We start from the raw sequence: 57,671 nt of genomic DNA on the forward strand, positions 1-57,671 counted from the left end.
ACTGCGAAGCGGGGCTCTGTTTTTGGTCTTACTGACGCACCGTCATCGGTACCTTCCGGTTGATTTTTGCCGCTTGATCGAAGGAATCCACCGCGAGCAATTGACTGCAAAAATTAACTCCATCACCAGGGACTCGGCTGAAAATTGCACCACGGACGTACCCCTATCCCGAACGACACCAGCTAACGTCGGTGGTGAGGGCTCGCTACTTTCTCGGTTCACTACGGATATCACCGAGGCTGCGCGTGAGAACCGGCTTGACCCCGTTTTATGCCGGGATGAAGAGATAGATCTAATGATCGATATTCTTTGTCGTCGTCGCAAGAATAATCCCATCGTTGTTGGCGAAGCTGGCGTGGGCAAAAGTGCGCTTATTGAAGGGCTGGCGAGTCGTATCGCGGCGAACCAGGTGCCGGACCCGCTCAAAGGAACAGTGTTGCTTTCGTTGGATCTTGGCGCGATGCAGGCGGGAGCCTCAGTGAAAGGCGAATTCGAGAAGCGATTCAAAGGGATTATGCAGGAGATCTTTGACGCGCCAGCGCCAGTTATTTTGTTTATTGATGAAGCGCATACCTTGATAGGTGCGGGCAATACGCAGGGAGGGCTGGACGTTTCAAACTTACTCAAGCCTGCGCTGGCCAGAGGTGAGTTAAAAACGATCGCTGCCACGACCTGGCGGGAGTACAAAAAATACATTGAGAAAGACGCAGCATTAACTCGACGTTTCCAGCTTGTCAAAGTCAACGAACCAGATCTCGTTCAGGCAACAACCATTCTCCGGGGGTTGGTGGCTCGTTATGAACTCGCGCATAACGTTCTTGTTGATGACGAGGCGCTGGTCGCTGCGGTTCAATTAAGTGCTCGTTATCTTTCAGGCCGACAACTCCCTGATAAAGCTATCGATGTTCTTGATACCGCCTGTGCGCGCTGCGCAATTAACCTGACGGCTCCACCCCGAGAGTACACCAGGCTGGAAACCCGGTTGAAAGAGACTGAACAAGAAATTCATCATATTGAACGTGAGCAGCGTATCGGACTAAACGAATACGCGGAACGCTTGGGTGAGCTTTTTTCATTGCGTCAACGCCTACAGTCCGAACGGGAAATGCTCGAAAAGCAGTGGCAAAGCCAGAAAGCACTGGTTTCAGAAATAATCGCCTTGCGCCAGTCTCTTCTTAAAGAGGAGGCATCTTCCGATACCGCGTTGCAACTAGCGGGATGTGAAGAACAGCTGATTGCTTTACAAAAAACGCAAAAATGCCTTTCAGCACATGTCGACAGAGATCTGATTTCGTCAGTCATCGCCGAATGGACAGGCGTACCTCTACAGCAAATCACGCAAAATGAACTGAAGGTCATCACCGAGCTGCCTGACTTTCTTTCTAAAACCATTAAAGGTCAGGACCTTGCGATAGAACATCTTCATCGACATCTATTGACCGCGCGCGCCGATTTAAGGCGAGCCGGACGTCCTTTGGGCGCTTTTTTGCTGGTGGGACCAAGCGGTGTTGGCAAAACCGAAACCGTATTACAACTTACTGAACTCCTTTTTGGAGGCCATGCCTGGTTAACGACCATCAATATGTCGGAATTTCAGGAGAAACATACCGTTTCAAGACTTATTGGCTCTCCTCCGGGCTACGTTGGGTTCGGTGAGGGGGGGATCCTGACCGAGGCTATCCGTAAAAAACCCTATTCAGTCGTGCTGCTGGATGAAGTCGAAAAAGCGCACCCAGACGTGCTGAATTTATTCTATCAAGCTTTTGATAAAGGGGAGATGGCGGATGGTGAAGGGCAACTTATTGATTGTAAGAACATTGCCTTTTTCCTCACATCAAATCTCGGTTACCAGACAATAGTTGAAATGAGTACTACTCCGCAGCAGATACCTGATGTGCTCTATCCGGAACTGGCTGCATTCTTTAAACCGGCCTTGCTCGCGCGCATGGAAATCGTGCCTTTTCTCCCGTTAGGCAGTGAGATATTAATGTCCATTATTCGCAGCAAACTTGCTGAGTTATCGAATAAATTATCCATACGCTTTAACGCGGAAGTCATTATTGACGAGGCGGTATATCAGGAGATTATTGACCGGGCAACGCGCAAAGAGAATGGCGCGCGCATGCTGGAGTCCGTAATCGATGGGGCATTATTGCCGCCTGTTTCAAAGGTTATCTTACAAAAACTCTCCACCGGTGATGCTATCAGCCGTATTCATTTTGGCATTGAGTTGGGTCATTTCACCGTTGAGGTCGAGAGCTGATGCCTGAGCCAGTACTGCCCGCGATTCTGGAGTTGCTTTCCTGCCAGCATATGGACGGTCTTATGACATGTTTTGCCGGCAGGATCGCAATGATGGTCCCGGGCAGGAGCCAAATCCTCGGGGTGCTCTCCTTCGCGGGATCTGAGATGGCATGTCAGGTCACCGGCGACAGGGCTGCTCCTCTCCATTTGAGCGTTGACGATTTCAGGCATCCGCTGGCGCAGGTTATTCGAAGCGGTAAACCTGCAGTGTGGCTATCGCTAAATTACGGTGCAAGAATCGAACATCCCGATTTTCGTGAGCTGGTACTACGTCAGAGCGGGGAGTGCGGACTGTACGCAATTCCCCTGCTTGATGGCCAGGGAAAAGTATTTGGGATTTGGGCAATACTGGCTTGTGCGGCAACGCTTGAAGCGTTGCTGAATGTTGAAAATCAGTTTTCCTCCTTGTTGCAGGTTTTCCTGCTTCGCTCAAGGGAACTGAACAAAACAGCTATCCAGAATGGACCAGCGACCTGTCGGCGAGCGTCGGAATCCCCGACATGGCGCAGGTCGTATGAGCGTATGCAACATCTTATAGACGCGCCGTCCCCGGGAAAGCCAATACTTATTGTCGGTGAAAAGGGGACAGGAAAAACCTGGCTCGCCCATTATTTGCACCGTTGTTCAGCGGGGCAGTCATCGCTGTACACGCTTGATTGCGCAGTACTTTCAGAAGAATGGCAGGGCATAAAGATTTTTGGTGAGAAAAACGTTTCAGGAAGTGCTCTGGTAAAAGCTCATCGGGGATTTTTACTGATCGAAAATATCGACAGGCTGGCACCTCGCTGGCATGGATATTTCCAGCATTTTCTTGATACCAATGAGGTGCTGAGTACAGATGGGCGAGACGCCGGGCATGTTCATTTAAAGCTCATTCTTACCAGCCTGGGTCGCGAAGAATGGAAAAGAAAACACGTCGGCTTTTATCATCGGCTTGCTGGTGGTGAAATATTTCTTCCCCCATTACGGGAGCAGCCACAGGATATTAAATCGTTCACGGAGGCTTTTTTAACCGAAAACCAGCGCCACCTTCCTGGGGACTTTTCTCTGCCTGAGCAAGTCGTTGATACTTTGTTGGAATACTCATTCCCCGGCAATATTAGAGAGCTAGAAAATATTCTCTATGATTATATTTTTCGCGTGAAAAGTGACGGTATCGCTGCTGCATATACGGCACTCAGAGAGAAAACAATCTGTCGCTCTGCTGGTATCTTTCCGCCATTGTCCGAAAGCCACGGCTCCGGTTCGCTCAAAGCAATTCTCGCACGTTACGAGGCGGTAGTTTTACGTCAACGTCTGGAGAAATACAATTTTGACAAAGAAAGAACGGCCTCCAGCCTCTCAATATCAAGACGTTCATTGGATATGAAGTGTAAAAAAACAGGGATAGTGCGATGAAATTAAAAATATTCATGGCAATGATATTTTTTCTTCTCTTTATTAATAAATTTTGTGCCGCTGCTGCGGAAAAAACGGCGATGGAGCCATCATTTACGGATGAAGTAAAAGCGGCCCTGCTGGCCTGCCGTCAGCAATCATCTCCATTACCTCGTCTCCAGTGTTATGACGAGGCATGGCACCCTGAAATTAAAATTAATCAGGCGGTCAGGCCTGACCGCTATTGGTTGCAAATTATGGAGCAGGAAAAAGAACGCCAGAAAAGCGATTCCGTAATGATACTCAAAACATTCAAAGCAGAGGACTCCGCCGGGATCGTGATGTTGACGGTGCCAGGAAGTGGCAACTATCCGGCACGGGCGATATTTGCCATCAGTTGCATAGAGAATATTACCCGTATGCAAATCGCGTTTACTGCTCCACAGGGGAAAGGTGACCAGGTGCTGGAAATGCATGCTGATGGCAGCGCGCTCACCAGCCGCTGGTTCTGGCGAGGAAGCGGATACCGGCTGGAAGCAAGCCGAGGATTACAAGGTATTGCGGAAATACAGCAGCTGTTTGGCGCGAAAGAGTTGGTCATTTCATCCGATCGGCCTGCGCTGAATGATCTGCGTTTTCGTATCGATGGCCTGAAGCAGGCGCTTGAACCTTTACGTCAGGCATGCCACTGGTGAAGCTGGAACAAAAACGATGACATTAAATAATCACCCCTGGCTGCAGCGGATCCTGACCCCGTTGTCTGCGGACAAAACGTCGGCAAAAGTTAACGACGAATCGCCTTTGTGGGAAGAGGTCGACAGCAGTATTGCCAGGCTGGGGTCACTTACGCATGAACATGTTGATATTCCTCGCATACAGGAGAACTGCCTGATCCTGCTGGAGCAGGAAAGCAAAGATTTTCGCATCTTAATCCATTTATTACGTACGCTTCAGCATGGCGGCCATCCCGAACAGGTTGTGCTGGCTAGCGTATTGCTCACCGGGTATTTACGCCATTTTGCGTCCAGTGCCTGGCCGCAAGATGGCCGGATGAGAGTCAGGCTTCTACAACAAGTTCTGAAGCGTTTTGAAGGCGTAGTCGGATACTTTTCGCAGCGATGTCAGGACACAGAAAGAAAACAATTCCGGGAGACGATGGTCTCTTTATCGGAAATGCTTTCTTCGTTTGATGCAACCCTTTCCGCCGAGGTGAGTTCGTTGGTGCAGGTCTATGACAGATCTGCGAATGCGGCCTCCGTCAGAAAGGATGAAGAGACGCAGAAGATTAAGCCAGCTGTCGCTGCGTTAAGCCCGGCAGCCATAACGAATTTCGACATCGCGGCTGACTCGGAAAGAGCGTGGCGGCAAAGCCTGCTTAAAGTGGCCGATCTCTTGTGCGGATCCCATCCAGCCGATCCGGTTGGATATCTGGTTCGTCGTCATGCAATTTGGGGGAACCTGAATAGTGCACCGGTGAGTAAGGATGGGACCAGAACGCAGCTTGCTGCTGTCTCCCCTGACCGTGTTTCTGATTATCGCAACCGAATGGCTACCGATCCGGACGTCTGGAAAGAGATTGAAACCAGCCTGACCCTCGCCCCCTGGTGGTTCGATGGGCATCACCTGTCTTCTCAAAGAGCAGAACAGTGTGGTTACCATGACGTGGCTCAGGCGATTCGGGAAAGCGTAACGAAGCTGATCAAAAGACTTCCCGGTGTAGAGAAAATGCAGTTCAGCGACGGGACATTTTTTGCAAATTCTGAAACCTGCATTTGGATGATGGGTGCGGAAAAAGAGAGTGAACATCGCGAGCTGACTATTAATGATGATGAATCACTCTGGCAAGAATTCCATCAACACGGGCTACAGGCTGCGCTGCGCAAACTTGAAGATATTCAGAAAAAGGGAACCCGCGCCGACCCTCGCTTTTATTATTACAACCAACTCACTACAGCGAGGCTGCTGGAAGAAGCAGGCTTCAGTGAACTTGCGCAACAACAATTTTGTTCGCTCTGGAAAAGTATTCGCCCCCTCTCGCTTGAGGAATGGGAGCCTTCGCTAATGACTTTCCTGAAAAAATATATTTCTGAGACTTCACAGGGACTGGAGTAATTATTCATGTTTTTTATAAATAAGATCGCTTACTGGCTCTCTCCGCTGCGGGCTGTGAAGACATTCACAGGCAAATTAGGGCGACTTAAGCCTCTGTTACCCCGGTTTTCATTTTCTTTAACGTTACTCTGGCTGATATGGGGAATGGGGCTGCTTGCTATTTGGTTATGGGGCCCTCTGTGGACGTGGGGAGAAGTAAAACCGCTGGGATCGGCAGGCAACCGCATAGTAGCAACATTGCTCCTTTTGCTGCTGGGGCTGAGTACCGTCAGCTGGTATCTCTATAAGCAAGTTAAGCATGCATTACCCGGCCAGCAGGCAACAGAAAATCTGCCCTACCAGGCGAGTGTCGACTATCAGGCGCGTTTTCTTGATGACTGGCTTCAACACTATTTTCAACGTAGCAACCGCAAAAATGCCATGTACAGCCGCCCCTGGTACATGATGATGGGGGAAAGTATCAGCGGCAAAAGTGCGCTGATCCGCACCTCCGATCAGGTTCTTCCGCTCAACTACCAGAGCGAAATGAAGCGAGAGATGCACAATGGAAAAGAGCTTAAGACGCTGGCGTTATCCTTAACACAGTCTGCCGTACTGCTCGATCCTCCCGGAGAATTTTTCCAGCAAGGTGAAGATGATGCCGACAATAGGCACCATCGGGGCGGGCGATTATTGCACCATCTTCTGGACTGGTTAATCACCCATCGTCCTCGTCAGCCGCTTAATGGTGTGGTTTTAACCATTAATGTTCAGGAATTGATGGCGATGACCGCTGAGAATCGCCGTAAGTGGGCGCAACGGTGGCAAACCCACATTCTGGCGCTAAGCGATCGTTTTGCATGCCGTGTTCCGGTCTATATCGTTATCAATAAAATAGATGTTCTGAATGGTTTTGAGGCGTTATATCCTTCTTTATCACAGCAGATGCGAAATAAGCCCCTTGGGGTTTCATTCTCTTTAGAGGCTGAGCAAGGAGATGTCTGGCGTAACGAGCTTAAGATGTTCTGGAAAGAATGGCAGCATCATCTTCATCAACTGATGCCAGAGCAAATGATCAACGGGACAACTATCGATCTTCGCACGGCGTTGTTCTGCTTCCTTGGTCAACTTTCTGCGCTGCAATCGGTAATCGAAGAGACCATTAACGATCTATTAAGACATTACAATCGCGATCCGGGTAGACAAATGCTTATCCGCGGCTGTTACTTTACGTCGGCCATTCAACAAAACAGGCGCAGTGACTTCTTCCAGGATGCGATTGCAGAAAGGTATGGATTACGTTCAACGACGCAAGGTGCCTGGCAACCAAAAGATAACCAGAACGGATATTTTCTTCACGATCTTTTTTCGAATATTCTTTTTTCCGAGCCTAATCTTGCAGGTGAGAACGATGAATTTACCCGCGTCCGCCGCCATAATTTAACGCTCGCAACGGTCATTGCTGGTGGGGTGACGTTATCGCTGCTCAGTGGCTGGTATTATTACTATCTCAAGAATTATCGGGCAGGAGAGTTAGCGCTCAAAAAAGTCGAGACTTTCCAGAAGATTGGCTCGCCTGATTCCAGTCAACCGCTCGGGGCAGACTGGTTACCGCACATGGACATTATTCGTGACGCAACCCTGTCTTATGGCGATTACCATGATAAGAACTCGCTGTTTTCAGATATGGGGTTATATCAGGGAGACAGAATCGGACAGCTGGTTGAAAAGACATATCTGCGTTTTCTGACGCTACGTTTTTTGCCACAGTTAATGGCAGATCTGCAGAAGCAGCTGGAAACTGCACCCGATAACAGCGACGAAAAATTAGCGCTACTGCGCATTATGCGCATGCTTGAGGACAGGAGTGGGCGCAGTATCCCGCTCGTTGAAGAGTACATGCGCGGACGCTGGCAAAAAGCATTTACCGGGCAGCGAGAGGTGCAGGAACGTCTGATGCAGCATCTGGACTACGCACTTCAACATACCGACTGGGCCGGAGAGCGGCGTAAAGGCGATCGAGACGCGATTACAGCCTGGGAGCCGTTTGCCGGCAACGTGCAAAGTGCCCAGCGTGAGTTGAGTAAGCTCCCGCTATACCAGCGTGTTTATCAAAACCTGGGCATTAAGGCTCGAGAACAACTTCCGCCAGATCTCGATCTTCGCACCGAAATTGGGGCCCAGTTTGATACGGTATTTGTTGCCGATGATGACGCTCTGTTGAAAATACCTCAGTTCTGGACGCGCTATGGTCTGGGGCACTACTTGACCAAACAAATGGATCGTCTGGTAGATATCACTGGGTTAGATGCATGGGTGTTAAAACTGGCTGAGCATACTGACTACAGTGAGGCGGATAAGCGGGAGATCCAGCGTCAGATTACTGACCGCTATGTTGGAGATTATGTGAGCCGCTGGCGCAATGCGCTCACTAATCTCAATGTTCGACCTTTTGCCGACATCTCTGAAGCGACTGATGCGTTAGATGCGGTATTAAATAACGGACAGCCAATTTGGCGAGCCCTGCTGTTATTACGCGATAACACGCAAACTCAGCTTCAGGCCGCTATCGTTGATCCTAAAATTCCTGTTCCCGACGTGGCAAAAAAGGAACGAAAGATTGCCGAAACGCTTAATATTGCACAGAAAAATTCGCTGGAACAAATCGGTAACCAACCCGAGTATATATTGCTCAACCGCATTGGTCGCTCATTTATAGAACAGAAAGCGCTGGTCGATCAGAGTGAGGATCAGAATGGGCAACTGCGGCAGGCATATAATGCACTCGCGGCAATGAATGCCGAGTTGCATCGCATCAGTAATGCTCCAGAGCCTGGAAAGGCGGCGCTGCTACTGGTACAAATGCGTTTCCAGCAAAACAATGCCGATGCGTTCTTCACGGCGAAACAGATGTCGAGAAACCTCTCAGACCCTCTCGGACGTTGGGTTGGCCAACTGGCAGATAATAGCTGGGAAGCCGTTATGGGTCTTGCATTGCAATCACTTGAAAAAGAGTGGTCAGGCAAGGTTGTAACCCCATTCCTTTCACAGCTGGCTGACAAATATCCGTTTAACAGGAAAGCGACGAAAGATGTTGCTCTCAGTGATATGGAACGCTTCTTTGCCCCGGATGGCGTTATCGACAGCTTCTATAACGATAACCTTAAAGTGTTTGTTGAGGGCCATGCCAGTGCTGTGGATGGTCGCTCGGTGATTCGTCCAGAAATCGTTAAGTCTCTCCAGCAAGCGGAGAAAATCCGTTCGGTTTTCTTCTCAAAACAAAATGGTTTTGGTATTCAGTATGCTATCTCACCGATAGAGCTCAGTGCTAATAAGCGTCGTGCTGTCCTGAATCTTGATGGCCAGCTGATTGATTATACCCAGGGGAACCATGCGACGGCCCATCTTGTCTGGCCAAATGCGATGCGCGCCGGAAATGAAAGTAAAATTACGCTTGTACCGAATGCCGTGGAAGCATCTCCGCGGAGTATAGGGTATTCTGGTCCTTGGGCAACCTTCCATATTCTCGATAAAGGCGAATTAACCAGTATTCAGGATGGCAGCTTTGATATCCGCTTCACAGTTGATGGCGGTACGATAAGCTATCGTATTTATATGGATGCATCCGATAATCCATTCGCTGGGGAAATATTTAGTCAATTTACATTGATGGATCAACTTTACTGACAAGGAGTCGTATCGGGTTTATTTATAATATAACTGAGCCCGATTAATTTCTATGGGATATTTTGATTATCAACCTGTCGCCACAGGTAAGGACCCCCGTGCTTTTGAAGCATTTGAGGTAATTAGGTCTGAGATTAACAAGTTAAATCATCCGCTTCATCCAGTCATTGACTGGCATCTCCTGCAATCTCAGGCGATCGCGTTGTTTTCCTCAAATGGCATTGATTTGCAAAGCGTGGTTTATTACTCGCTGGCGCGTACCCGGTTAAATCAGTGGAAGGGTTTTGCCGAAGGGTGTGAATTATTGGCTGTACTTATTGTTTCCCAATGGGACATATTTTGGCCACCGGAAAAGCCTGGCAGGGCAAGACGCGAAATCCTGGACTGGTTTGCGGCGCGAGTCGGTGCCGCCATGCGACAATTGCCTAAAAATAAACAGTCGCTGCGCGATATTTATCGTGCTGAATATGCGTTGGGTAAAATATGTGAAAAGCTGATTTCTATTGGTGATATCAATTTCACGCTTCTGCAAAGCGTCCATTTTTATCTGGAACAAGCGATTAATATCATTCAGCCACCGGATGTATCACCGACGAATAATAACGTATCAACCGTCACCTTACCGTTGGTGTATCTCCCGGAAAATAATAAAGAGAGTCATCCCCCCTCAGTGGAGGCTGCCCCGCAGTTGGACAGGCAGCAACAGGTATTCTCTGATACGTCTTCACGCAATACGCCTGCCGGAGCGCGTTCCAATGCAAACGGGAAAGGTGGGTGGCAAATGATGGCTGGCATCGTGATTGGGGCTGGGCTCACGCTATTGGGAACGCTAGTGGCTAGCCGTTTTCATCAGCGCAATATTGTTGATGAAATGCTCATGAGTGCACAACGCCCTCCTGCGGTGGTGAAGACGGCAACAGCCGAAAAGCATCTCCCGGAGCTGACGGCCAACCGCCCGTTGATTCTCGAAAAATACCAGCAAAAGCTGGGGACCCTTCTTACGCAATCGCCAGTGGAATCGATGAGTGAAGGGCTTCAGATGGCGAGGTTGCTGGAAGACATTTATCCGGGAAACGCCGTCACTCGAGGGTGGTATACGCAATTAGAGCAACTGTCTTCTCAGGGCCTTGCGCCTGGCTATGGGCAGGCGAAAGTGATGCTTCAGTCGCTCATGGACGAACTGCTCAATAATGAAAAGCAGCATCGTACCGTTACGATTTCTTACCTCAAAAGCGCCATTTACGACATTCAACAGCGTCTGTCAGAGACAGAGCCGCTCTCCTACCAGCTGACTTCAATCGAGCAGTCTATCCGTAAGGGTAAACAGCCTTCCCCGGCCGATCTCCAGAAAGTGAATGACCAACTGAAAGGGATCCAGGCCCGATATCTGCAAGTTGTGCAGACGCTTAAGTCAGTCAACACACCACCCTCTTATCAGGATGAAAAGAAATGAAAAAAGTGACCCTTCTTGCTCTTGCTGCGGTATTACTCATGGGTTGCCAGACCCGGGCCGCCAGCAAACCTTCGGTAACTGAACAAATGAATGCCCTGGCGAATCTGATCGGCAGTGCAGGCTATCTGCGCGATCACTGTGGTCTTGGCGACATTCCTGCGGATAAATCCCTGGCGGCCATCGCGGATGTGACGGCAATGGATATGGGGTGGGATCCTCGCGATTACACCACTGGGGACTGGAACTCGCAGCTCTATAATCCCACGTTGATGCAGATGGGTATCAACGTCGAGAAATCCCTGGAAAAAGATAATCCTGTTCCGGAAGCAGCCTGTCAGCCGCTTGCAGAAAACAAACATATCGCCGCCTTTGTCCAGTTAGCGAAACAGCGAGGATAAGGTCATGGCTGACAGTACCGGCCTTCAGTACACCTTTGTCGCGAATACGTTAACGCCAGGCGCATTAACCGTCACTGCATTTGAGTTAACGGAAGGGCTTTCTGAGCCCTATGAATTGAACCTTGAGCTGGCCACTCAGCATGACGATATTGCTTTCCCATGCGTGCTGGACGATAGCGCTGAGCTGCAGATTTGGTTTAACGGCGAGTTGAAGCGTCGCGTTCACGGTTTGGTCACCCGATTCGCCCGCAATGATACCGGACACCAGCGTACGCGTTACAGCGCGACGCTCCGGCCGGATCTGTGGTTACTTTCGCTTGAGCATCACTCCCGTATTTTTCAGCAGCAGACGCCCCAGCAAATTATCACCCAGCTGCTGCAAAAAGCAGGGATCACGGCGTTTCATTTCTCACTGCGCTATGACCATCCGGTGCGTGAATACTGCGTGCAATACCGTGAATCCACGCTGGACTTTATCTCTCGCCTTGCGGCCGAAGAGGGGATTTCGTGGTACTTCCGTTTCACCGGCAAGGCGCATGAGGTGGTGTTTATCGATGACTACACCTTTTTACCAAAAGGGGAAATCCTGCCCTGGAATCCCCATAGACGGGGTCTGAATGAGGGTGCCAGCGTACAGCGGTTCAGCTATGAGGAAAATTTACGCGTTTCCCAGGTGCTGCTAAAAGAGTACACCTTTAAGAATCCGGCATGGGCAATGCTCTATCGTGAGCAGGATAACAAAGCACCGTATCGGCATCATCAGATGCAACACTACGATTACCCCGGCCGCTATAAAACGGATTTTAATGGCGATGCCTACAGTGGCTATCGCCTGGATGCGCTACGGCGTGACGCAATGCAGGCGCTCGGCGTTTCTGATTCCCCGTCATTGACGGCGGGGGATTGCTTCTCGCTGACATCCCATCCTCACGATGATTTTAACTGCGTCTGGCAAACCGTATCCCTGACTATCACGGGCCAACAGCCACAGTCGCAGGAGGAAGAGGCCGGGGTGAAGGGGACCTGGCTTGAAAGTCATTTCACTGCTATTCCGGACAAAATCACCTGGCGACCAGAACCCAACCCGCGCCCACGCGTCGATGGCCCGCAAATAGCCACTGTCGTCGGGCCAGAAGGCGAAGAGATCTGGTGTGATGAAGTAGGGCGGGTGCGCGTGCAGTTCCCCTGGGATCTGGAAGGAGAAAACAACGAAAACAGCTCCTGCTGGATCCGTGTGGCGCAGGGATGGGCCGGAAGTCGTTATGGTGCAATGGCCATCCCGCGTATCGGTCATGAAGTGATTGTATCGTTCCTGGAAGGCGATCCTGACCAGCCGATCATCACCGGCAGAACGTATCACGTTGCGAATGTCCCGCCTCATTCTTTGCCGGTGCACAAAACCCGTACCGTATTACGCACCGACACCCATAAGGGAGCGGGTTTTAACGAATTATCGTTCGAGGATGAAAACGACAACCAGCTGATCTATTTCCATGCGGAAAAAGATTTCCAGACCAAGGTTAAAAACAATGAATACCTGGTCGTTGAACAGGATCGTTTTGCCACCATCCACCATGACCAGCGTGAGGAAATCAAGAACGACAAAACGTCCATCGTTGAACACGATCACATTGAGCGCGTTCACCACGATCAGATGATCAACGTTATTCATAACCAGCAGATTCAGGTTGATAACCAGTATCTCTTTCATGTTCTGAACCAGCGTAAAGACACGATGGGGGCCGACTACACCGAAGAAACGGCGGGCGATCATCATCACACCGTTGCGGGCTGGTATGAGATGCAGGCAGGGAAAAAGGTGACTGTCACCACCCGGGAGCTGCAGCTTATTGGCTCAGAAAAGGTCGTGATTCAGGGGCCAAACGGCAAGATTGTCATGGATAGCAGCGGGATATCAATATCCAGTAGCCTGCTCAGAATCAATGCCATTACAAAAATTACCGGCAGTTCCAGCGGCGCGCTCAACTCGCTTGAAGTGGCCGCTATGAATGGCGATCCGCTGTCGGAAATTTGCCCAATCTGTAAACAATCATTGAGTTAAGGAGAACAAAATGGGAATTCCCGTTTCTTTAAAAGGACATCAGCATACCTGCCCGCTGGATAAACACATCGGCGGCCCCATTCAGGATGGCGACCCCGCGTTGACGGTAAACGGTATTCCGGTAGCGCTGGTAGGGCACCGCTGTGAATGTCAGAAAGAAAGTCCGGATGTCATCACCGGCGGGACGTCATTACTTACCGTAAACGGTATTCCAGTCGCGCTGGTAGGGTCGCCGACCGCGCACGGCGGCAAGGTCATTGAAGGTGATGCAACGCTCACGATTGGATAAGGATGTCGGCAATGAGTAGTCATGAATGTCGCCAGGGATGTCAGTGCAGGAAACAGGTTATTCCGGTTATTTTTGTTCCTGACCTGATGGGCACCCGGCTTTACAACAGTACTGAAAACGCAGTGGTCTGGGATCCGCTGGCAGGGATGGGCAGTTACCACACGCCCCTCGGCACGGCGGTAGAAGATCTGAGCGGTAAGGTCACGAGCACCACGGCGGCCATCACCAGCTCTCCGGTGATAAAGAAGTTAATTGAGTTACAGACTGTCCTCAAAGGATTACAGGGGGCACTGAATGAACTGTATATGCTCAGTAGCCACGTTTTAAAAGCGGTTGGGCTTGATGATGTGGCAAAACGTCTCGAGGCGGCCAGTCAGGATGCCAGCGCTGACACCAAAGGCGCAATGGCAAAGGTGAAAGAGCAGCTTGCTGATATTAAAAAGAAAATTGCGCGCATAGAAAAGGAGATTAATAGCGCCTTTGAGAAAATGGGCAGGCTTGAAGAGGTATTACGCATCGCCCGCAATGTATGGGGGATGATCTCGGTACTGGAGTGGATGTTCCGCGATGCGTCTGAACGACGCAAGCTGCTGGTGGGTGAAAAAATTGGCCGTGACGATACGATCCTGGCCATCCCCCAGGATGCCGAGAAAGGCATCGCGAGCTACGACAGAAGCTACTATTTGGGGCAAACCGCCATCCGACCGTTAGAATCGAGAGACCGCCATTTACGCGGCTGGGGAGAGGTATGCTGGGAGCAGTACGGCGAATTTTTGATGACGCTGCAGCGTCATCTGGACGCACATTTTAACCTCCGCGAGGTCGCGCAGGCCGGGGCCACGACGGAAATGGGGAGCATCCCCAAGCCTTCTATGGTGACGGGTAAGGCACTGAAAGATCTTTTTGCAGCCATCGAAAAGCTGTTTGATTTCACGCCTGCTGCACCGGCCGCTGCGGCTGCCACTCCGGCAGCCGCGACGACAGCCACCAGGCAGGACGAACCCGCTAAGAAAGAGGAACCGTTACCCTGGGGAGCGAACCCAAACTATGCCAAACAGATGGCTGGGTATGCCTTTCCTCTGCATGTCGTTGGTTATAACTGGATGCAGGGTTGTGCCGATGGGGCGCAGCGGCTCAAGCGCCGGATCAAACAGATCGCTGGATCTTATCAACCGGGAAGTGATGACGAAACATGGATGACAAAGGAGCCGGTAAGGCAGGTGATTGTCATTACGCATGGTATGGGTGGACAGGTGATGCGGGCTTTGCTGGCGGATGTTGGGCCAGAGACGGATGGAAGTAATGCATCAGATGGAGACAATCCTCCCCCAGAGGAAAATGTCGAAGAATATATGAGTGGTATTGATGAGCAAAAATCTCCTGATGCAGCTAAAAAAGCGAAAGGAGAGGAGAGTTCTCAATTCCGTATCGCATCTGAGCCAAACCCCTTTGGCAAAGATTTGGAGTTACTTAAAGCCATTCATGTTGGTGTTCCGCAAACGGGGATGCCCGAAATATATGCCTGGTTCCGGGCTGGCATTCAGACTCCCGTTAAATCAGACAGTATGTCTGATATGGCGGTGGCTTATGTGACAAATCAGGTGTTAGGGTCAAATGCCGCAGAAATTACGGCTGTGCTCAGTTACAGCCAGTGTGGGCTTGAGGCTTTGCCGAATAATGACTATCCAAAAGGGTGGTTATGCTGGCAGGCTATGCCTTTTGAACTCGTAGAGGGGGAGAAAAAACCTGAACTGGTCCCGCTTAAATTAAATGAAGATATTTATGCAGAATATCGTAATGATGTTGAATGGTACAGGTTAATAGATAAAAAACATATCGCCCAAGATGAGTTCTTAGCTGTTTTTAACTACACTAAAGTAAAATCTATAATTGATAAGTCATTAGCTTTTTATTCATATTTTAGCGCAACCCCAACGCTTTCAAAAGTAAATAAATTTATTTTAGGGAAAACTAGTAAGCCGTCTACAAGAGCGAGAATTGTCTGGCAGGCTAAAGCTCAGATTCCTCCTGATAGTGATGTCCAAAAATGGGGTTTCTATCTGAATAATATCCCAAGTGATAACCTTATTATTAAAGGTGTAAATGAACTATTTGGTCTAAAGCTTTTCGAGCAAGCTTTAGATAATGGTGAGGGAACAATACTGCTCGCTGAGAAATATAAGTGTACAGCATCACCAACCGAATTTGAAATGCAGGCGGGAACAGAGCAAGGCGACGGCATGGTCATTTCTGGAACAAATTCAGGTGAAGACGTTCTTGCATGCAGTGAGCATCATAGCGATATTTATCAGGGCGAAGAGATACGTAAAGCAGTGTATGAAACGATGCAGAGAGCGACCTGGGAATATAACGAGAAGTCAAAAAATAAGAAGAGAGAGTAATATGAAAGGATTCAAGGCGGTGGTTGTGTTTTATAGCATGGCTTTGGTATTGCAAGGATGTAATCATATCGCAAAAAGTAAGGATGCAATGATGGATAATAAAATTCAGACTAAAAAAAAGTGTTTTGGTCGTTATGAAGTAGAATTGCCTGATTATATGTTTATGCATAGTGGCAATTATTGGTTCGAGAATTTTTATTTGGAAATAGTGCGCTCTGTTAAAAAGGAGCGGTCTGGGATTGAAAAGGACTGGGAGCGATATGTTAAAAAGACAATCGCACCAGATATGCGTCAAGGGATGAGTTCTTTTGGAAGTAAAATAGCTCATCAGGATATGAAAAGTGACCCACGTGTCATTATGGAATATATAGAAACTACAAATGACGTTAGCTCCCTAAGTTCACTTTATTTATTTCGTACCTTTTATTTAAAGGAAATAAAGGAACGTAAGGAGTGGCTCGTTATAGACGGAAAAGGAATCCAGCTACAGCGGCCACTATCAGAAGATCAACTCCGCCAGCAGGTCCAGCGTAAGCTGGATGCTGAAATGGATGATATTAATAAAATCACCTACAAACCGTACCCTCACTATGCCCCCGGTTTCTGCCTGGATAACGAATATCACTACTATCCTGGGCGGCTCGAAAAGAACGAGTTCTATCACATGGTCTGGCACTCAAAGCGGGAAGGTTCAAAAACCTTCCTGTCAGTGGATGTGGAAAATTATCAAAAAGGACAGGAATCCAAACTCGAAAGCCGCGTCTCCAAGGGCAAACTCCTGCAGCTTTTCTTCCCGAGCACAACCGTCGAGGTGGGCGGTATGAAGGGCGAACTGTACACCAGCCGCGATAAAAGCAACCCGTCAGCCCGGGAGTTTCAGTGGATCCCCAGCCATGTGGAGACCGGAAATCATATGAAGCCGCTGATAAAGATCGCCGGCAGGTTTGACACCCGCGATCTGCCACCAGAATTGCGTGACAAGGTCAGCGGTGAAGAGCTGGCTATGTGGGTACTGGGAAGCATCAAGATGCGTAAAGGTGCTGATGAAGATATCCAGATGTTTGCTCAATAACGGGGCTGAAAATTTTCTGCTTAAAAGGGCGGTTCGGTATAGGTTCTCGAAAGGGGAGAAAAATGAATAGAAAATGGTCAGCGGTAATAATCTTAAGCGTTGCGGTGATGTTGCAAGGGTGTGGTCATATCGCAGAAGGAAAGGATTCTATGACGGAAAATAAACTATCGGTTCAGAAACACTGTTTTGGACGTTATGAAGTTGAACTGCCTGATTACATGTATATGTACAGTGGAAATTATAATTTTGATAATTTTTATCTCGATATGGTAACGGCGATAAGATCTGGTAATCCAACTCTAGAAAAAGATTGGGAGAAATATATAAAGGATACAATAGCACCAGATATGCGCAAGGATAGTATCGGCTACGGAAGTAAAATAGTACATCAGGATATGAAAAGTAATCCTCGTGTAATCGTAGAATATGTTAATACGACTAATGGCAATAGTTCATTGGCGAGATTGTATATGTTCAGTTCATTTTATTTAAAACATTTTCCTGAGAGAAATGAATGGCTTTTATTGAACGGCGGTTCTATCGAATTACCTCGCCCTCTGCCAGATGACCAACTCCGCCAGCAGGTTCAGCGTAAGCTTGACGCTCAGATGGATGACATTAATAAAATCATCTACAAACCTTACCCACACTTTGCACCTGGGTTCTGTCTGGATAATGAATACCACTACTATCCAGGACGTCTGGAAAAAAATGAATCCTATTCTATTTACTGGCACTCAAAGCGAGAAGGCTCAAAAACGTTCCTCTCGGTGGAAGTGAAAACCTATCTCAAAGGTGAAGAAGCTGACATGGAAAGCCGCGTCTCCAAGGGCAAACTCCTGCAGCTTTTCTTCCCGAGCACAACCGTTGAGGTGGGCGGTATGAAGGGCGAACTGTACACCAGCCGCGATAAAAGCAACCCGTCAGCCCGGGAGTTTCAGTGGATCCCGAGCCATGTGGAGACCGGAAATCATATGAAGCCGCTGATAAAGATCGCCGGCAGGTTTGACACCCGCGATCTGCCGCCAGAATTGCGGGACAAGGTCAGCGGTGAAGAGCTGGCTATGTGGGTACTGGAAAGCATTAAGATGCGTAAAGGTGCTGACGAAGATATCCAGATGTACGGTCATTAATCACGGTAAAGGCGCCGTTGAAGGCGGCGTCAAAAGGAGAATAAATGGAAAAGTCGTTCTGGCATTTACGTGATGAAGACCGCCTGGTACTTGAGCAGGGAAGGGAGAAAGCCGCTATTTTTAATGCCCTGCGGGATGTGATGAGGCGGGATGATATTCCTGCTCCGCCGTCAGGTCCAGAAGGGCTGTACTGGCTGGAGGAACAGGTGAAGCGTGCAAGCGCGCTTAACGTGCTGACCCGAGAAGGCTTTGCGCGGTTATTAACAATTTCACTGACCGGTGGAGACCCTTTCTGGCGACAGGAGGAAGTACAAACGCTGTTGAGCAAAGGAGAGGCAGGCTCGGAAAAATGGGCGGTGTTAGAAGAACTGGCCTCACTGAACACGACTCCAGTCGCAGGCGGGCAACCGGTTAAAATCGACGTTACGCAAAATACGCTTTATAGGCTGTGCGAGGCGGGTCTGCCCTTATGGGTTATTGTTGATAACGCCCTTGATGCTTCAGTCCAGGGAATGGCCGATGCATTAGAGGTAGCGAATTACTCGCTGTTTCGTGCGGATGAGCAAGCGCTGGCTGTCAAAGGGCCGTGGTTGCTGGCAGCATGGACCAAGCCGAGGCTGATTCAATACATACTCTCAAGGCCGGAGTATGGTTTTAACGCGCTTTGGCTGGTGGCAGATGTGGAGGATCCCGAGCAGCTGATCCGTCATCTCCAGGGATTACTCTATATAAAGGAAGAGGGTGGGGCATCGAATCGGTTCCGTTTTTATGATCCACGGGTGTTTAACCATTGGCTGCATAACCTGGCCGCTATTCGTCTTGACGATTTTTTTGGCCCGGTGCAAATGTGGATAAGCCCGGATCCGAATCCGCTTATGACGGCGCAGCGTGCATTTCAGTATAAATTGCTAGACGGACATTTGAATTGTTGTGAACTCGCTTTGCAACGCTGTCTAAATGACGAGCAATAATATAGATGTCATAAATTCCATCTGATGAATTTAAGTAAAAAAGAGCTTTATTATTTTCCACGCTTATATTTGATAAAAAATGGAAAGTTTTTTCCATGAGGAAGATTCTTTCTTCATGATTTTTTACATTTTATGAATGCATGAGAAATTTATTGCTAACTGACCATGGTACTTTTTTCCAGAGACGTTGTGCTCTACGGAATGTTGAGCGATCTCTGAAGGAGTGAAAATAAACAGGATATTTGTTTTCACAAAGTCGATGGTTATTTTTCAAAGGAAATTGAAATGCCAACTCCATGTTATATCTCAATCCAGGGGAAAACCCAGGGCAACATCACCTCCGGCGCGTTCACGTCTGACTCTGTCGGTAACATCTATGTTCAGGGGCACGAGGATCAGATGCTGGTGCAGGAATTTGAACATGTCGTAACGGTTCCGACTGATCCACAGTCAGGCCAGCCATCAGGTCAGCGCGCGCATAAACCGTTTAGATTCACCGTTGCACTGAACAAAGCGGTTCCTCTTCTTTATAACGCACTGGCTTCAGGTGAGATGCTGCCTAAAGTTGAAATGAAATGGTACCGCACGTCAATTGAAGGGAAGCAGGAACACTTTTTCTCAACCATCCTGGATGACGCGACCATTGTGGATATCGACTGCCAGATGCCGCATTGTCAGGATCTGCAGAAGGCGGAGTTTACGCAACTGGTAAAAGTCTCTCTGGCTTACCGGAAGATTACCTGGGAACACACGGTATCAGGCACGTCTGGTGCAGACGACTGGCGTGCACCAATCGAAGCGTAATACAAAGCGCGCGCAAGCGCGCTTATTGGCTAAGTGCTTAAAAGTGAGGCAGTTGCAGCTCTATTTTTAAGCTTTTAATGGCTTTTTGCTGTTTTTTTCCGCAGTTGATACAATGCGTCAAAATTGCCCTTGCGAAGGCCATTCGCTTTGGTTAGTATTCACACCCGCTTCAGTGGGAAACAAAAATCCTGCTAATTGGTCGAAGCATTGGTATGCGGCAAATCCGCAAGGAACAGGTTGATTATGTACGAAGCTCTTTTAGTTATTTTCCTTATTGTAGCCATCGCTCTCGTAGCGCTGATTATGCTGCAGCAAGGTAAAGGCGCTGATATGGGAGCCTCCTTCGGAGCAGGCGCTTCCGGTACGCTGTTTGGTTCAAGTGGTTCTGCGAACTTCATGACCCGCACAACGGCAATTCTGGCTACGCTGTTCTTCATCATCAGTCTGGTGCTTGGCAATATCAACAGCAATAAGACCAGCAAAGGAAGCGAGTGGGAAAATCTGAGCGCGCCAGCGAAAACTGAGCAGACTCAGCCAGCTGCACCGGCTAAGCCAACCAGCGATATCCCGCACTAAGTATTCTGTACCGAGGTGGTGGAATTGGTAGACACGCTACCTTGAGGTGGTAGTGCCCTAACGGGCTTGTGGGTTCGAGTCCCATCCTCGGTACCAATATTCCAGAAAAAAGACGTCGAAAGACGTCTTTTTTTTCGTCTGTAGACTGCGAGATCTCCGATCTTTTGTAGGGCGGGTAAGCGCATGCGCCACCCGCCATGTTGCCCGGTGGCGCTGCGCTTACCGGGCCTACGAAAATCAAAATAAAAAAGGCGCCCTGTGGGCGCCTTTTGCATGCTTTGCTACCGATTACTTCTTATCGCTGTGTTCCAGGTTCTCAACCTGCGGTAGGCCGTTACCGGAACTGGCGGAGAGCAGGCCATTCTCAACATAGTTGAACAGCTTCTCGCGGGTATCGGTGATGTCCAGATTACGCATGGTCAGCTGACCGATACGATCGTCCGGCGAGAACACGGACTCACCTTTCTCCATGGTCAGACGCTCTGCTTTATAGGTCAGGTTGTCAGACACGGTGTTCAGGATGGAGTAGTCGTTACCGCGGCGCAGTTCCAGCGTCACTTCACCGGTGATCGCGCTTGCCACCCAACGCTGCAGCGCATCGCGCAGCATCAGCGCCTGTGGATCGAACCAGCGGCCCTGATACAGCAGTTTACCCAGCTGACGGCCATGAGAGTGATACTGCTCAATGGTGTCTTCGTTGTGAATGCCGGTCAGCAGACGCTCATAAGCGATGTGCAGCAGGGCCATTCCCGGGGCTTCATAGATGCCACGGCTTTTCGCTTCGATGATGCGGTTTTCAATCTGATCGCTCATGCCCAGACCGTGACGACCGCCAATACGGTTAGCTTCCAGCATCAGCTCAACATCATCAGAGAAGGTTTTACCGTTCAGCGCAACCGGATGGCCGCGTTCGAAACGCACGGTCACTTCTTCAGCCTGGATTTTGACGTTCTCGTCCCAGAACTTCACGCCCATGATCGGGTTAACGATCTTCACGCTGGAGTTCAGGAATTCCAGGTCTTTCGCTTCGTGCGTCGCACCCAGCATGTTGGAGTCGGTGGAATAGGCTTTCTCGACTGACATCTTATAGTCGAAACCGCAGGCGATCATAAACTCGGACATCTCATGGCGGCCACCCAGCTCGTCGATGAAGTCGGTGTCCAGCCACGGCTTGTAGATCTGCAGTTCGGCGTTGGTCAGCAGGCCATAACGATAGAAACGTTCAATATCGTTACCTTTATAGGTGCTACCGTCACCCCAGATATTGACGCCGTCTTCTTTCATCGCCGCAACCAGCATAGTGCCGGTGACCGCACGGCCCAGCGGGGTGGTGTTGAAATAGGTCAGGCCGCCGGTGGTGTTATGGAACGCACCACACTGAATAGCCGCGATACCTTCAGCGACCAGTTGCTTACGGCAGTCAATCAGGCGCGCGTTCTCTGCACCATACTCTTTAGCGCGACGAGGAATGGCATCATAGTCGTCCTCATCCGGCTGACCCAGGTTCGCAGTATAGGCATACGGAACCGCTCCCTTCTGGCGCATCCACAGCAGTGCAGCGCTGGTATCCAGGCCACCTGAGAAAGCGATGCCAATACGTTGTCCAACCGGAAGATGCTTGAGAATCGTCGTCATAGAATAAAACCCTGCTTGATTGACTGATTAGAGACCGCTTTCGCTCTCTTGTGCATTTTTATGCAAAATAAGTGAGTATTCATTTAATCATCTTTTGGCGAAGACCGGAAGAGAGTCGTGCGTTTTTTGTAAAAATTTTGGTCTGATCGCTCTGGCGGAAGTTGGGTTGACAGGTGGGGTCAACTATCAATATACTAAACGCCGATTTTACGTCCCGTCTTCGGTACCAAATCCCAGCATTATTTGCAAATTCTGTCCAAAACGCGTAGAATTTGCCACGTTTCAGGCGCGGGGTGGAGCAGCCTGGTAGCTCGTCGGGCTCATAACCCGAAGGTCGTCGGTTCAAATCCGGCCCCCGCAACCACTTTCCCATAAAGTTCTTTTTCAAATATACTGTGAAGACTTAGAGCCTTCGTAGCTGGATTTGAAAAAATTCTTTCGGAAAGTGCTCCAGGCCACAGTTGTGGCTATAGGGTTCAGTTATCTAAAGCCCCGATTTATCGGGGTTTTTTGTTATCTGACTACAGAATAACTGGGCTTTACGCCCTTTTTTTATGTCTTGGGGGTGGGCTTGTCCACATTAGAGCAAAAATTAACAGAGATGATTACTGCACCGGTCGAAGCACTGGGCTACGAACTGGTCGGCATCGAATTCGTTCGCGGCCGTACATCGACGCTGCGCATCTATATTGATAGTGAAGATGGCATCAATGTTGATGATTGTGCTGATGTTAGCCACCAGGTGAGTGCGGTTCTTGATGTTGAAGACCCGATTACCGTTGCGTACAACCTGGAAGTTTCCTCACCTGGCCTCGATCGCCCGATGTTCACGGCCGAGCACTATGTGCGCTTTACCGGTGAAGAAGTGGCTCTCGTTCTGCGTATGGCCGTACAGAACCGCCGTAAATGGCAGGGAATTATCAAAGCCGTTGATGGTGAAATGATCACGGTGACAGTCGACGGCAAAGATGAAGTGTTCGCGCTGAGTAATATCCAGAAGGCGAACCTGGTTCCCCACTTTTAACAGTCTGGATTGAGGTGAAAAGCCCGCGATGAACAAAGAAATTTTGGCTGTTGTTGAAGCCGTCTCCAACGAGAAATCACTGCCGCGTGAGAAGATTTTCGAAGCGCTGGAAAGTGCACTGGCTACAGCAACCAAGAAAAAATACGAACAAGAGATCGATGTTCGCGTAGAAATCGATCGTAAAAGCGGTGACTTCGATACATTCCGTCGTTGGGTAATCGTTGAAGAAGTGACCCAGCCGACCAAAGAGATCACGCTGGAAGCCGCCCGTTTTGAAGACGAAAGTCTGAACGTAGGCGAGTACGTTGAAGATCAGATTGAATCTGTCACCTTCGACCGTATCACGACCCAGACCGCTAAACAGGTTATCGTGCAGAAAGTTCGCGAAGCCGAGCGCGCGCTTGTTGTCGATCAGTTCCGCGATCAGGAAGGCGAGATCATCACCGGTGTGGTGAAGAAAGTGAACCGCGACAACATCTCCCTGGAGATCAAATCCGAAGGGTTGCCGGGTAACGCTGAAGCCGTGATCCTGCGTGAAGATATGCTGCCGCGTGAAAACTTCCGTCCAGGCGACCGTATCCGCGGCGTTCTGTACGCCGTTCGCCCTGAAGCGCGTGGTGCACAGCTGTTCGTGACCCGTTCTAAACCAGAAATGCTGGTAGAACTGTTCCGTATCGAAGTACCGGAAATCGGTGAAGAAGTTATCGAGATTAAAGCGGCAGCTCGCGATCCGGGCTCCCGTGCGAAAATTGCGGTGAAAACCAACGACAAGCGTATCGACCCGGTCGGTGCTTGCGTCGGTATGCGCGGTGCGCGTGTCCAGGCAGTTTCTACTGAGCTGGGCGGCGAACGTATTGATATCGTTCTGTGGGATGACAATCCGGCGCAGTTCGTGATCAACGCAATGGCTCCAGCTGATGTGGCGTCTATCGTTGTTGACGAAGACAAACACACCATGGATATCGCTGTTGAAGCGGGCAACCTGGCGCAGGCAATCGGTCGTAACGGCCAGAACGTACGCCTGGCGTCACAACTGAGCGGCTGGGAACTCAACGTTATGACCGTTGATGACCTGCAGGCTAAGCATCAGGCTGAAGCCCATGCGGCGATCGATACCTTCACTAAATACCTGGATATTGACGAAGACTTCGCCACTGTTCTGGTTGAAGAAGGTTTCTCTACGCTGGAAGAACTGGCCTATGTGCCAATGAAAGAGCTGCTGGAAATTGACGGTCTGGATGAACAGACTGTTGAAGCCCTGCGTGAACGCGCTAAAAACGCACTGACCACCCTGGCGCTGGCTCAGGAAGAAAGCCTTGGCGATAAGAAGCCGGCTGATGACCTGCTGAATCTGGAAGGTCTTGATCGTGCGATTGCGTTCAAGCTGGCTGCCCGTGGTGTTTGTACGCTGGAAGATCTCGCTGAGCAAGGCGTTGATGACCTGGCTGATATCGAAGGTTTAACCGACGAGAAAGCCGGCGAGCTCATCATGGCCGCACGTAATATTTGCTGGTTCGGCGACGAAGCGTAATAAACTGTAGCAGGAAGGAACAGCATGACTGATGTAACTGTAAAATCGCTGGCTGCTGAGATTCAGACCTCCGTGGACCGCCTGGTACAGCAATTTGCTGATGCAGGGATCCCGAAGTCCGCTGATGACTCGGTGACCGCGCAAGAAAAACAAACCTTGTTAACGCACCTGAACCGTGAACACGGCTCTACGCCTGACAAGTTAACGCTGCAGCGCAAAACGCGTAGCACGTTAAACATCCCTGGTACTGGTGGCAAAAGCAAATCGGTACAAATTGAAGTCCGCAAGACGCGCACCTTTGTAAAACGTGATCCGCAAGAGGCAGAACGCCTTGCCGCGGAAGAGCAGGCACAGCGTGAAGCGGAAGAACAAGCTCAGCGTGAGGCGGAAGCAACCGCCAAACGTGAAGCAGAATTAAAAGCTGAACGTGAGGCCGCAGAAAAAGCGAAACGCGACGCAAGTGATAAAGTGAAGCGTGACGCTGCGGAAAAAGACAAAGTGAGCAATCAACAGACAGACGAAATGACCAAAACCGCCCAGGCTGAAAAAGCCCGCCGTGAAAATGAAGCTGCCGAGCTGAAGCGTAAAGCGGAAGAAGAAGCCCGCCGTAAGCTGGAAGAAGAAGCTCGCCGCGTCGCCGAAGAAGCGCGCCGTATGGCAGAAGAAAACGAGAAGAACGGTGTGAATACCGCTGAGCCGACTGAAGACACCAGCGATTATCACGTGACCACTTCTCAGCACGCACGTCAGGCTGAAGACGACAACGACCGTGAAGTTGAAGGTGGTCGTGGTCGTACTCGCAGTACTAAAGCTGCGCGCCCTGCGAAAAAAGGCAACAAGCACGCTGAATCCAAAGCTGACCGTGAAGAAGCACGCGCTGCCGTTCGCGGTGGTAAAGGCGGTAAGCGTAAAGGTTCCGCTCTGCAGCAGAGCTTCCAGAAGCCTGCCCAGGCCGTAAACCGTGACGTCGTGATCGGCGAAACCATCACCGTTGGCGATCTGGCGAACAAGATGGCGGTTAAAGGCTCTCAGGTCATCAAAGCGATGATGAAGCTGGGCGCCATGGCAACCATCAACCAGGTCATCGATCAGGAAACCGCACAGCTGGTTGCTGAAGAGATGGGCCACAAAGTTATCCTGCGTCGTGAAAACGAGCTGGAAGAAGCAGTAATGAGCGACCGTGACACAGGCGCTGCGGCTGAACCGCGTGCACCTGTTGTGACCATCATGGGTCACGTTGACCACGGTAAAACCTCTCTGCTTGACTACATTCGTTCTACTAAGGTTGCCTCTGGTGAAGCGGGTGGTATTACCCAGCACATCGGTGCTTACCACGTAGAAACCGAAAACGGCATGATCACCTTCCTGGATACCCCAGGCCACGCAGCGTTTACCTCAATGCGTGCTCGTGGTGCTCAGGCTACGGATATCGTTGTACTGGTTGTTGCAGCAGACGACGGCGTGATGCCACAGACCATCGAAGCTATCCAGCACGCGAAAGCGGCGCAGGTGCCTCTGGTTGTTGCGGTCAACAAAATCGATAAGCCAGAAGCCGATATGGACCGCGTGAAGAACGAACTGTCTCAGTACGGCGTTATGCCGGAAGAGTGGGGCGGTGAAGCGCAGTTCATCCCTGTATCTGCTAAAGCGGGTACCGGTATTGACGACCTGCTGAACGCGATCCTGCTGCAGGCTGAAGTTCTGGAGCTGAAAGCGATCCGTAATGGTATGGCGAGCGGCGCGGTGATCGAATCCTTCCTGGATAAAGGTCGTGGTCCGGTTGCAACCGTTCTGGTTCGTGAAGGTACCCTGAACAAGGGCGACATCGTTCTGTGTGGCTTCGAATACGGCCGCGTTCGTGCGATGCGTAACGAACTGGGTCAGGAAGTTCTGGAAGCGGGTCCGTCCATTCCTGTGGAAATCCTGGGTCTGTCCGGTGTTCCGGCTGCCGGTGACGAAGTGACCGTTGTGCGTGACGAGAAGAAAGCGCGTGAAGTGGCACTGTATCGTCAGGGCAAATTCCGTGAAGTTAAACTGGCTCGTCAGCAGAAATCTAAACTCGAGAACATGTTTGCCAACATGACCGAGGGCGAAGTTCACGAAGTGAACATCGTTCTGAAAGCTGACGTTCAGGGTTCTGTGGAAGCGATCTCCGACTCCTTGCTGAAACTGTCTACCGACGAAGTGAAAGTGAAGATCATCGGTTCTGGCGTAGGTGGTATCACCGAAACCGACGCGACCTTGGCTGCTGCCTCCAACGCTATCCTGGTTGGCTTCAACGTTCGTGCGGATGCATCTGCGCGTAAAGTAATTGAAGCCGAAAGCCTGGATCTGCGTTACTACTCCGTCATCTATAACCTGATCGACGAAGTGAAAGCAGCGATGAGCGGCATGCTGTCTCCTGAGCTGAAACAGCAGATCATCGGTCTGGCTGAAGTACGTGACGTGTTCAAATCACCGAAATTCGGTGCGATCGCGGGCTGTATGGTTACCGAAGGTAACATCAAGCGTCACAACCCAATCCGCGTACTGCGTGACAACGTGGTTATCTACGAAGGCGAGCTGGAATCCCTGCGCCGCTTCAAAGATGACGTTAACGAAGTCCGTAACGGCATGGAATGTGGTATCGGCGTGAAGAACTACAACGACGTTCGCGTTGGCGATATGATCGAAGTGTTCGAGATCATCGAAATTCAGCGTACCATCGCTTAATTACCGATTGTGAGCCGGGATCGCCTCGCGCCACCCGGCAATAATTTTAAAAGGGGCTTTTAGCCCCTTTTTTGTCTGGAGAATTTATTATGGCGAAAGAATTTGGTCGCCCTCAGCGCGTAGCGCAGGAAATGCAGAAAGAGATCGCACTCATTCTGCAACGTGAAATTAAAGACCCGCGCGTCGGCATGATGACCACCGTTTCCGGTGTCGAAATGTCCCGCGATCTGGCGTATGCAAAAGTGTTCGTCACCTTCCTGAACGATCAGGACGAAGCGGCAGTAAAAAATGGCATTAAAGCGCTGCAGGAAGCCTCTGGCTTCATCCGCTCCCTGCTTGGCAAAGCGATGCGCCTGCGTATCGTGCCTGAACTGACCTTCTTCTACGACAACTCGCTGGTCGAAGGTATGCGTATGTCCAACCTGGTGACCAGCGTGGTGAAACATGACGACGAGCGTCGTGTTAACCCGGCGGACGACAGCAAGGAGGACTGATGAGTCGTCCTCGTCGTCGCGGTCGCGACGTGCACGGTGTGCTGCTGCTGGATAAACCCCAGGGCGCTTCCAGCAACGACGTGCTGCAAAAAGTTAAGCGTATTTATAACGCCAACCGTGCGGGCCACACCGGCGCGCTGGATCCGCTGGCAACCGGCATGCTGCCGGTCTGCCTCGGAGAGGCGACAAAGTTTTCCCAGTACCTGCTCGACTCCGATAAGCGTTACCGCGTTATCGCTAAACTGGGCCAGCGCACGGACACCTCCGACGCGGATGGCCAGGTGGTGGAAGAGCGCCCGGTGACCTTCAGCGCGGAACAGCTTGATGCCGCGCTGGAAGGCTTCCGTGGTGACACGATGCAGGTGCCGTCGATGTATTCTGCGCTGAAATATCAGGGCAAGAAGCTCTACGAATATGCGCGCCAGGGCATTGACGTCCCGCGTGAAGCCCGTCCGATAACCGTGTACGAGCTGCTGTTTATTCGCCATGAAGGTGATGAGCTTGAGCTGGAAGTGCACTGTTCGAAAGGGACCTATATTCGCACCATCATCGACGACCTCGGTGAAAAGCTGGGCTGCGGCGCGCATGTGATCTACCTGCGTCGTCTGGCGGTGAGCAAGTACCCGGTGGAGCGGATGGTGACCCTGGAACATCTGCGCGAGCTGGTTGAACAGGCGGAAGCGCAGGGGATCGCGCCGGCAGATTTGCTGGATCCATTGCTGATGCCGATGGACAGTCCGGCAGCGGACTTCCCGGTTGTTAATCTTCCTTTAACATCGTCCGTTTACTTTAAGAACGGCAATCCGGTTCGTACGGCACAAGCGCCGCTGGAAGGGCTGGTACGCGTGACCGAAGGTGACGAAGGGAAATTCATCGGTATGGGCGAAATGGACGGCGAAGGGCGCGTTGCGCCGCGTCGTCTGGTCGTCGAATATCCGGTCGACGCGTGACGGTGATAACGGCTCACCTTGCGATAAGCAGGGGAGACGAGTAGAATATCGCCGCTTAACGCCTGGTAAATTGTTTAACAATCTGCGGGGCGTACATTGGATTGCTGAATTAGAGATCGGCATCCTTACATTCTTTATACTTTGGAGTTTGAAAATGTCTCTAAGCGTTGAAGCTAAAGCTAAAATCGTTTCTGAGTTTGGTCGTGGTACTAACGACAGCGGTTCTACCGAAGTTCAGGTTGCACTGCTGACTGCACAGATTAACCACCTGCAGGGTCACTTTGCAGAGCACAAAAAAGATCACCACAGCCGTCGTGGTCTGCTGCGTATGGTTTCTCAGCGTCGTAAACTGCTCGACTACCTGAAACGTAAAGATGTTGCACGCTACACCGCGCTGATCGAGCGTCTGGGTCTGCGTCGCTAAGTCTTGCGAGTTTCAGAAAAGGGGGCCTGATGGCCCCTTTTTTCAACCAGACGGCAGCAATTCACTGGAAACTATTGTATTGTTGCTATAAATGATCTTCATTGCAGAGGTTCGCGCGGCTAATGAGAGGCTTCACCCATGGGGGTGTTGGTTGTCATTAGTCGCGAGGATGCGAAGAAGGTCGGGTTAAATCGACAGCACACCGGTGGTGTGCTGTCAAACATTTAAGAAAGGACAGAACTTTGCTGAATCCGATCGTTCGTAAATTCCAGTATGGTCAACATACCGTCACGCTGGAAACCGGCATGATGGCACGTCAGGCTACTGCTGCCGTTATGGTAAGCATGGATGACACTGCGGTATTCGTTACCGTTGTTGGCCAGAAAAAAGCTAAACCAGGTCAGGACTTCTTCCCGCTGACCGTTAACTACCAGGAGCGTACCTACGCTGCCGGTAAAATCCCGGGTGGTTTCTTCCGTCGTGAAGGCCGTCCAAGCGAAGGCGAAACCCTGATTGCGCGTCTGATTGACCGCCCGGTTCGTCCGCTGTTCCCGGAAGGCTTCGTTAACGAAGTACAGGTTATCGCGACCGTTGTTTCCGTTAACCCACAGGTTAACCCGGACATCGTTGCCATGATCGGCGCATCCGCTGCCCTGTCACTGTCTGGTATTCCATTCAATGGCCCAATCGGTGCCGCGCGCGTTGGCTACATCAACGACCAGTACGTGCTGAACCCAACTCAGGAAGAGCTGAAAGAAAGTAAGCTGGATCTGGTTGTTGCGGGTACTGAAGCCGCTGTGCTGATGGTTGAATCCGAAGCAGAACTGCTGAGCGAAGACCAGATGCTGGGCGCCGTGGTATTTGGCCACGAGCAGCAGCAGATCGTTATCCAGAACATCAACGACCTGGTGAAAGAAGCCGGTAAACCACGTTGGGACTGGCAGCCAGAAGCGGCAAACGACGCGCTGAACGCACGCGTTGCAGCCCTGGCAGAATCTCGTCTGAGCGATGCATACCGCATCACTGACAAACAGGAGCGTTACGCTCAGGTTGACGTGATCAAGTCTGAAACTATCGCGACGCTGGTTGCTGAAGACGAAGCGCTGGACGCTAACGAACTGAGCGACATTCTGCACGCTATCGAGAAAAACGTTGTTCGTAGCCGCGTACTGGCAGGCGAGCCGCGTATCGATGGCCGCGAAAAAGACATGATCCGTGGTCTGGATGTGCGTACTGGCGTACTGCCACGTACTCACGGTTCCGCGCTGTTCACCCGTGGCGAAACGCAGGCGCTGGTTACCGCGACCCTGGGTACCGCACGTGATGCACAGAACATCGACGAACTGATGGGCGAGCGTACTGACAGCTTCCTGTTCCACTACAACTTCCCTCCGTACTCCGTAGGTGAGACCGGTATGGTTGGCTCGCCGAAGCGTCGTGAAATTGGTCACGGTCGTCTGGCGAAGCGCGGCGTGCTGGCAGTGATGCCAGAAGCTGATAAATTCCCGTACACCGTTCGTGTGGTTTCTGAAATCACCGAATCCAACGGTTCCTCTTCCATGGCTTCCGTGTGTGGTGCTTCTCTGGCGCTGATGGATGCAGGCGTGCCGATCAAAGCCGCCGTTGCGGGTATCGCAATGGGCCTGGTGAAAGAAGGCGACAACTTCGTTGTTCTGTCTGACATTCTGGGTGACGAAGACCACCTGGGTGATATGGACTTCAAAGTAGCGGGTTCCCGCGAAGGTATCTCTGCGCTGCAGATGGATATCAAAATTGAAGGTATCACCAAAGAGATCATGCAGGTTGCTCTGAACCAGGCTAAAGGTGCGCGTCTGCACATCCTGGGCGTGATGGAACAGGCGATTAACGCGCCGCGTGGCGACATTTCTCAGTTCGCTCCACGTATCCACACCATCAAGATCAATCCAGACAAGATCAAAGATGTTATCGGTAAGGGCGGTTCCGTAATCCGTGCGCTGACCGAAGAGACTGGCACCACGATCGAAATCGAAGATGACGGTACTGTGAAGATCGCAGCAACCGACGGCGAGAAAGCGAAATTCGCTATCCGTCGCATCGAAGAAATCACTGCAGAGATCGAAGTGGGCCGCGTCTACGCAGGTAAAGTGACCCGTATCGTTGACTTTGGCGCGTTCGTTGCCATCGGTGGCGGTAAAGAAGGTCTGGTTCACATCTCTCAGATCGCTGACAAGCGCGTTGAGAAAGTGACCGATTACCTGCAGATGGGTCAGGAAGTCCCGGTGAAAGTTCTGGAAGTTGATCGCCAGGGCCGTATCCGTCTGAGCATTAAAGAAGCAACCGAGCAGTCTCAGCCAGCTGCTGCGCCAGAAGCACAGGCAGCAGAACAGCAAGGCGAGTAAGTTGCCATTTGCCCTCCGCTTTGCGGAGGGCCTATTATCAGGCAGGACGCCTTGTTAAGCCGCCGGGGGACAGGACGTTCATCCAATAGTTGTCTTCGGGAGTGGGAAATGAAGCCTTTTTTGCGCTGGTGTTTCGTTGCGACAGCTTTAACGCTGGCAGGATGCAGCAACTCTGCCTGGCGTAAGAGCGAAGTCCTCGCAGTGCCATTGCAACCGACTTTGCAGCAGGAAGTGATTCTGGCACGCATGGAACAAATTCTTGCCAGTCGGGCTTTAACCGATGAAGAACGCGCACAGCTTTTATATGAGCGCGGAGTGTTGTATGATAGTCTCGGTCTGAGGGCATTGGCGCGAAATGATTTTTCACAAGCGCTGGCTATCCGACCTGATATGCCTGAAGTATTCAATTACTTAGGCATTTATTTAACGCAGGCAGGCAATTTTGATGCTGCCTATGAAGCGTTTGATTCTGTACTTGAGCTTGATCCAACTTACAACTACGCGCACTTGAATCGCGGTATCGCATTGTATTACGGCGGTCGTGATAAGTTAGCGCAAGATGATCTGCTGGCGTTTTATCAAGACGATCCTAATGATCCTTTCCGTAGCCTGTGGCTTTACATCGTTGAGCGGAAGCTCGATGAGAAGCAGGCAAAAGAGGCACTGAAACAGCGCTTCGATAAATCGGACAAGGAACAGTGGGGATGGAACATTGTCGAGTTCTACCTGGGCAACATTAGCGAAGCAACGCTGATGGAACGCCTCAAGGCGGACGCAACGGATAACACCTCGCTCGCTGAGCATCTCAGTGAAACCAACTTCTATTTAGGTAAGTACTACCTAAGTCTGGGGGATATGGACAGCGCTACGGCACTGTTCAAATTAGCGGTTGCTAACAACGTACACAACTTCGTTGAGCACCGTTATGCATTGTTGGAATTATCGCTCTTGGGCCAGGAGCATGACGACCTGGCAGAATCGGACCAGCAATAGCTGACGACATAAACATCAGCCCGTAATCTTTTGATTGCCATCACCTTAACTGGTGAGGGCGTTGTTGTTCGTCAATACACCTACTTTGAGCCGGTTCACACTTTTCAATGAAAATTGCTAATCATTTTCACGATGAGCTAAGTAGACTGGCCGCCATTAATATCGAGGCACTTGTACTACATGGCTGAATTCGAAACCACTTTTGCAGATCTGGGCCTGAAGGCTCCTATCCTTGAAGCCCTTAACGATCTGGGTTACGAAAAACCATCTCCGATCCAGGCTGAGTGTATCCCACACCTGCTTTCTGGTCGTGACGTGCTGGGCATGGCCCAGACTGGTAGCGGTAAAACTGCAGCATTCTCGCTGCCGCTGCTGAACAACATTGATCCGGACCTGCGTGCACCGCAGATCCTCGTCCTGGCTCCAACCCGTGAACTGGCTGTTCAGGTTGCAGAAGCAATGACGGAATTCTCTAAACATATGCGCGGCGTAAACGTGGTAGCCCTGTACGGCGGCCAGCGTTATGACGTGCAGTTACGCGCCCTGCGCCAGGGCCCACAGATTGTTGTCGGTACGCCGGGCCGTCTGCTGGATCACCTGAAGCGCGGTACTCTGGACCTCTCTAAACTGAGCGGCCTGGTACTGGATGAAGCAGATGAAATGCTGCGTATGGGCTTCATCGAAGACGTCGAAACCATCATGGCGCAGATCCCAGACGGTCATCAGACCGCGCTGTTCTCTGCCACCATGCCAGAAGCGATTCGTCGTATCACCAAGCGCTTCATGAAAGATCCTCAGGAAGTGCGTATTCAGTCCAGCGTAACCACTCGCCCGGACATCAGCCAGAGCTACTGGTCTGTGTACGGCATGCGCAAAAACGAAGCGCTGGTACGTTTCCTGGAAGCGGAAGATTTTGATGCGGCGATTATCTTCGTGCGTACCAAAAACGCGACTCTGGAAGTGGCTGAAGCCCTGGAGCGTAGCGGCTACAACAGCGCAGCGCTGAACGGCGACATGAACCAGGCCCTGCGTGAGCAGACTCTGGAGCGTCTGAAAGACGGTCGTCTGGATATCCTGATTGCAACCGACGTGGCAGCACGTGGTCTGGACGTTGAGCGTATCAGCCTGGTTGTGAACTACGACATCCCGATGGATTCCGAGTCTTACGTTCACCGTATCGGCCGTACCGGTCGTGCGGGTCGTGCTGGCCGCGCGCTGCTGTTCGTTGAGAACCGCGAGCGTCGTCTGCTGCGTAACATCGAACGCACCATGAAGCTGACCATTCCAGAAGCTGACCTGCCAAACGCAGATCTGCTGGGCAAACGCCGTCTGGAAAAATTCGCCGCGAAAGTACAGCAGCAGCTGGAAAGCAGCGATCTGGATCAGTACCGCGCGCTGCTGTCGCAGATTCAGCCTACCGCTGAAGGCGAAGAGCTGGACATGGAAACCCTGGCAGCAGCACTGCTGAAAATGGCTCAGGGCGAACGTAGCCTGATCGTGCCACCAGATGCGCCGATGCGTCCTAAGCGTGAATTCCGTGACCGTGACGATCGCTTCGAACGTCGTGGCGACCGTAATGACCGCAATGACCGTGGCCCACGTGGTGACCGTCCAGAGCGTGGTGGTGAAGACCGTCCACGTCGTGAACGTCGTGACGCGGGTGATATGGAACTGTACCGCATTGAAGTGGGCCGTGATGATGGCGTTGAAGTTCGTCACATCGTTGGCGCGATCGCTAACGAAGGCGATATCAGCAGCCGTTACATCGGTAACATCAAGCTGTTCGCATCCCACTCTACCATCGAGCTGCCAAAAGGCATGCCGGGCGAAGTGCTGCAGCACTTTACGCGTACCCGCATCCTGAACAAGCCGATGAACATGCAGCTGATGGGCGATGCACAGCCACGTCCAGACCGCGGTGGTGAGCGTCGTGGCGGTGGTCGCAGCTTCGGTGGCGAACGTCGTGAAGGCGGCCGCAGCGAAGGTCGCGGTGAACCACGTCGTTTCTCCGGCGAGCGTCGCGAAAACCGCGGCCCACGTCGTGACGAAGGCACCAGCCGTCGCCGTGACGCGTAAGCCTTACGCAACTGACGTAAAGTAAAATATACAGCCCCGATACACGCTATCGGGGCTTTTTTTATTCCTTTTGTACTCTTGTACTGGTACAGTGCGTCACATTAAAATGCAGAACCGCATGATTGACTGGAGAAAAGGCTGTATGGCGACACTAACCACCACCCAAACGTCACCTTCGCTGCTTGGCGGCGTGGTGATCATCGGCGGAACCATCATTGGTGCCGGGATGTTTTCCCTGCCTGTGGTCATGTCCGGTGCGTGGTTCTTCTGGTCGCTGGCCGCGCTGGTCTTCACCTGGTTCTGCATGCTCCATTCCGGGCTGATGATCCTCGAAGCAAACCTGAACTACCGCATTGGCTCCAGCTTCGACACCATCACCAAAGATCTGCTGGGCAAAGGCTGGAACCTGGTGAACGGGCTATCCATCGCGTTTGTGCTCTATATCCTGACCTACGCGTATATTTCGGCGAGCGGCTCGATTCTGCATCACACCTTCTCGGAGATGTCGCTGAACGTTCCGGCGCGTCTGGCGGGGCTGTGTTTTGCGCTGGCTGTGGCGTTTATCGTCTGGATGAGTACCAAAGCGGTGAGCCGCATGACGGCGATTGTATTAGGCGCTAAGGTCATCACCTTCTTCCTGACCTTCGGCAGCCTGCTGGGGCACGTGACGCCCGCCACGCTGTTTAACGTCGCCGAAGTAAACACCTCCTACACGCCGTACCTGCTGATGACCCTGCCGTTCTGTCTGGCGTCGTTTGGCTACCACGGTAACGTGCCGAGCCTGATGAAGTACTACGGCAAAGATCCGCGCACCATTGTGAAGTGTCTGGTCTACGGCACGCTGCTGGCGCTGGGGCTGTATGTGATTTGGCTGCTGGGGACGATGGGCAACATCCCGCGTCCGGAATTTATCGGCATTGCCCAGAAGGGCGGTAACATCGACGTGCTGGTGCAGGCGCTGAGCGGCGTGCTGAACAGCCGCAGCCTGGATCTGCTGCTGGTTATCTTCTCTAACTTTGCGGTGGCGAGCTCTTTCCTCGGCGTAACCCTGGGCCTGTTTGACTACCTGGCGGATCTGTTTGGCTTTGATGATTCTGCGATGGGGCGTTTCAAAACCGCGCTGCTGACCTTCCTGCCACCGATTGTGGGCGGTCTGCTGTGGCCGAACGGCTTCCTGTACGCCATCGGCTATGCAGGGCTGGCGGCAACTATCTGGGCGGCGATTGTGCCAGCGCTGCTGGCACGTAAATCACGTAAACGCTTCGGCAGCCCGAAATTCCGCGTGTGGGGCGGCAAGCCGATGATTGCGCTGATCCTGGTGTTTGGTGCTGGCAATGCCCTGGTACACGTGCTGTCGAGTTTTAACCTGCTGCCTGTTTACCATTAAACCGTGCGGCCTGATCCCCTCACCCCGCCCCTCTCCCGAAGGGAGAGGGAGAAAACCGTAGGCCGGATAAGGCGAAGCCGCCATCCGGCAAAAAGGCTACCCCACCAACTCCTCTTTCACCTGCATGGCCAAATCAAACGAATGCAAACGCGCCTGGTGATCGAAAATCTGGCCGTTAACCATAATTTCATCCGCCTGCGTTTCGCGCAGCACCGCGTCCAGCCCGTGACGCACTTTCGCTTTATCACCTACCAGCGACATACTCAGCGCCTGCTGAACACCATACTGTTCGGAGGCTGACCACAGCTGATGCATATTCTCCACCGGCGGCGGAAGCTGGCCTGTTTCACCGCGACGCAGTTTTACAAACGCCTGCTGCATAGAGGTGAACAGGAATTCCGCGTCGCGATTGCTGTCGGCGGCAATGATGTTGATACATACCATCGCGTACGGCTTCTCCAGACGCTCGGACGGTTTGAAGTTCGTGCGGTAAAGATGCAGCGCCTGATGCAGCATATCCGGTGCGAAGTGCGAGGCGAAGGCAAACGGCAGCCCCAGCTGTGCGGCGAGCTGTGCGCTGTAGAGGCTTGAGCCTAACAGCCACACCGGGATCTTCTCACCGTAGCCCGGTACCGGGCGCACGTGCGGGTTCGGATCGCGCGCGTCGAACCAGTCAACCAGTTCGGCCACGTCGCGCGGGAAGTTGTCGATATCGCCGCTCATATGGCGACGCAGGGCGCGCATGGTCGGCTGGTCGCTGCCGGGCGCACGACCAAGACCCAAATCAATCCGCCCCGGATAGAGGGTATTCAGGGTGCCAAACTGCTCGGCAATCACCAACGGGGCGTGGTTAGGCAACATCACACCCCCCGAACCAAGGTGTAAAGTTGTAGTGTTTGCGGCCAGATAGCCAATCAGTACCGAGGTGGCAGCGCTGGCGATGCCCACCATGTTGTGATGCTCGGCCAGCCAGTAGCGGTGATAGCCACGCTTTTCGGCCAGCTGAGCCAGATCGAGAGAGTGCGAAAAGGCTTCTCTTGCCGAGGAGCCTTGTGGGATCGGCGCCAGATCCAGCACCGAAAACGGAATGGTTTTGTCAGTCATAACAGCTCACTTTGTCGACGGTGAATCTTTAATACTGCATTAAAAAATGATAACCGTTGTTAACAAAGTGAGCCTTTTTTACGCCTGCAATTCCAGCCCGGCGAGACGCTTCCAGTAGCCGTTGCAGTCGCTATTTGCCGTCAGCGGCAGCGGAGCGGCACCGTTTTCGTTGGCGCGGAAGGCGTCAAGCATCGCGAACACGCCGGTATCCAGCGGCGACAGCCGAACCATATCCACCAGACCGTCCATCGACGCCAGCTCGTTGCCGAGGTTATAGACATAGCCGCTCATGGTTTGAATGCCGTTCAGGACAAACACCTGCTGATTCTCCTGTGACAGCATGCTGCGTCCGTTCGGGTACTTGATGCAGCAGGTTTCGCATTCGTCTTTCGGGCGGTCTTCCGAGCGCGCGGTAAAGCAGCGGGCGGAGTAGGCCAGCGGCAGATGGCCGTAGCTCAGCACCTCCACTTCAAACTGATTGCGAATGCCCAGCTCGTCGCACTGATTCAGCAGGTTAGCCAGCCAGTCGCGAGAGAGTTCTACCGGCATGCACCAGCGCGTCATCCCCTGTTTGAGCAGCAGACGCAGGGTGACGGCGTTGTAGCAGTTCAGGGCATGACCCGCGACAAACGGCAGCTTGCGTTCAGCGCACATGTTCACCACGCCGAGATCGCTCGCTTCCAGCAGGAACTCGCCGTTTTCGACGTAGCGCTTCAGCTCGCCCAGTTCGGAAGACGCCTGCACCAGCGCAAGCGTGGAGAGCACCACCTGCTTGCCGCTGCCGGCCAGGCTTTTCGCCATATCCAGCCAGTCGCCCACTTTGGTGGCGCGGCGCTTGCTGCACACCGCTTCACCGAGGTAAATCACATCGGCGCTGCTGGCGGCGGCCTGTTGGTAAAAATCTTCCAGCGTCTCTTTTGGCCAGTAGTAGAGAACCGGTCCTAATGAATATTTCATGATTATCTCACTGCCATTTACGGTGATACGCGCCCAGCGTGGTTTGCGTGCCTTCGGACATCGATCCGAGCGTCTCCATCCAGGCCTGCTGCGGAGCGTAGTTCTGCGGATCCGCCATGCAGCGGTCGATGGCCTGACGCCACACTTTCGCCACCTGGCTCACATAGGCCGGGCTGCGCTGGCGACCTTCGATTTTCACCGAGGCAATATTGGCCGCCAGCAGTTCCGGCAGCAGCTCCAGCGTGTTAAGGCTGGTAGGCTCTTCCAGCGCGTGGTAGCGCTCGCCGTCGACCAGATAGCGGCCTTTACACAGGGTTGGATAACCGGCGTTTTCGCCGTCCTGATAGCGGTCGATCAGCACCTCATTCAGACGTGACTCCAGCCCCTGCGGGGTCTGCTGCCAGCGAACAAAGCGGGCAGGGGAGCAGGCTCCGACGGTATTCGGCGATTCACCGGTTAAATAAGAGGAAAGATAGCAACGGCCTTCGGCCATGATGCACAGGCTGCCAAAGGCAAAAACCTCCAGCGGTACTGGCGTGACGCGCGCGAGTTGCTTAACCTGATGAATAGAGAGCACGCGCGGCAGCACCACGCGGGCCACGTCGAAGTGTTGATGGTAAAAACGTACGGCCTCTTCGTTGGTGGCAGATGCCTGAACAGAGACGTGGCGCTCAATATGGGGATAGCGTTCTGCCGCATACTCAAGCATGGCGAGGTCGGCCAGGATCAGCGCATCGGCGCCCAGCTGTGCCGCCATATCCACCGCGCGCTGCCAGCGGGCGTAGCCGTCAGGATGAGCAAAGGTATTGATGGCGATATGCAGCTTGCGGCGATGCTGGTGAACGAAGTTAACGGCTTCCTGAAGCTTTTTCTCCGTAAAGTTGAGGCCAGCAAAATGGCGGGCGTTGGTGTCATCTTTCAGCCCGATATAGACCGCATCGGCCCCATTTTCGATGGCCGCCTTAAGCGCCGGAAGATTTCCGGCAGGGCAGAGCAGCTCCATAATTTATCCTGATGTAGTCGATCGCAAAATTGTTAACGAGCTGGGATTTTAATTAACCCATACGCGACAATTTTTGATTTAAGGCAGCTAATGGCGTATTGATGGCACCAATAATGAGGTACGACGGACGACGGTTTGTTGATTTACGCCGCTATGTTGCGCTTCGGATATGGCAAAATAGCAGGACTATAGATATCAGGGAGTAAAGCTCGTGCTGGATAAACTGCGTTCACGTCTCGTACAATTTGGTCCATCAATGCTGAGCGTGCCGGTCAAGCTGGCGCCGTTCGCGCTTAAACGTCAGGTGCTGGAGCAGGTCCTGAGCTGGCAGTTCCGCCAGGCGCTGCAGGACGGCGAGCTGGAATTCCTGGAAGGCCGCTGGTTAAGCATTGAAGTGCGTGACATCGGGCTGCGCTGGTTTACCTCCGTTGAGAATGACCAGCTGATCGTACGCGAATCTGCCGAGGCGGATGTGAGTTTTAGCGCCAACGCCAGCGATCTGCTGATGATCGCCGCGCGTAAGCAGGATCCAGATACGCTCTTCTTCCAGCGCCGTCTGGTAATTGAAGGCGACACGGAGCTGGGCCTGTACGTTAAGAATTTAATGGATGCCATTGAGCTGGAGCAGATGCCGAAAGCGCTGCGCGTGATGTTAATGCAAATGGCAGATTTCGTTGAGGCCGGGCTGAAAACCCCGCCGGACGGTAAACACACTTCAGTAGGTGAGCCATGCTGATTCGAGTCGAAATTGGGATTGATGCGCCGGGGATCGATGCGTTGTTACGCCGCGCCTTTGCGAGCGATGCCGAAGCCCAACTTGTCCACGACCTTCGCGAAGACGGCCTGATTACGCTGGGGCTGGTTGCCACCGATGACGAAGGTCAGGTGGTGGGCTATGTTGCCTTCAGTCCGGTCATCGTTCAGGGCGAAGAGCTGCAGTGGGTAGGCATGGCGCCGCTGGCGGTAGATGAAAGCTATCGCGGGCAGGGGCTGGCACGCCAGCTGGTCTATGAAGGGCTGGATTCGCTCAATGAGTTCGGTTATGCGGCCGTTGTCACGCTGGGCGATCCGGCGTTCTATGGCCGTTTAGGCTTTGAGCAGGCCGCGCATTACGATCTGCGCTGCCGCTGGCCGGTTACGGAATCCGCTTTCCAGGTCCATCGTCTGGCGGACGACGCGCTCAACGGCGTGAATGGTCTCGTCGAGTATCACGACCATTTCAATCGCTTTTAATCAGGCTCTCGCGTAGCGCCTCAAAGGAGCCGTCTCCGGTCACGAGGCGCTCTTTCTGGCGCTTCGTCAGCTGCTTGATGCGGTATTCCAGCCTGAGCGCCAGCGATCGGTCGCCGACGGCCGCTGAGAAGGCGAGCTGTAATTCCCCTTTCCCCCGCAGCGCCTTTGCCCCTTTTCCCGTTTGATGTTGTAAAAAACGCCGCGCCACATCGGTGGTGATCCCGGTGTAGAGGGCATTATCAGCGGTTCGGACAAGATAGAGAAACCAGCACACGGTAAACAGATTCAGTATGTTAAGGTGAACGCACCATAGCATGAGAGAGAACGAAAATGGAAACACTGGCCGCCATTAACCGCTGGCTGGCGAAGCAGCATGTTGTCACCTGGTGCGTCTATGACGAGGGGGAAATGTGGTGCGCAAATGCGTTTTACTACTACGACCCAGAGCGCGTGGCTTTTTATGTCATGAGCGAAGACAAAACGCGTCATGCGCAGATGACCGGCCAGCAGGCAAAGGTGGCAGGCACGGTAAACGGCCAGCCAAAAACGGTCGCGCTGATCCGCGGCGTGCAGTTCAAAGGCGAGATCCGTCGTCTGGACGGCGAAGAGAGCGACGCGCGCCGTAAGCTCTACACGCGCCGCTTTCCCGTTGCCGCTGCGCTAAAAGCCCCGGTGTGGGAAATCCGCCTCGATGAGCTGAAATTTACCGACAACACCCTGGGCTTTGGCAAGAAGCTGCATTGGCTACGCGCCGAGCAGGCGTAGCGCTTCGCGGTTAAACGCCGGGAGATCGTCCGGGGTACGGCTGGTGATCAGCTGGTCTTTGTCGTTGACCACCTCCTGATCGTAAAACTCGGCCCCCGCATTTTTCAGATCGATAACGATCGGTTTCACGGCGGTGAGCTTACGCCCGCGGACCACTTCTGCGCTGATGAGCAGCTGCGGGCCGTGACAGATGGCAAAGACCGGTTTGCCGGTGGAGACAAAGTCCCGGGTGAAGGTCACGAAGCGCTCGTCCCCGCGCAGGGAATCCGGGGAATGGCCGCCGGGTAACAGCAGGGCGTCAAAATCTGAGGGGCTCACGTTATCGATGGTCTCATCGATGGTTACGCTGGCCTCGCCCTTATGGCCTGTTACCGTTTTGCCCGCCTCTTTCTCAATGGTAATGACCTCATGTCCCGCCTTGCGGAACGCCTCTGCTGGAGAGGTGAATTCTGAATCTTCAAACTCGTCGGTAATCAAGACTGCGATTTTCTTGCCCATGCTTCCTCCGTTGTTTTGGCTTCAGACTGATTTTTCTCCGCTTGTGGTAAATACTTACCTGTAACAGACTTCTAAGTGTGGTCGACGACGCTGAGTTCGCAAACGGACAATTCTGTAAAGGGGATAAGATGAGTCAGGTATTGATTACGGGTGCCACCGGGTTAGTGGGCGATCATCTGCTGCGGCTGCTGATTCAGGATCGCCGCGTAAACTATATCGCCGCCCCGACGCGTCGACCGCTGGCAGATTTATCCGGCGTCTTTAATCCGCACGATCCTCAGCTGACGGACGCGCTGGCGCAGGTGCAGGATCCTATTGATATCGCCTTTTGCTGTCTGGGCACCACGCGGCGGGAGGCGGGCAGCAAAGAGGCATTTATCCACGCCGACTATACGCTGGTGGTGGACACCGCGCTCACGGCGAAAAAGCTGGGGGCCAAACATTTTCTGGTGGTCAGCGCGCTGGGTGCCAGTGCCGGATCGCCTTTCTTCTACAACAAGGTGAAGGGCAAGATGGAGGATGCACTGATTGCGCAGAAATGGGAGCAGCTGACGATTGTGCGCCCGTCGATGCTGATCGGACACCGGGACGAACGCCGATTTAACGAGTCGATACTGGCCCCGCTGTTTCGCATCCTTCCCGGCAACTGGAAATCCATCGAGGCGCGGGACGTCGCCCGCGCGATGTTAAAAGAGGGGCTGGCCCCGTCGAAAGCGGGCGTAAACATTATCCCTTCGGCAAAACTGCGTGAAATCGCGCAGGGCGAGGCGTAAACTCCCCCGGCTAATAACCTAATACTCTCCGGGGAATGCTATGACTGGTCAGTCTTCATCTCAGGCGGCAACACCTGTTCAATGGTGGAAGCCCGCACTCTTCTTTCTCGTGGTCATTGTTGGCCTCTGGTACGTGAAATGGCAGCCGTACTACGGCAAAGCCTTCACCGCCGCCGAAACGCACAGCATCGGTAAATCTATTCTCGCGCAGGCTGAATCCAACCCGCTTCAGGCGGCGTGGAATTACGCCATGGTCTACTTCCTTGCCGTCTGGAAGGCCGCCGTCTTAGGCGTGATCCTTGGGTCACTGATTCAGGTGCTTATCCCCCGCAACTGGCTGGTGAAAACCCTCGGGCAGCCGCGCTTTCAGGGCACGCTGCTGGGAACGATTTTCTCCCTGCCGGGCATGATGTGCTCCTGCTGTGCCGCGCCCGTGGCTGCAGGGATGCGTCGTCAGCGCGTGTCGATGGGCGGCGCGCTGGCGTTCTGGATGGGCAACCCGCTGCTCAACCCGGCAACGCTGGTGTTTATGGGCTTTGTGCTGGGCTGGCATTTCGCGTTCATCCGCCTGGTCGCCGGGCTACTGACCGTGCTGGTGGTGGCGACGCTGGTGCAAAAACTGGTGAAGGATACTGCCGCAGAACCCGCAGCCGTTGAGCTGGACGTCAGCGAGCCGCAGGGTGGCTTCTTTGCGCGCTGGGGCAAAGCGCTCTGGCAGCTGTTCTGGAGCACCATCCCGGTCTATATCCTGGCGGTACTGGTTCTGGGGGCGGCGCGCGTCTGGCTCTTCCCGCATGCGGATGGCGCTATCGACAACACGCTGATGTGGGTCATTGCGATGGCGGTTGCGGGCTGTTTGTTTGTGATCCCAACGGCGGCGGAAATTCCGATTGTTCAGACCATGATGCTGGCCGGAATGGGCACCGCGCCGGCGCTGGCGCTGCTGATTACGCTGCCGGCGATCAGCCTGCCGTCGCTTATCATGCTGCGTAAGTCGTTCCCGGCGAAAGCGCTGTGGCTGACCGCGGGGCTGGTGGCGTTGAGCGGGGTGATGGTGGGGAGTGTTGCGTTGATGTAAAAAAAGCCCGGTGGCGCTAGCGCCTACCGGGCCTACAGTCAGGTGTGGATTACTTAATGTAAGTAAACGCGGTGGTGACGTGCTTCACGCCGCTCACCCGGCTGGCGATATCCGCCGCCGCTTTCCCTTCACGGTCGGTCACCAGACCCAGCAGGAACACTTCGCCGTTTTCAGTCGTCACTTTCACGTTGGAGGATTTCACCTGGTCCGAGCCCAGCAGCTGGGAACGCACTTTGGTGGTGATCCAGGTATCGGAAGAGGCGTCACCCAGGCCAATTGGCTTGCCCTGACGCACTTCGTTAAACACCTCTGTGGTCCCTTCGACGCCCATCGCAATCTGTTTCGCGCGAGAGGCGAGCTCCAGATTCGGCGCCTGGCCTGCCAGCAGCACTTTGCCCTGATAAGCCGTCACGTTGATACGCGCTTCTTTCTTGATTTGTTCGTCTTTCGACAGCGCACTGTTGACGCGCAGCTCAAGCGTACCGTCATCCACCTGCGTCCCCACAGTGCGTGGATCGGTTGCCGCTTTGGTGCCTACGGCGGCGGTACCCACAACGGCCGCAGCGATACATCCCTGAAGCAGTAATGCAGACATAAGGACTGCGAGGGTCGATAAAGCCTTCATAAGAACTCCTTAATCATCCTGGTGAGGGAAAAGCGTGTTATCGATCAAATCACATAAGCAGTTCACCGTGAGCATATGCATCTCCTGAATACGCGCGCTCCGGTGAGAAGGAATGCGGATTTCCACATCCTGCGGCCCAAGCAGACCCGCCAGCTCACCCCCGTCATAGCCGGTTAAGGCTACGATGGTCATGTCGCGGGTGACGGCAGCTTCAACGGCTTTGACAATATCCCGGCTATTGCCGCGCGTGGAGATGGCCAGCAGCACATCTCCGGCGTGACCCAGGGCTCGCACCTGCTTGGCGTAAATTTCGTCATGCAGACGATCGTTAGCAATCGCCGTTAAGACCACATTATCGGTATTAAGTGCAATGGCGGGTAAACTCGGGCGTTCTGTTTCAAAGCGATTGATCATGCTGGCAGCAAAATGCTGTGCGTTGGCGGCTGACGTGCCGTTGCCACAACAGAGGATTTTGTTGCCATTAAGCAGGGATTGCACCAGCGTCATTGCGGCACGCGAGATAGCATCCGGAAGGGCTTCCGCCGCGGCAATCTGAGTCTGGATGCTTTCTGTGAAGCACACTTTAATTCTTTCGAGCACGTTATCCCTTTTAAATCTTAATTATGCGTCTTCGCCAAAAGCGTTTTTAAGCCATTCGATCTCATTTCCGGTGAAGGCTATCACATCGAACCGGCAATCCACAGTATCAAAGCTCCCATTATGGCGGGCAAGCCACAAGTGGGCAGTCTGTAATAATTTATGTTGTTTGGCGAGCGTCACGCTGGCGGCAGCACCGCCAAAACGGGAGGACTGTCGAAAGCGGACTTCCACAAACACGATGACCTGACCGTCTTTCATGATCAGGTCGATTTCGCCGCCGCGCCCGCGGACGTTAGCGGCAATAAAGCGCAGTCCTTTGCCTTCAAGCCAGCGACGCGCCTTTAACTCCCACGCATCGCCGGTCTCTTTACGGCTTAACTGGCCGGGACGATTTGTCCCTGCTGGTATTTGAGCCATGATAACTTCCTGTTGATCACGCAGTCCTGAGTCGCGGTCAGATCGCCGGTGTTGCCGTTAAGCTCAAAGCCCGGCACCTGACGCATCTGGGTAAAGTGGTTCGCCAGCGCCCATGCATCGACACCCATCGCATACAGACGCGCCAGCGAATAATCGTTACGTACGGTACTCAGCGCCTGCTGCATCAGCGCCGGGTTGCTGCCTGCCAGCATCGGGATTTCGCTGTACTGCAGACCGTCCATTTCCAGACGGAAATCCGGGCCTGCGGTGCCCTGCGCGCTGCGCGAGCTGGCGTAGAGCGTTGCGCCGCTCTGGCTGCCGTTACGCATCGCGATCATCGGTTTGATAAAGGCAATCTCCTGCGGCGTGGCAACGATATAGGCCGCATCCACTTTACCGCCACCGCTAATCTGCGCGTCGGTAGGTGGGGCAGGGATCGTCAGGCCGCCAATCGTCACGCCCTGCTGCTGTGGCAGGCTCGCGGTGACAGGACTGCCGTTAAGCGCGATACCCGCTCCACCGTTTACGCCAGCACGCAGTTCAGAGACGGAACCGAATTTCTGCTGCAGCACCACGCCGCCGCCCAGCTTCTGCCACTCATCGGCAAAGGCGTTGGCCACGCGATCGCCCAGCGCGCTGCGTGGGATGAGCAGCAGCGGAGCCTGTTTGCCCTGCTCGTGAATATGGCGTGCCGCATCGCGGGCTTCATCTTCAGGGGAAAGCGCGAAATAGCAAATATTGGCCCGGTTCTGAACCTGCTCGGGCTGGTTGAGCGCCAGCACGTTCAGCGTGGTATTGCTCTTCATCAGCTCTTCCACGTTGTTTTTCAGCAGCGGACCGACAACGATGCTCGCCCCGTCCTGTTGGACCTGCGCCAGAACCTGGTCAAGCGGCTGAGAGCTGGTGTCGTAGATTTTCAACTCAGCGCCCGGGTTGGCGCTGGTGGTTGCCACGGCCTGCGGCTGCACAGCAGGTTGAGCCGCGGGTTGCGCAGGCTGCTGTTGAGGCTGTTCTGCTGTTGTGCCAGGCGCTGGCGCCGCTTGCGTCTCGGCCGGAGCCTGAGCAGCAGGTGCTGTAGTAGCCGGGGCTGCTGCAGCCGGTGCAGCTGTAGCCGGAGGCGTCGTCGGAGCCGTCACCGGGTTTTGCATCGTACCCTGCGCCGGCGCTTGCGCCGTGGTCAGGTCGCTGGTCTCTGCTGCTGACGGGCTGACAACGTCATTCACGTTAGCCGCCTGAGCCGCCTGCGCGGGAACCGCACTGCCGGTTACCGACGTCGTGCCGTTTTTCGCTGCTTCAAAGCCCTGCTGAATAGTTCGGCCAAACACCGCCGCCTGGCCGTTGAGCGGCAGGAGCAGGGCGATTTTGCTGGTGGACGCTGGCTTAAAGTTCTGCACGTTCACCAGCTGGGTTGGCAGCATTTTCGCCCCCGGGTTTTGCGGGTAGCGCGTCTGCCAGTCCGTAATACCGGCCTTCAGCATCTTTGGATCGCTGCGGTTGTTAAACCACATCTGCTGCAGATCCAGCCAGCCCTGCAGGACGTTTTCATCAGCGTTGATGACCAGCGCCTGCGCCTGTTCCTGGGTCATAGAGGCAAGCGCTTGCCAGGTGGCATCGATATTTTTCTGCTTATCGGCACCGCCGAGCAGCGGCTCTTGCGCGATGAGGGCGCGAAGCAGCGTCAGGGAAGGACGCCCCTGCTCTGCGGTAATGCCCGCCTGCCAGAAGCGAGCCTGCTGATTTTTATCCAGCGCGCTCACGTCAATGTCCCCGAGGATCTTCTTCGCGGCGGCGTAATCCTTCAGCGCGACCTTAAGCTCGGCAGAGAGCAGGCTCTGCTCACGACGCTGGGCGTCGTTAAGATCTTTCGGCAACTGGTTAAACAGTTCGGCAGCCTGCTGGGTTTTACCCTCTTTCAGCAGTGCACGAATGGCGAGTAATTGCCAGTTGGTCTTGGTATCATTTGAACTCTGCGACATTTGTTGCAGATAAAAGCCAGAATCAGCCTGAGCAGAACCCTGAAGATGGGCGGTGCTCTGGTCAGGTGCCTGGGTGCCACAGCCTGCAAAGATCAGGGCTGCCAGCAGAAGCGGCACGCTGCGCGTGGCTTTTTTTCGAAGAAACGTTAACGGTACCATACTGTATCCAGTGATTTTTTTTACGCAATGCTCAATATTAAATCGGCAATACGGACGAAACAATGAAACAACACGAAACGGCAGATAATTCTCAAGGCCAGCTTTATATTGTACCTACTCCTATCGGGAATTTGTCTGATATTACCCAACGTGCGCTCACCGTACTGCAAGCTGTTGATTTAATTGCTGCTGAAGATACCCGCCACACTGGCCTGCTGCTGCAACACTTCGCGATTAACGCCCGTTTGTTTGCTCTGCACGATCACAATGAGCAACAAAAAGCCGAAACGCTGGTGGCGAAGCTGAAAGAGGGGCAGAACATTGCGCTGGTCTCCGACGCCGGTACGCCGCTGATCAACGATCCTGGCTATCACCTGGTGCGTACCTGTCGTGAAGCCGGTATTCGCGTTGTGCCCCTGCCGGGGCCGTGCGCCGCCATTGCTGCGCTGAGCGCGGCGGGTCTGCCGTCTGATCGTTTCTGCTATGAAGGCTTCCTGCCGGCCAAATCCAAAGGCCGTCGCGACGTGTTAAAAGACCTGGAGGCGGAACCGCGCACCCTGATTTTCTACGAATCCACGCACCGCCTGCTGGAGAGCCTGGAAGATATGGTGACCGTCTGGGGAGAGGCCCGCTACGTGGTGCTGGCGCGCGAGCTCACCAAAACCTGGGAAACGATCCACGGTGCGCCGGTGGGTGAACTGCTGGCGTGGGTGAAGGAAGACGAAAACCGCCGCAAGGGTGAAATGGTGCTGATTGTCGAAGGACATAAGGCGCAGGAAGACGCGCTGCCAGCCGACGCGCTGCGCACGCTGGCGCTGCTGCAGGCGGAACTGCCGCTGAAGAAAGCGGCGGCATTAGCGGCGGAGATCCACGGCGTGAAGAAAAATGCGCTGTACAAGCATGCGCTGGAGCAGCAGGGGGAGTAATCCAGATGAGCCGCTATCAGCCTCCGTTCACCATCACACCCTTTATCCTCAATCAGGTGGTTGAGATTGGTGAGCTATTGGGGCACTGGGCGGCACATTCAGGTAGAACTTCGCCGCTTCTCCGTAAAGAGAACCGTATTCGAACCATTCAGGCTTCGCTAGCCATTGAACACAACTCGCTGACGACAGGGCAGGTGACGGCAATCATGGATGGCAAGCGCGTGCTTGCACCTGAAAAAGATATTCAGGAAGTACGTAACGCTATCCTGGCATATGAAAAATTGCCCGAATGGAAGCCCTGGAAGCTCAATGACTTACTCAGTGCGCACCGATTATTGATGATGGGTCTGGTCGATCATCCCGGAAAGCTCAGAAATGGGGACGTAGGGGTGTACCGTGGAAACCAATTAGTCCACATGGCTCCGCCTGCCTCGCAGATGAACCGCCTTATCGACGATCTTCTTTCCTGGCTTAAGCAAACCGATCTTCACCCGCTGATTGCCAGCTCGGTATTTCATTACGAGTTTGAGTTTATTCATCCCTTTTCGGATGGAAATGGCCGCATGGGGCGGCTGTGGCAAACGCTGATCTTAAGCCAGTGGCGTGCAGAGCTTGCATGGCTGCCCGTTGAGACACTCATTCACTTCCAGCAAGCGCGCTATTACCAGATTTTAGGACAATGCGATCGGGCCAGTGATTGCACGGCATTCGTGGCGTTTATGCTGCAAAATTTGGCCGAAGCTTTGCGGGAAAGCATCGATATGACATCCATTATGTCGGAAAAAGTGTCGGAAGAATTGTCGGAAAAGGAAAACACGATCCTTGAGCTTCTTACCGTTCAACCGAAAATGACTGCGGTGATGTTGGCCTCTGTATTGGGCGTGACTTCCCGCACCGCGGAACGCTATCTCCATTCTTTGCAAACAAAAGGTAAATTAAAACGCCTGGGGGCAAGGAAAGGGGGAAGCTGGCAGGTGATGGCTTAACCTGCCAGCCGAACACTTTTTATTTTCCTGGCACCGCCTCAAACACCAGCGTTTCCAGCGGCTGCAGCGTAATCACCACCGCGTTTTTGTACTCCTCAGGTACGGTTGAATTACTGCCGTACACCGCTTTCAGACTAAACTGCGCCGCGTTTCCCGTCGGGATTTCGAAATCTTTCGCCAAATCCAGGAAGTAGCTTTGCGGCCTATCCGACGGGTTACGCAAGCCGAGAATCGCTTTGTCCTTGCTCCAGGATGCCCAGCCGTAAACCTGCAGCGCGGTTGGATCGCCACCAATCCAGTGCGTATCCACCAGCACGCTGGCGTTTTCCCGCGACCACTTCGCCGCCTGCGCAAGGGTATCCCACTTCGCCTTGTTAAGCATTGAAGGGGTGATATACAGCTCCTGTAGCTGCGTGCCGGTCGCGAAGTAGCTCCAGACCTGATCGGCAAAATCGCTGTCCGTTTGGATTTTCTCCAGCCCGTAATAGGCATTTTCCGCGCTGACGATCCCGTGGTACATCAGGGAGTTCAGCGGGAACAGCGGGCCTTTGCGCACAATGGAGCGGTACGTTTCCGCATCGCGGTAGGTCATCCACTGCTGCACCGGCGTGCCGGGGCCGTACAGGTTGATGTCATCGCCCTGGCGCCAGATCGAGTCGGCGTAGAACAGCCAGGACGGGCTGGCGTTGGTACCTGTCGTCAGGTTGATAAACAGATTCGGGTTGGCGCTGCGCATGTTATGCAGCAGGGCGATAGAGGCGTCAAAATCCGAGGCATACGGGCTGCCCTGGATATGCGCGTTGGCATTACCCATCCCGTCCAGCTTGAATGAGGTAATGCGTTCGTTTTTGATAAGCTTAACGATCTGCTCATTGAAGTTCTTAAAGTAGTTCGGCCCTGACAGCGCAAGCTTCCCGTCGACGGTTTCGAACCCATACTCTTTTGCATGCGAGACGCGAACGTCGCGCGGCTTGTTGTAGCCTCCCCACGGTGAGAGCCACAGTCCGACCGAGCTGTGCAGGCTGTCGGCTTTTTCCCGAACCTTGCCAAAACCGTTGCTGAATGCCGGGCCAAACAGCCAGCGCCCGGTAAGGTCGTCCCAGCCGTCGTCCAGCAGGAAGGCGTCCAGCGCCACGCCGCGTCCGGTAATGAACTCCTTATTCCACTCGTCCATCCGCCCCAGCACATCCTGCTCGGTGTACGGATTGAAAAAGCCGATATCCATCCAGCTGTTGTAGTGCAGATAAGGCTTGTACGGTCGTGGACGCACGGTATCAATAAACTGATTCACGCTGCGGCGCAGCTGGCTGATTTCCGGGAAGGTGCCGAACCAGGTGGTAAAGCTGACCGGAGTTTCCGGCTGGATCGGCGTTTTCAGTTCTACGTTGAGATTGGTGGTCGCCTCATAGGCGTAAGTGTTAACGATGGGCTTGTCCGGCAAAATAAAGAACGAATCAGCAACGATCGGTGAGCTGTTGATCGCCCCGTCAACATAGGGTGCCTGAGACTGCTTTTTCGTCGGGAAGAAGGTAATTTTCGCCACGTCTCGCGGCTGGCCGACTGCGGCAACGGTGTAGTCGATGCTGGCGTATTTTCCCTTCACCAGGTTCAGCTTCACCGTTACGTTAAAGTCCGGATGGGTAAAGTCGACGACAATTGCGTTGTCCTGCTTCTCGACGTGCTTAATGGTGAAATCCGCGGTGTGGATTTTTGTCTCGTCCGGCAGCGTCAGGAAGAACAACTCCTGCGGCGTGAGCGGATGGTTAGCCTTATTGTCCTTAACCACTACCGTTGAGTTTGCGTCATCAAACGACAGAGCAATATTGTCGTTATTGAGCGCGTAGTTGGCGGCCAGAGCGCCGTGAGAAACAAACAGGGCCAGCAGCGAGAGTGTGAGCACTTTTTTCATCAGGGTAAGATTCCTTATTAGTAATGCTTCAGCATTCGGTTGATGGATTGCTCCAGCCAGTAGCGCTGGGTGCCGAAGTTAATCCGCAGGTAGTTTTCGCCGTTTTGCACGTAGTGGCTGCCGTCTTCAATCACGACACCGGCCTGCTGGGCGAAATGTTGGGTCAACTCTGTGGCGCTGCGGTCGTCGGCGCTTACGTCTATCCAGGCCAGATACGACGATTCCGGGTTCATCATCTTCCACGCCGGGAAGTGGGTCTGAATAGCGTCCGCAAGGTAGCGGGCATTCCCTTGCAGATAGCCGTTCAGCGCGTCGAGCCACGGCAGGCCGTGCTGGTAGGCGAGAATAATCCCCCATACGCCGAACATATTGGGTGAGGTAATCGAGTTCTTCTCAAGCTGCTGGCGGAAGCGCTGGCGCAGCGAATCGTCCGGGATCATGGAGTAGGACGTTTTCAGCCCGCCCAGGTTGAAGGCTTTATTTGGCGACGTCAGCACGATCAGGTTGTCCAGTGCGGCACAGCCCGAGGTCAGACAGCTGACGAATGTGCCGTCCAGAATGTGCTCAGCGTGAACCTCATCGACCACCAGAATCGTGCCGTAGCGTTTACAGAGATCGGAGACCTGGCGTATCTCATCCGCGCGCCAGATCCTGCCCGAGGGGTTATGCGGCGAGCAGAAGAACCACAGTTTTGGACGGTGGGTTTTGAGCTGATCTTCAACCAGATTAAAATCCAGCTGATAGCGGTTTTCCTTCACGGACAGCGGGTTAGCAAGCACCCGCACGCCCTGGCGCTGTGCCGCCATCGCAAACGGATCGTAGACTGGCGTGTTCATCATCACGCTATCGCCAGGCGTGCAGAACGCCTGGACCGTGTAATGCAGCGTGGAGACGGTGCCGTAGGTCAGGGTGATCCACGACTTCTCCACCTCAACCTGATGACGCGTGCGCTGGAAGGCTATCACCGCGTCGTAAAATTCGTCGAAGCACCAGGTATAGCCAAAGGTGCCGTGCTCCACGATGCGCTGGAAGCCTTCAATAACGGCCGGCGGCGAGGTGAAATCCATATCTGCGATCCACAGCGGGATAAACCCCTGCGGGACATCACCAAAGCGTGAGCAGACAAACGCATGGTCCCATTTACGGCACTTATCGCTTTTACGCTCGATGATTTTGTCGAAATCAAACACAACAACCCCCTGTTAGATTAAGGCTTCAATGCCGGTTTTGACGCTCTGCACCTGCGGGCCGATGATCACCTGAACGCTGTGAGCATCCAGCACCACCACCGACAGGGCGCCAGCCGCTTTCAGCGCCTGCTGATCGATAAGCCCCATCTCCTTCACGACCAGGCGCAAGCGGGTGATGCAGTTGTCGAGCGACTCGATGTTCTCTTTGCCACCGAGCGCGCGCAGGATAAGCCCGTGATCGTATTTCGATTTTCCACGCGCGCGGGTGTTGGCTTCGACGGCCTGCTGCGCACCCTGCGCGTCCACCTCACGGCCCGGCGTCTTGATATCGTGTTTGAGGATGTACCAGCGGAAGACGAAGAAGTAGATGGCAAACCAGGCGATACCGACCGGGAACAGCAGATACCATTTGGTCGACATCCCCTGCATCACGCCGAAGATGAGCAGATCCAAAATCCCGCCGTCGGTGTTGCCGATGGTGACTCCCAGCAGGGCCATCACCATCAGCGCCAGGCCCGACATCACGATATGGAAGGCGTAAAGCGCGGGGGCGATAAACAGGAACAGAAACTCAATCGGTTCTGAAATACCGGTGACGACGGAAACCAGCACGCCGGAAAGCAGCAGCCCCTTAATTACCGGGCGGTTTTCCGGGCGCGCGGTGCGGTAGATGGCGTACGCCACGGCAGGCAGGCCAAAGATAAAGGTCGGCATAAAGCCTTGTGACAGAAACGCAGTAACGTGCGGGCTAAACGGCAGTCCGGCTTTCAGCTCGGCGTAGAAGATATTCAGCGCGCCGGCCACTTCATGACCGTTGACCATCTCAATGCCGCCTGCTGGCGTGAAGCGCACCATCGCCAGCAGAATATGGTGCAGACCAAAGGGTTTAAGCAGCAGCACGCCTACGCCGTAGAGGAACGGTCCGAAAACGCTGGTGCTCTGAATGATATGGCCAATTCCGGCAATCCCTAGCGCCACGTATTCCCACAATAGCGGGATAAACAGCCCGACCAGCGACAGCGTGAGTGCGGTAATGATGGGCACAAAACGAATGCCGCTGAAAAAGGCAAAAGCATCGTGTAACACGGTGTCCTGAAAACGCTCGTGCAGGAAGTAAGTGATTACCCCCACCACGATGCCGCCCAGCACGCCCATCTCCAGGGTCTGGATCCCCAGCACGATCGATTGTCCTACCTGTCTCATGGTGGCGGCGTCGGCAAGCTGGTGGGTGGCGGTCAGGTAGTAGTTGATGCTCATGTTCATCAGCATATAGCCAACGAACCCGGCAAAGGCGCCCACGGCCTTGTTGCGTTTGGCGAGGCCCATCGGGATAGCCATGGCAAACATCAGCGGCAGATAGGTAAAGGCGAAGCCGCCCACCATGGCGATAAAGCCAAAGGTCAGCTGCGTTAACTCGCCGCCCAGAAAGGGAAAGCTTTTAATAGTGGAAGGGCTGGTGACGGAGCTACCGATACCCAGCAGCAACCCCATAAAGGCCAGCAGAGAGACCGGGAACATAAACGTCTTTCCCAGGCTTTGGAAAAATTCCCACGCTTTCGATTTAAACGACTTTTCCTGTGTCATGTAGGGACTCCTCGGATTTTTAGGATAATGGAAGGCGCTGTCCGGCTTAAGGACGCGCCTTCATATTTGCGAGGCTTATAGTTATTTTTTAGGTATTGACGTAATGCGCGATGGGATCAGGCTTCGGCAGGAAGCAGGAGCCGGTTTGCCGAGCCGCAAACGGCGATCTTGCTTCTGACCACCTCTTTCATGGCGTCCATGCCGACCCGCATGTAGAAGCGCGGATCGTTACCCTGCGGGTTTTCGGCAAACCAGGCTTTAACCGCGTCAGAGAAGGCAATTTTCAGCTCGGTGGCCACGTTGACTTTGCATACGCCCAGCTCGATGGTGCGGCGAACAAACTCATCCGGCACATCGCTCGCGCCGTGCAGCACCAGCGGCACGGTGACCACTTCGCGGATTTCCGCCAGCCGCTGGAAGTCGATTTTCGGACGTTTGGTATACAGGCCGTGTGCGGTGCCGATGGCGACGGCAAGGCTATCGACGCCGGTCAGTTCGACGAAGCGTTTCGCCTCCTGCGGATCGGTGAGGAACGCGCTTTCGGCGTCCACGCTCATGTCATCTTCCACGCCGCCCAGACGGCCCAGCTCTGCTTCGACGCTGCAGTCGTTGAGGTGGCAGAAATCGACCACCGACTTCACCAGCTTCACGTTTTGTTCAAACGGATAGTGGCTGCCGTCGATCATCGCGCTGCGCACGCCCGCGTTGACCTTGTGGCGAATATCGTCCAGCGATTCGTGGTGATCGAGATGCAGCGCCAGCGGCATGTCGTAGGTGTGGGAGTATGCGCTGCACAGGGCGTAGATCTCTTCCAGCGCAATATGCTTAAAGGTGCCCGGCGTGCCCGCGAGGATCACCGGCGATCGCATTTCGCTGCACGCTTCAAGGATCGCCTGGATCGTCTCCGCGTTGTGGATGTTGAACGCCGGAACGGCGTAGCCTTTTGCCTGTGCGTCCTGCAGAAGATATTTGGTTGAAATGATACTCATGATCCGATCCTCTTAAGCCTGCCACGGGTGAATAACAACGCCCTGCACTACGCGGTTGACCGTCCCGCTGGCGGATGGCGTATCGGGCGTATTGCCTACGCCGATCGACTGGGTGAGCGCAAAGACCTGGGCATACATCAGGAAGCAGAACGCCTGTTCCATATCGATAAACGGACGTGAAGGCGGCAGCAGAATGTGCGGACCCGCTTCAATGACCGGATCGTTTTCAGCGGCGATGGCGACGACGCGCAGGGCCTGGCGATCGCGGCGCAGCTCGGCTAGCAGATCCAGATCGTACTGACGCGTATACGGATGGCTGGAGATGAACACCACCACCAGCGTTTCGCTATCGACCAGCGACTTCGGCCCGTGACGGAAGCCCGTCGGGGAATCGTAAAACGCCGCCAGCTTGCCCGCCGTCAGCTCCAGCACCTTCAGCGCCGATTCGCGCGCCGCGCCCTGCAGGCCGCCGCTTCCCAGATAGACAACGCGTTTCCACGCTTCATTGCCAAAGACGCCGTGGCTGAAATCACCGAGCGCAGTGAGGATCGCTTGACAGCGATCGGCGACGTCGCGGAAGGTGTGGCTATTGATCGTTTCCGGCGCGAACACCGCCAGACAGCTCGCCATCATGGTGGTGATGCTGCTGGTCATCGCGAACCCGCGATCGTGCGTTTCGGCAGGCATCAGCAGGGCAAAGGCGTTATCGCTGTCGACGGCGTTCTGATACAGGCTGCCCGCCTCGTTACAGGTGATCGACAGGTGGTAGCACTCCGGCACGAACTGGTTTGCCAGCTCTACGACCGCGACGCTTTCCGGGCTGTTGCCGGAGCGGGCAAACGAAATCAGCAGCAGCGGATGCGCAGGGCTGAAGTAGTCCATTGGGTTCGTGACCAGATCGGTTGTCGGGACGGCAGTGAAGTTTTTCCCGGTGTAGCTCGCGAGCCAGGGAGAAACGATATCGCCGATAAAGGCGGACGTGCCCGCGCCGGTCAGGACGATCCGCAGATCGTCCTTGCGCAGCAGCGGCGTCAGGAAAATGTCGATCGAAGCACGCAGGTTATCTATGTTGTTGAGCGAGCGGATCCAGCTGGCAGGCTGCTGGCGGATCTCTTCCTCGGTCCAGGTGCCGGTTGTCGCGGCGGTAGTGGTTTGTGGCATAACTCAGTCCTTAGTCTTGTGAATTCCACATCAGACGCTGGCAATCGTGTCGCTATCTTTCGTTTCGTTTCACTTGTTCACTTAAGCAGTTAAATAAAATCTATAGAAAAGAAATCGAAACTTCAATGGAAGAAAAGAAATAAAACGAAAAGTGTGATCGTGAAAGGAAAGGGAAGAGTTAAGGAAAGGAAAAGAAAGGCCTTACGATCGGGTGCCGTAAGGCCAACAGGAGACACAATGAAAGGGCTAAAGGGGGAGAGCCTGGCCCTGAATCCAGATCTGCTGGAGGTGTAAACCCCCGTCCAGCGCAATGACATTGGCGCGTTTACCCGGGGCTAAGGATCCTAGCTGACCGTCAACGCCCAGCAGCCGGGCAGGGTGCAGCGAGGCCATATGGATAGCGTCTTCGGCGGTTACGCCCGCATACTCCACCATATTCCTGACCGCGGCATCCAGCGACAGCGTGCTGCCCGCCAGCCCGCCGGAGCCGGTTCGAACCACGCCGTTTTGCATCGAGACCTCTTCGCCACAAAGCGTGTACCGTCCGTCCGGCATACCTGCCGCCTGCATGGCATCGGTAATCAGCACCACGCGCTCCTGCGCGCAGCAGCAGCATAAGCGCAGCGCCCCCGGATGGACGTGGTGGCCGTCGGCAATCAGCTCCAGCCACGCCCTTTTGTCCGTAAGCCCTGCGCCGACCATGCCGGGCTCTCTGTGGTGCAGCCCCGTCATGCCGTTGTAGCAGTGAACCAGCCCGTCGGCACCCGCATCAAACGCGGCGAGAGTTTGCCGGTGCGTGGCAGCGCTGTGACCCAGCATCACGCGTATACCGCGCTGTTTAAGATGGCGAATCGCCTGCAGCGCGCCGGGTTTTTCTGGCGCGAGCGCCACTACCCGCAGCGTGCCCTGTGAAACGTCAGCCAGCCTGTCCAGCTCGGCGATATCCAGCTCCCTGAAGAGCTCCGGCGGATGCGCCCCTTTGTTCTGCGGCGTAAAGTACGGTCCTTCCAGATAGCTGCCCAGGATCTGCGCGCCGGGACCGCCGGACTGAGTGCGCCGGGCGATACGTATCAGCGCGGCGTGGATACTCTCCAGCGGCGCGGTCACGGTGGTGGGCAGAAATGCGCCCACGCCTTCGCGGGCTTTATGCATTGCCAGAGTATCCAGCACGCCGGGCGCATCATCCATGACGTCCACGCCCGCGCCGCCGTGGACGTGCGTATCGATATAGGCCGGGCAAAGCAGCTCCGCATCCCGCGTCGTAACGCCCGCCGGGATGGGTTCAATCGCCGCAACCGCACCGCTTTCAATGCGTAGCTGGTGGTCGTCCAGCCAGCCCTGTTCGGTAAGGATCCGTCGCGCGCGCAGCAGCTGGCTCATATCCCTTCCTCAGCAGGGGCTTCCTCGCGACAGCGCCCCAGCTCGTCCACCAGGCTCGTCAGGCCGCGGTGTCCGCACTCCAGCGCCTGCAGACGAAACGCTTCGCTGCTTAATCCGTCGCGCTCCAGCACC

At 53.7% G+C, this 57,671-nt stretch carries 50 protein-coding genes and 2 tRNA genes (2 of these 52 only partly in view); 35 read left to right on the plus strand and 17 right to left on the minus strand.

Annotated elements, in window-relative coordinates; all coding sequences use genetic code 11:
* The 16 genes from tssH to KIF87_RS12425 form a co-directional block, all read left to right on the plus strand.
* Positions 1 to 2,263, plus strand: the 3' portion of a protein-coding gene (gene tssH / locus KIF87_RS12350; RefSeq protein ID WP_213328870.1) for a type VI secretion system ATPase TssH. 332 nt of this gene lie to the left of the window's left edge; 2,263 of the gene's 2,595 nt are visible here — the last part of the coding sequence; the start codon falls outside the window, past its left edge; its stop codon occupies positions 2,261 to 2,263.
* 146 nt (positions 2,264 to 2,409) lie between these two features.
* Positions 2,410 to 3,702: an AAA-type ATPase lid domain-containing protein gene (locus KIF87_RS12355; RefSeq protein WP_213328871.1), complete on the plus strand. Its 1,293-nt coding sequence runs from the start codon at positions 2,410 to 2,412 to the stop codon at positions 3,700 to 3,702.
* Positions 3,699 to 4,376 (plus strand): type VI secretion system-associated protein VasI, encoded by a 678-nt coding sequence (vasI, locus tag KIF87_RS12360; protein WP_213328872.1) that lies wholly within the window; start codon positions 3,699 to 3,701, stop codon positions 4,374 to 4,376. Before KIF87_RS12355 ends, vasI begins: the two co-directional genes overlap by 4 nt.
* 16 nt (positions 4,377 to 4,392) lie before the next feature.
* A complete protein-coding gene (gene tssA / locus KIF87_RS12365) occupies positions 4,393 to 5,793 on the plus strand; it encodes a type VI secretion system protein TssA (RefSeq protein WP_213328873.1) in 1,401 nt (466 codons plus the stop codon).
* A gap of 6 nt (positions 5,794 to 5,799) precedes the next feature.
* Positions 5,800 to 9,459, plus strand: a complete 3,660-nt coding sequence (gene tssM, locus KIF87_RS12370) for a type VI secretion system membrane subunit TssM (protein ID WP_213328874.1) — start codon at positions 5,800 to 5,802, stop codon at positions 9,457 to 9,459.
* 52 nt (positions 9,460 to 9,511) lie between these two features.
* Complete coding sequence (locus KIF87_RS12375; RefSeq protein ID WP_213328875.1) at positions 9,512 to 10,912, plus strand: VasL domain-containing protein; 1,401 nt, start codon at positions 9,512 to 9,514, stop codon at positions 10,910 to 10,912.
* The gene (locus KIF87_RS12380; protein ID WP_121424769.1) at positions 10,909 to 11,310 is read left to right on the plus strand and encodes a molecular chaperone; all 402 of its coding nucleotides are present in this window, start codon (positions 10,909 to 10,911) and stop codon (positions 11,308 to 11,310) included. The genes KIF87_RS12375 and KIF87_RS12380 overlap by 4 nt, the downstream gene beginning before the upstream one ends.
* A gap of 4 nt (positions 11,311 to 11,314) precedes the next feature.
* Complete coding sequence (gene tssI, locus KIF87_RS12385; protein WP_213328876.1) at positions 11,315 to 13,372, plus strand: type VI secretion system tip protein TssI/VgrG; 2,058 nt, start codon at positions 11,315 to 11,317, stop codon at positions 13,370 to 13,372.
* Between the two features lie 10 nt (positions 13,373 to 13,382).
* Entirely contained in the window at positions 13,383 to 13,661 is a 279-nt protein-coding gene (locus KIF87_RS12390; protein ID WP_121424767.1) for a PAAR domain-containing protein, read from the plus strand.
* Positions 13,662 to 13,672: 11 nt separating this feature from the next.
* Positions 13,673 to 16,063 carry a hypothetical protein gene (locus KIF87_RS12395; protein ID WP_213328877.1) on the plus strand — a complete coding sequence of 797 codons (2,391 nt, stop codon included), beginning with the start codon at positions 13,673 to 13,675 and terminating at the stop codon, positions 16,061 to 16,063.
* 1 nt (position 16,064) lies between these two features.
* Positions 16,065 to 17,135, plus strand: coding sequence for a hypothetical protein (locus KIF87_RS12400; protein WP_249665888.1), 1,071 nt, complete (start codon positions 16,065 to 16,067; stop codon positions 17,133 to 17,135).
* 62 nt (positions 17,136 to 17,197) lie between these two features.
* Positions 17,198 to 18,268 (plus strand): hypothetical protein, encoded by a 1,071-nt coding sequence (locus KIF87_RS12405; protein ID WP_213328878.1) that lies wholly within the window; start codon positions 17,198 to 17,200, stop codon positions 18,266 to 18,268.
* Between the two features lie 44 nt (positions 18,269 to 18,312).
* A complete protein-coding gene (locus KIF87_RS12410; RefSeq protein WP_213328879.1) occupies positions 18,313 to 19,239 on the plus strand; it encodes a DUF4123 domain-containing protein in 927 nt (308 codons plus the stop codon).
* Positions 19,240 to 19,524: 285 nt separating this feature from the next.
* Positions 19,525 to 20,043, plus strand: coding sequence for an Hcp family type VI secretion system effector (locus tag KIF87_RS12415; RefSeq protein WP_059354212.1), 519 nt, complete (start codon positions 19,525 to 19,527; stop codon positions 20,041 to 20,043).
* A 243-nt stretch (positions 20,044 to 20,286) separates the two neighbouring features.
* Entirely contained in the window at positions 20,287 to 20,619 is a 333-nt protein-coding gene (gene secG, locus KIF87_RS12420) for a preprotein translocase subunit SecG (RefSeq protein ID WP_023333590.1), read from the plus strand.
* A gap of 9 nt (positions 20,620 to 20,628) precedes the next feature.
* A tRNA-Leu gene (locus KIF87_RS12425) sits at positions 20,629 to 20,715 on the plus strand.
* Positions 20,716 to 20,907: 192 nt separating this feature from the next.
* Here KIF87_RS12425 and argG read toward each other — a convergent pair.
* Positions 20,908 to 22,254, minus strand: a complete 1,347-nt coding sequence (gene argG / locus KIF87_RS12430; protein ID WP_024906366.1) for an argininosuccinate synthase — start codon at positions 22,252 to 22,254, stop codon at positions 20,908 to 20,910.
* 287 nt (positions 22,255 to 22,541) lie between these two features.
* Here argG and KIF87_RS12435 point away from each other — a divergent pair.
* From KIF87_RS12435 to mtr, 12 genes are all read left to right on the plus strand, one after another.
* Positions 22,542 to 22,618, plus strand: a tRNA-Met gene (locus KIF87_RS12435).
* 207 nt (positions 22,619 to 22,825) lie between these two features.
* Positions 22,826 to 23,278, plus strand: coding sequence for a ribosome maturation factor RimP (rimP, locus tag KIF87_RS12440; protein ID WP_032639709.1), 453 nt, complete (start codon positions 22,826 to 22,828; stop codon positions 23,276 to 23,278).
* A 28-nt stretch (positions 23,279 to 23,306) separates the two neighbouring features.
* Positions 23,307 to 24,809 (plus strand): transcription termination factor NusA, encoded by a 1,503-nt coding sequence (gene nusA / locus KIF87_RS12445; protein WP_063143573.1) that lies wholly within the window; start codon positions 23,307 to 23,309, stop codon positions 24,807 to 24,809.
* Between the two features lie 24 nt (positions 24,810 to 24,833).
* Complete coding sequence (gene infB, locus KIF87_RS12450; protein WP_213328880.1) at positions 24,834 to 27,521, plus strand: translation initiation factor IF-2; 2,688 nt, start codon at positions 24,834 to 24,836, stop codon at positions 27,519 to 27,521.
* Positions 27,522 to 27,610: 89 nt separating this feature from the next.
* Complete coding sequence (gene rbfA / locus KIF87_RS12455) at positions 27,611 to 28,015, plus strand: 30S ribosome-binding factor RbfA (protein WP_003024988.1); 405 nt, start codon at positions 27,611 to 27,613, stop codon at positions 28,013 to 28,015.
* A complete protein-coding gene (gene truB / locus KIF87_RS12460) occupies positions 28,015 to 28,965 on the plus strand; it encodes a tRNA pseudouridine(55) synthase TruB (RefSeq protein WP_213328881.1) in 951 nt (316 codons plus the stop codon). Before rbfA ends, truB begins: the two co-directional genes overlap by 1 nt.
* A 154-nt stretch (positions 28,966 to 29,119) precedes the next feature.
* A complete protein-coding gene (gene rpsO, locus KIF87_RS12465) occupies positions 29,120 to 29,389 on the plus strand; it encodes a 30S ribosomal protein S15 (RefSeq protein ID WP_003861789.1) in 270 nt (89 codons plus the stop codon).
* Between the two features lie 242 nt (positions 29,390 to 29,631).
* Positions 29,632 to 31,770 (plus strand): polyribonucleotide nucleotidyltransferase, encoded by a 2,139-nt coding sequence (pnp, locus tag KIF87_RS12470; protein WP_121424759.1) that lies wholly within the window; start codon positions 29,632 to 29,634, stop codon positions 31,768 to 31,770.
* Between the two features lie 108 nt (positions 31,771 to 31,878).
* Complete coding sequence (nlpI, locus tag KIF87_RS12475; RefSeq protein WP_023309331.1) at positions 31,879 to 32,763, plus strand: lipoprotein NlpI; 885 nt, start codon at positions 31,879 to 31,881, stop codon at positions 32,761 to 32,763.
* A 107-nt stretch (positions 32,764 to 32,870) separates the two neighbouring features.
* Complete coding sequence (gene yrbN, locus KIF87_RS12480) at positions 32,871 to 32,951, plus strand: protein YrbN (RefSeq protein ID WP_097397692.1); 81 nt, start codon at positions 32,871 to 32,873, stop codon at positions 32,949 to 32,951.
* Positions 32,944 to 34,839, plus strand: coding sequence for a DEAD/DEAH family ATP-dependent RNA helicase (locus tag KIF87_RS12485; protein ID WP_198886074.1), 1,896 nt, complete (start codon positions 32,944 to 32,946; stop codon positions 34,837 to 34,839). The genes yrbN and KIF87_RS12485 overlap by 8 nt, the downstream gene beginning before the upstream one ends.
* A 142-nt stretch (positions 34,840 to 34,981) precedes the next feature.
* A complete protein-coding gene (gene mtr, locus KIF87_RS12490; protein ID WP_213328882.1) occupies positions 34,982 to 36,226 on the plus strand; it encodes a tryptophan permease in 1,245 nt (414 codons plus the stop codon).
* Between the two features lie 96 nt (positions 36,227 to 36,322).
* On the opposite strand, the gene KIF87_RS12495 is transcribed toward mtr, so the two are convergent.
* From KIF87_RS12495 to ubiU, 3 genes are all read right to left on the minus strand, one after another.
* Positions 36,323 to 37,330, minus strand: coding sequence for a luciferase-like monooxygenase (locus KIF87_RS12495; protein ID WP_193941448.1), 1,008 nt, complete (start codon positions 37,328 to 37,330; stop codon positions 36,323 to 36,325).
* 78 nt (positions 37,331 to 37,408) lie between these two features.
* The gene (locus KIF87_RS12500; protein WP_121424757.1) at positions 37,409 to 38,287 is read right to left on the minus strand and encodes a U32 family peptidase; all 879 of its coding nucleotides are present in this window, start codon (positions 38,285 to 38,287) and stop codon (positions 37,409 to 37,411) included.
* Between the two features lie 7 nt (positions 38,288 to 38,294).
* A complete protein-coding gene (gene ubiU, locus KIF87_RS12505; RefSeq protein ID WP_023309326.1) occupies positions 38,295 to 39,290 on the minus strand; it encodes a ubiquinone anaerobic biosynthesis protein UbiU in 996 nt (331 codons plus the stop codon).
* Between the two features lie 211 nt (positions 39,291 to 39,501).
* Here ubiU and ubiT point away from each other — a divergent pair, with 211 nt between their 5' ends.
* Positions 39,502 to 40,026: a ubiquinone anaerobic biosynthesis accessory factor UbiT gene (gene ubiT / locus KIF87_RS12510; protein WP_023333580.1), complete on the plus strand. Its 525-nt coding sequence runs from the start codon at positions 39,502 to 39,504 to the stop codon at positions 40,024 to 40,026.
* Positions 40,020 to 40,523 carry a GNAT family N-acetyltransferase gene (locus tag KIF87_RS12515; RefSeq protein ID WP_213328883.1) on the plus strand — a complete coding sequence of 168 codons (504 nt, stop codon included), beginning with the start codon at positions 40,020 to 40,022 and terminating at the stop codon, positions 40,521 to 40,523. The genes ubiT and KIF87_RS12515 overlap by 7 nt, the downstream gene beginning before the upstream one ends.
* On the opposite strand, the gene KIF87_RS12520 is transcribed toward KIF87_RS12515, so the two are convergent.
* A complete protein-coding gene (locus KIF87_RS12520; protein WP_045260079.1) occupies positions 40,510 to 40,839 on the minus strand; it encodes a GIY-YIG nuclease family protein in 330 nt (109 codons plus the stop codon). The genes KIF87_RS12515 and KIF87_RS12520 overlap by 14 nt on opposite strands.
* Before the next feature lie 14 nt (positions 40,840 to 40,853).
* Between KIF87_RS12520 and KIF87_RS12525 the strand changes: the two genes are divergently transcribed.
* Positions 40,854 to 41,288 (plus strand): YhbP family protein, encoded by a 435-nt coding sequence (locus KIF87_RS12525; protein WP_023309322.1) that lies wholly within the window; start codon positions 40,854 to 40,856, stop codon positions 41,286 to 41,288.
* On the opposite strand, the gene KIF87_RS12530 is transcribed toward KIF87_RS12525, so the two are convergent.
* Positions 41,268 to 41,786: a type 1 glutamine amidotransferase domain-containing protein gene (locus tag KIF87_RS12530; protein ID WP_115876340.1), complete on the minus strand. Its 519-nt coding sequence runs from the start codon at positions 41,784 to 41,786 to the stop codon at positions 41,268 to 41,270. The genes KIF87_RS12525 and KIF87_RS12530 overlap by 21 nt on opposite strands.
* 128 nt (positions 41,787 to 41,914) lie before the next feature.
* On the opposite strand from KIF87_RS12530, the gene KIF87_RS12535 reads away from it, so the two are divergent.
* Positions 41,915 to 42,559 (plus strand): NAD(P)H-binding protein, encoded by a 645-nt coding sequence (locus KIF87_RS12535; protein ID WP_193941440.1) that lies wholly within the window; start codon positions 41,915 to 41,917, stop codon positions 42,557 to 42,559.
* Between the two features lie 40 nt (positions 42,560 to 42,599).
* Entirely contained in the window at positions 42,600 to 43,637 is a 1,038-nt protein-coding gene (locus KIF87_RS12540; RefSeq protein WP_213328884.1) for a permease, read from the plus strand.
* 49 nt (positions 43,638 to 43,686) lie between these two features.
* On the opposite strand, the gene dolP is transcribed toward KIF87_RS12540, so the two are convergent.
* The 4 genes from dolP to KIF87_RS12560 are packed head-to-tail and all read right to left on the minus strand — an operon-like array spanning position 43,687 to position 47,414.
* A complete protein-coding gene (dolP, locus tag KIF87_RS12545) occupies positions 43,687 to 44,262 on the minus strand; it encodes a division/outer membrane stress-associated lipid-binding lipoprotein (protein WP_029739641.1) in 576 nt (191 codons plus the stop codon).
* A 9-nt stretch (positions 44,263 to 44,271) separates the two neighbouring features.
* Positions 44,272 to 44,862, minus strand: a complete 591-nt coding sequence (diaA, locus tag KIF87_RS12550) for a DnaA initiator-associating protein DiaA (RefSeq protein ID WP_003861754.1) — start codon at positions 44,860 to 44,862, stop codon at positions 44,272 to 44,274.
* A 21-nt stretch (positions 44,863 to 44,883) separates the two neighbouring features.
* Complete coding sequence (locus KIF87_RS12555; protein ID WP_213328885.1) at positions 44,884 to 45,279, minus strand: YraN family protein; 396 nt, start codon at positions 45,277 to 45,279, stop codon at positions 44,884 to 44,886.
* Complete coding sequence (locus KIF87_RS12560; RefSeq protein WP_213328886.1) at positions 45,237 to 47,414, minus strand: penicillin-binding protein activator; 2,178 nt, start codon at positions 47,412 to 47,414, stop codon at positions 45,237 to 45,239. Before KIF87_RS12560 ends, KIF87_RS12555 begins: the two co-directional genes overlap by 43 nt.
* Before the next feature lie 62 nt (positions 47,415 to 47,476).
* Here KIF87_RS12560 and rsmI point away from each other — a divergent pair, with 62 nt between their 5' ends.
* Together rsmI and KIF87_RS12570 are read left to right on the plus strand one after the other, a co-directional pair.
* On the plus strand, positions 47,477 to 48,340 hold the full coding sequence (gene rsmI / locus KIF87_RS12565) for a 16S rRNA (cytidine(1402)-2'-O)-methyltransferase (protein ID WP_023309315.1): 864 nt from the start codon (positions 47,477 to 47,479) through the stop codon (positions 48,338 to 48,340).
* 5 nt (positions 48,341 to 48,345) lie between these two features.
* Entirely contained in the window at positions 48,346 to 49,326 is a 981-nt protein-coding gene (locus KIF87_RS12570) for a Fic family protein (protein WP_213328887.1), read from the plus strand.
* A gap of 19 nt (positions 49,327 to 49,345) precedes the next feature.
* Here the strand turns inward: KIF87_RS12570 and KIF87_RS12575 are convergent, their stop codons facing one another.
* The 7 genes from KIF87_RS12575 to agaF all read right to left on the minus strand — a co-directional run.
* A complete protein-coding gene (locus KIF87_RS12575; protein ID WP_213328888.1) occupies positions 49,346 to 51,235 on the minus strand; it encodes an alpha-galactosidase in 1,890 nt (629 codons plus the stop codon).
* A gap of 17 nt (positions 51,236 to 51,252) precedes the next feature.
* Positions 51,253 to 52,425 carry a MalY/PatB family protein gene (locus KIF87_RS12580; RefSeq protein ID WP_213328889.1) on the minus strand — a complete coding sequence of 391 codons (1,173 nt, stop codon included), beginning with the start codon at positions 52,423 to 52,425 and terminating at the stop codon, positions 51,253 to 51,255.
* 12 nt (positions 52,426 to 52,437) lie between these two features.
* A complete protein-coding gene (gene malX, locus KIF87_RS12585; protein ID WP_023333567.1) occupies positions 52,438 to 54,009 on the minus strand; it encodes a maltose/glucose-specific PTS transporter subunit IIBC in 1,572 nt (523 codons plus the stop codon).
* Between the two features lie 116 nt (positions 54,010 to 54,125).
* Positions 54,126 to 54,998 carry a tagatose-bisphosphate aldolase subunit KbaY gene (kbaY, locus tag KIF87_RS12590; RefSeq protein WP_213328890.1) on the minus strand — a complete coding sequence of 291 codons (873 nt, stop codon included), beginning with the start codon at positions 54,996 to 54,998 and terminating at the stop codon, positions 54,126 to 54,128.
* 12 nt (positions 54,999 to 55,010) lie between these two features.
* Positions 55,011 to 56,159, minus strand: coding sequence for an SIS domain-containing protein (locus tag KIF87_RS12595; RefSeq protein ID WP_213328891.1), 1,149 nt, complete (start codon positions 56,157 to 56,159; stop codon positions 55,011 to 55,013).
* Positions 56,160 to 56,405: 246 nt separating this feature from the next.
* Positions 56,406 to 57,539 carry an N-acetylglucosamine-6-phosphate deacetylase gene (gene nagA / locus KIF87_RS12600; RefSeq protein WP_213328892.1) on the minus strand — a complete coding sequence of 378 codons (1,134 nt, stop codon included), beginning with the start codon at positions 57,537 to 57,539 and terminating at the stop codon, positions 56,406 to 56,408.
* Positions 57,536 to 57,671, minus strand: the end of a protein-coding gene (agaF, locus tag KIF87_RS12605) for a PTS galactosamine/N-acetylgalactosamine transporter subunit IIA (RefSeq protein ID WP_159514984.1). It continues 299 nt past the right edge of the window; 136 of the gene's 435 nt are visible here — the last part of the coding sequence; its start codon lies off the right edge, out of view; its stop codon occupies positions 57,536 to 57,538. Before agaF ends, nagA begins: the two co-directional genes overlap by 4 nt.

Source organism: Enterobacter sp. 120016 (genome assembly GCF_018383635.1).
In the GTDB taxonomy this organism is placed as follows: Bacteria; Pseudomonadota; Gammaproteobacteria; order Enterobacterales; family Enterobacteriaceae; genus Enterobacter; species Enterobacter asburiae_D.

Bases quoted from the DNA above. Each gene is read 5' to 3' on its own strand.
- KIF87_RS12355 (WP_213328871.1), top strand. From the start codon at position 2,410: ATGGCATGTCAGGTCACCGGCGACAGGGCTGCTCCTCTCCATTTGAGC.
- vasI (WP_213328872.1), top strand. From the start codon at position 3,699: ATGAAATTAAAAATATTCATGGCAATGATATTTTTTCTTCTCTTTATT.
- tssA (WP_213328873.1), top strand. From the start codon at position 4,393: ATGACATTAAATAATCACCCCTGGCTGCAGCGGATCCTGACCCCGTTG.
- tssM (WP_213328874.1), top strand. From the start codon at position 5,800: ATGTTTTTTATAAATAAGATCGCTTACTGGCTCTCTCCGCTGCGGGCT.
- KIF87_RS12375 (WP_213328875.1), top strand. From the start codon at position 9,512: ATGGGATATTTTGATTATCAACCTGTCGCCACAGGTAAGGACCCCCGT.
- KIF87_RS12380 (WP_121424769.1), top strand. From the start codon at position 10,909: ATGAAAAAAGTGACCCTTCTTGCTCTTGCTGCGGTATTACTCATGGGT.
- tssI (WP_213328876.1), top strand. From the start codon at position 11,315: ATGGCTGACAGTACCGGCCTTCAGTACACCTTTGTCGCGAATACGTTA.
- KIF87_RS12390 (WP_121424767.1), top strand. From the start codon at position 13,383: ATGGGAATTCCCGTTTCTTTAAAAGGACATCAGCATACCTGCCCGCTG.
- KIF87_RS12395 (WP_213328877.1), top strand. From the start codon at position 13,673: ATGAGTAGTCATGAATGTCGCCAGGGATGTCAGTGCAGGAAACAGGTT.
- KIF87_RS12400 (WP_249665888.1), top strand. From the start codon at position 16,065: ATGAAAGGATTCAAGGCGGTGGTTGTGTTTTATAGCATGGCTTTGGTA.
- KIF87_RS12405 (WP_213328878.1), top strand. From the start codon at position 17,198: ATGAATAGAAAATGGTCAGCGGTAATAATCTTAAGCGTTGCGGTGATG.
- KIF87_RS12410 (WP_213328879.1), top strand. From the start codon at position 18,313: ATGGAAAAGTCGTTCTGGCATTTACGTGATGAAGACCGCCTGGTACTT.
- KIF87_RS12415 (WP_059354212.1), top strand. From the start codon at position 19,525: ATGCCAACTCCATGTTATATCTCAATCCAGGGGAAAACCCAGGGCAAC.
- secG (WP_023333590.1), top strand. From the start codon at position 20,287: ATGTACGAAGCTCTTTTAGTTATTTTCCTTATTGTAGCCATCGCTCTC.
- argG (WP_024906366.1), bottom strand. From the start codon at position 22,254: ATGACGACGATTCTCAAGCATCTTCCGGTTGGACAACGTATTGGCATC.
- nusA (WP_063143573.1), top strand. From the start codon at position 23,307: ATGAACAAAGAAATTTTGGCTGTTGTTGAAGCCGTCTCCAACGAGAAA.
- infB (WP_213328880.1), top strand. From the start codon at position 24,834: ATGACTGATGTAACTGTAAAATCGCTGGCTGCTGAGATTCAGACCTCC.
- rbfA (WP_003024988.1), top strand. From the start codon at position 27,611: ATGGCGAAAGAATTTGGTCGCCCTCAGCGCGTAGCGCAGGAAATGCAG.
- truB (WP_213328881.1), top strand. From the start codon at position 28,015: ATGAGTCGTCCTCGTCGTCGCGGTCGCGACGTGCACGGTGTGCTGCTG.
- rpsO (WP_003861789.1), top strand. From the start codon at position 29,120: ATGTCTCTAAGCGTTGAAGCTAAAGCTAAAATCGTTTCTGAGTTTGGT.
- nlpI (WP_023309331.1), top strand. From the start codon at position 31,879: ATGAAGCCTTTTTTGCGCTGGTGTTTCGTTGCGACAGCTTTAACGCTG.
- yrbN (WP_097397692.1), top strand. From the start codon at position 32,871: ATGAAAATTGCTAATCATTTTCACGATGAGCTAAGTAGACTGGCCGCC.
- KIF87_RS12485 (WP_198886074.1), top strand. From the start codon at position 32,944: ATGGCTGAATTCGAAACCACTTTTGCAGATCTGGGCCTGAAGGCTCCT.
- mtr (WP_213328882.1), top strand. From the start codon at position 34,982: ATGGCGACACTAACCACCACCCAAACGTCACCTTCGCTGCTTGGCGGC.
- KIF87_RS12495 (WP_193941448.1), bottom strand. From the start codon at position 37,330: ATGACTGACAAAACCATTCCGTTTTCGGTGCTGGATCTGGCGCCGATC.
- KIF87_RS12500 (WP_121424757.1), bottom strand. From the start codon at position 38,287: ATGAAATATTCATTAGGACCGGTTCTCTACTACTGGCCAAAAGAGACG.
- ubiU (WP_023309326.1), bottom strand. From the start codon at position 39,290: ATGGAGCTGCTCTGCCCTGCCGGAAATCTTCCGGCGCTTAAGGCGGCC.
- KIF87_RS12515 (WP_213328883.1), top strand. From the start codon at position 40,020: ATGCTGATTCGAGTCGAAATTGGGATTGATGCGCCGGGGATCGATGCG.
- KIF87_RS12520 (WP_045260079.1), bottom strand. From the start codon at position 40,839: ATGCTATGGTGCGTTCACCTTAACATACTGAATCTGTTTACCGTGTGC.
- KIF87_RS12525 (WP_023309322.1), top strand. From the start codon at position 40,854: ATGGAAACACTGGCCGCCATTAACCGCTGGCTGGCGAAGCAGCATGTT.
- KIF87_RS12530 (WP_115876340.1), bottom strand. From the start codon at position 41,786: ATGGGCAAGAAAATCGCAGTCTTGATTACCGACGAGTTTGAAGATTCA.
- KIF87_RS12535 (WP_193941440.1), top strand. From the start codon at position 41,915: ATGAGTCAGGTATTGATTACGGGTGCCACCGGGTTAGTGGGCGATCAT.
- KIF87_RS12540 (WP_213328884.1), top strand. From the start codon at position 42,600: ATGACTGGTCAGTCTTCATCTCAGGCGGCAACACCTGTTCAATGGTGG.
- dolP (WP_029739641.1), bottom strand. From the start codon at position 44,262: ATGAAGGCTTTATCGACCCTCGCAGTCCTTATGTCTGCATTACTGCTT.
- KIF87_RS12555 (WP_213328885.1), bottom strand. From the start codon at position 45,279: ATGGCTCAAATACCAGCAGGGACAAATCGTCCCGGCCAGTTAAGCCGT.
- KIF87_RS12560 (WP_213328886.1), bottom strand. From the start codon at position 47,414: ATGGTACCGTTAACGTTTCTTCGAAAAAAAGCCACGCGCAGCGTGCCG.
- rsmI (WP_023309315.1), top strand. From the start codon at position 47,477: ATGAAACAACACGAAACGGCAGATAATTCTCAAGGCCAGCTTTATATT.
- KIF87_RS12570 (WP_213328887.1), top strand. From the start codon at position 48,346: ATGAGCCGCTATCAGCCTCCGTTCACCATCACACCCTTTATCCTCAAT.
- KIF87_RS12575 (WP_213328888.1), bottom strand. From the start codon at position 51,235: ATGAAAAAAGTGCTCACACTCTCGCTGCTGGCCCTGTTTGTTTCTCAC.
- malX (WP_023333567.1), bottom strand. From the start codon at position 54,009: ATGACACAGGAAAAGTCGTTTAAATCGAAAGCGTGGGAATTTTTCCAA.
- kbaY (WP_213328890.1), bottom strand. From the start codon at position 54,998: ATGAGTATCATTTCAACCAAATATCTTCTGCAGGACGCACAGGCAAAA.
- KIF87_RS12595 (WP_213328891.1), bottom strand. From the start codon at position 56,159: ATGCCACAAACCACTACCGCCGCGACAACCGGCACCTGGACCGAGGAA.
- nagA (WP_213328892.1), bottom strand. From the start codon at position 57,539: ATGAGCCAGCTGCTGCGCGCGCGACGGATCCTTACCGAACAGGGCTGG.